At 64.9% G+C, this 56403-nt stretch carries 51 protein-coding genes and 2 tRNA genes (1 of these 53 cut by a window edge); 15 read left to right on the top strand and 38 right to left on the bottom strand.

Translation table 11 applies throughout. The features are described from left to right. Positions 1 to 3476 carry the 3' portion of a transcription-repair coupling factor gene (mfd, locus tag WFP44_RS02860; protein ID WP_336924841.1) on the top strand. It extends 22 nt beyond the left edge of the window, so only the last 3476 of its 3498 coding nucleotides appear in the window; the start codon falls outside the window, past its left edge; it ends in the stop codon at positions 3474 to 3476. Here the strand turns inward: mfd and WFP44_RS02855 are convergent. Then, a complete protein-coding gene (locus tag WFP44_RS02855) occupies positions 3473 to 4303 on the bottom strand; it encodes an EAL domain-containing protein (protein ID WP_336924840.1) in 831 nt (276 codons plus the stop codon). The two genes, mfd and WFP44_RS02855, sit on opposite strands and share 4 nt — an antisense overlap. A gap of 70 nt (positions 4304 to 4373) precedes the next feature. Between WFP44_RS02855 and WFP44_RS02850 the strand changes: the two genes are divergently transcribed. From WFP44_RS02850 to WFP44_RS02840, 3 genes are all read left to right on the top strand, one after another. After that, positions 4374 to 5171, top strand: coding sequence for an NAD kinase (locus WFP44_RS02850; RefSeq protein WP_452038998.1), 798 nt, complete (start codon positions 4374 to 4376; stop codon positions 5169 to 5171). A gap of 81 nt (positions 5172 to 5252) precedes the next feature. Further along, positions 5253 to 5327: transfer RNA gene (locus tag WFP44_RS02845), tRNA-Asn, on the top strand. Next, on the top strand, positions 5294 to 5863 hold the full coding sequence (locus WFP44_RS02840; protein WP_336924839.1) for a YkgJ family cysteine cluster protein: 570 nt from the start codon (positions 5294 to 5296) through the stop codon (positions 5861 to 5863). The genes WFP44_RS02845 and WFP44_RS02840 overlap by 34 nt, the downstream gene beginning before the upstream one ends. Positions 5864 to 5866: 3 nt before the next feature. Here WFP44_RS02840 and WFP44_RS02835 read toward each other — a convergent pair whose 3' ends face one another. The 8 genes from WFP44_RS02835 to WFP44_RS02800 all read right to left on the bottom strand — a co-directional run bounded on the left by WFP44_RS02835 (position 5867) and on the right by WFP44_RS02800 (position 13691). Next, the gene (locus WFP44_RS02835) at positions 5867 to 6556 is read right to left on the bottom strand and encodes a class I SAM-dependent methyltransferase (protein WP_336924838.1); all 690 of its coding nucleotides are present in this window, start codon (positions 6554 to 6556) and stop codon (positions 5867 to 5869) included. A 98-nt stretch (positions 6557 to 6654) separates the two neighbouring features. After that, a complete protein-coding gene (locus tag WFP44_RS02830) occupies positions 6655 to 6972 on the bottom strand; it encodes an MliC family protein (RefSeq protein WP_336924837.1) in 318 nt (105 codons plus the stop codon). A 29-nt stretch (positions 6973 to 7001) separates the two neighbouring features. Then, positions 7002 to 7604 carry a beta/gamma crystallin-related protein gene (locus WFP44_RS02825; RefSeq protein WP_336924836.1) on the bottom strand — a complete coding sequence of 201 codons (603 nt, stop codon included), beginning with the start codon at positions 7602 to 7604 and terminating at the stop codon, positions 7002 to 7004. A gap of 74 nt (positions 7605 to 7678) precedes the next feature. After that, positions 7679 to 8893, bottom strand: a complete 1215-nt coding sequence (locus WFP44_RS02820) for an MFS transporter (protein WP_336924835.1) — start codon at positions 8891 to 8893, stop codon at positions 7679 to 7681. After that, the gene (locus tag WFP44_RS02815) at positions 8886 to 9749 is read right to left on the bottom strand and encodes an SMP-30/gluconolactonase/LRE family protein (protein WP_336924834.1); all 864 of its coding nucleotides are present in this window, start codon (positions 9747 to 9749) and stop codon (positions 8886 to 8888) included. The genes WFP44_RS02820 and WFP44_RS02815 overlap by 8 nt, the downstream gene beginning before the upstream one ends. A 58-nt stretch (positions 9750 to 9807) precedes the next feature. Next, complete coding sequence (locus tag WFP44_RS02810) at positions 9808 to 10548, bottom strand: sulfite exporter TauE/SafE family protein (RefSeq protein WP_336924833.1); 741 nt, start codon at positions 10546 to 10548, stop codon at positions 9808 to 9810. A gap of 35 nt (positions 10549 to 10583) precedes the next feature. Next, a complete protein-coding gene (gene secA / locus WFP44_RS02805) occupies positions 10584 to 13337 on the bottom strand; it encodes a preprotein translocase subunit SecA (protein ID WP_336924832.1) in 2754 nt (917 codons plus the stop codon). 87 nt (positions 13338 to 13424) lie between these two features. Further along, the gene (locus tag WFP44_RS02800; protein WP_336924831.1) at positions 13425 to 13691 is read right to left on the bottom strand and encodes a hypothetical protein; all 267 of its coding nucleotides are present in this window, start codon (positions 13689 to 13691) and stop codon (positions 13425 to 13427) included. A gap of 110 nt (positions 13692 to 13801) precedes the next feature. Here WFP44_RS02800 and argJ point away from each other — a divergent pair, with 110 nt between their 5' ends. Together argJ and WFP44_RS02790 are read left to right on the top strand one after the other, a co-directional pair. Continuing rightward, positions 13802 to 15028 (top strand): bifunctional glutamate N-acetyltransferase/amino-acid acetyltransferase ArgJ, encoded by a 1227-nt coding sequence (gene argJ / locus WFP44_RS02795; RefSeq protein ID WP_336924830.1) that lies wholly within the window; start codon positions 13802 to 13804, stop codon positions 15026 to 15028. A gap of 17 nt (positions 15029 to 15045) precedes the next feature. Further along, positions 15046 to 15834: an inositol monophosphatase family protein gene (locus WFP44_RS02790; RefSeq protein ID WP_336925033.1), complete on the top strand. Its 789-nt coding sequence runs from the start codon at positions 15046 to 15048 to the stop codon at positions 15832 to 15834. Here WFP44_RS02790 and trxA read toward each other — a convergent pair. The 8 genes from trxA to ahcY all read right to left on the bottom strand — a co-directional run bounded on the left by trxA (position 15831) and on the right by ahcY (position 28708). Further along, positions 15831 to 16151 (bottom strand): thioredoxin, encoded by a 321-nt coding sequence (gene trxA / locus WFP44_RS02785; protein ID WP_336924828.1) that lies wholly within the window; start codon positions 16149 to 16151, stop codon positions 15831 to 15833. The genes WFP44_RS02790 and trxA overlap by 4 nt on opposite strands. Before the next feature lie 77 nt (positions 16152 to 16228). Then, a complete protein-coding gene (gene addA / locus WFP44_RS02780; RefSeq protein ID WP_336924827.1) occupies positions 16229 to 19696 on the bottom strand; it encodes a double-strand break repair helicase AddA in 3468 nt (1155 codons plus the stop codon). Beyond that, complete coding sequence (gene addB / locus WFP44_RS02775) at positions 19693 to 22680, bottom strand: double-strand break repair protein AddB (RefSeq protein WP_336924826.1); 2988 nt, start codon at positions 22678 to 22680, stop codon at positions 19693 to 19695. The genes addA and addB overlap by 4 nt, the downstream gene beginning before the upstream one ends. 6 nt (positions 22681 to 22686) lie before the next feature. Further along, positions 22687 to 23406 carry a nucleotidyltransferase family protein gene (locus tag WFP44_RS02770; protein ID WP_336924825.1) on the bottom strand — a complete coding sequence of 240 codons (720 nt, stop codon included), beginning with the start codon at positions 23404 to 23406 and terminating at the stop codon, positions 22687 to 22689. After that, positions 23403 to 24395, bottom strand: a complete 993-nt coding sequence (locus WFP44_RS02765; protein ID WP_336924824.1) for an aminoglycoside phosphotransferase family protein — start codon at positions 24393 to 24395, stop codon at positions 23403 to 23405. The genes WFP44_RS02770 and WFP44_RS02765 overlap by 4 nt, the downstream gene beginning before the upstream one ends. Beyond that, the gene (gene tsaE, locus WFP44_RS02760) at positions 24392 to 24835 is read right to left on the bottom strand and encodes a tRNA (adenosine(37)-N6)-threonylcarbamoyltransferase complex ATPase subunit type 1 TsaE (RefSeq protein ID WP_336924823.1); all 444 of its coding nucleotides are present in this window, start codon (positions 24833 to 24835) and stop codon (positions 24392 to 24394) included. Before tsaE ends, WFP44_RS02765 begins: the two co-directional genes overlap by 4 nt. Further along, entirely contained in the window at positions 24832 to 27174 is a 2343-nt protein-coding gene (locus WFP44_RS02755) for a sensor histidine kinase (RefSeq protein WP_336924822.1), read from the bottom strand. Before WFP44_RS02755 ends, tsaE begins: the two co-directional genes overlap by 4 nt. Positions 27175 to 27283: 109 nt before the next feature. After that, positions 27284 to 28708, bottom strand: a complete 1425-nt coding sequence (ahcY, locus tag WFP44_RS02750) for an adenosylhomocysteinase (RefSeq protein WP_336924821.1) — start codon at positions 28706 to 28708, stop codon at positions 27284 to 27286. 154 nt (positions 28709 to 28862) lie between these two features. On the opposite strand from ahcY, the gene WFP44_RS02745 reads away from it, so the two are divergent. Then, positions 28863 to 29342, top strand: coding sequence for a peroxiredoxin (locus tag WFP44_RS02745; RefSeq protein ID WP_336924820.1), 480 nt, complete (start codon positions 28863 to 28865; stop codon positions 29340 to 29342). Positions 29343 to 29407: 65 nt separating this feature from the next. Here WFP44_RS02745 and WFP44_RS02740 read toward each other — a convergent pair whose 3' ends face one another. From WFP44_RS02740 to WFP44_RS02710, 7 genes are all read right to left on the bottom strand, one after another. Further along, the gene (locus WFP44_RS02740) at positions 29408 to 29980 is read right to left on the bottom strand and encodes a DUF1993 domain-containing protein (RefSeq protein WP_336924819.1); all 573 of its coding nucleotides are present in this window, start codon (positions 29978 to 29980) and stop codon (positions 29408 to 29410) included. Next, positions 29977 to 31269 carry a UDP-N-acetylglucosamine 1-carboxyvinyltransferase gene (locus tag WFP44_RS02735; RefSeq protein WP_336924818.1) on the bottom strand — a complete coding sequence of 431 codons (1293 nt, stop codon included), beginning with the start codon at positions 31267 to 31269 and terminating at the stop codon, positions 29977 to 29979. Before WFP44_RS02735 ends, WFP44_RS02740 begins: the two co-directional genes overlap by 4 nt. Before the next feature lie 39 nt (positions 31270 to 31308). Beyond that, a complete protein-coding gene (folE, locus tag WFP44_RS02730) occupies positions 31309 to 31890 on the bottom strand; it encodes a GTP cyclohydrolase I FolE (protein WP_336924817.1) in 582 nt (193 codons plus the stop codon). A 41-nt stretch (positions 31891 to 31931) separates the two neighbouring features. Continuing rightward, positions 31932 to 33467, bottom strand: coding sequence for a phospholipase D-like domain-containing protein (locus tag WFP44_RS02725; RefSeq protein WP_336924816.1), 1536 nt, complete (start codon positions 33465 to 33467; stop codon positions 31932 to 31934). 21 nt (positions 33468 to 33488) lie between these two features. Beyond that, entirely contained in the window at positions 33489 to 33977 is a 489-nt protein-coding gene (locus WFP44_RS02720; protein ID WP_336924815.1) for a hemerythrin domain-containing protein, read from the bottom strand. 239 nt (positions 33978 to 34216) lie between these two features. Beyond that, positions 34217 to 34293 (bottom strand) — tRNA-Arg (locus tag WFP44_RS02715). Between the two features lie 45 nt (positions 34294 to 34338). Beyond that, the gene (locus tag WFP44_RS02710) at positions 34339 to 34773 is read right to left on the bottom strand and encodes a (deoxy)nucleoside triphosphate pyrophosphohydrolase (RefSeq protein WP_336924814.1); all 435 of its coding nucleotides are present in this window, start codon (positions 34771 to 34773) and stop codon (positions 34339 to 34341) included. A 101-nt stretch (positions 34774 to 34874) separates the two neighbouring features. Between WFP44_RS02710 and WFP44_RS02705 the strand changes: the two genes are divergently transcribed. Next, positions 34875 to 35027, top strand: coding sequence for a Flp family type IVb pilin (locus WFP44_RS02705; protein ID WP_336917128.1), 153 nt, complete (start codon positions 34875 to 34877; stop codon positions 35025 to 35027). Positions 35028 to 35128: 101 nt separating this feature from the next. Further along, the gene (locus tag WFP44_RS02700; protein WP_336924813.1) at positions 35129 to 35302 is read left to right on the top strand and encodes a Flp family type IVb pilin; all 174 of its coding nucleotides are present in this window, start codon (positions 35129 to 35131) and stop codon (positions 35300 to 35302) included. An 85-nt stretch (positions 35303 to 35387) separates the two neighbouring features. On the opposite strand, the gene WFP44_RS02695 is transcribed toward WFP44_RS02700, so the two are convergent. From WFP44_RS02695 to WFP44_RS02675, 5 genes are all read right to left on the bottom strand, one after another. Further along, on the bottom strand, positions 35388 to 36878 hold the full coding sequence (locus tag WFP44_RS02695) for a M48 family metalloprotease (RefSeq protein ID WP_336924812.1): 1491 nt from the start codon (positions 36876 to 36878) through the stop codon (positions 35388 to 35390). Between the two features lie 101 nt (positions 36879 to 36979). Then, a complete protein-coding gene (locus tag WFP44_RS02690) occupies positions 36980 to 37939 on the bottom strand; it encodes an acetyl-CoA carboxylase carboxyltransferase subunit alpha (protein ID WP_336924811.1) in 960 nt (319 codons plus the stop codon). 11 nt (positions 37940 to 37950) lie between these two features. Further along, the gene (locus WFP44_RS02685; RefSeq protein ID WP_336925032.1) at positions 37951 to 38844 is read right to left on the bottom strand and encodes a tyrosine recombinase; all 894 of its coding nucleotides are present in this window, start codon (positions 38842 to 38844) and stop codon (positions 37951 to 37953) included. Between the two features lie 12 nt (positions 38845 to 38856). Continuing rightward, a complete protein-coding gene (locus tag WFP44_RS02680) occupies positions 38857 to 40725 on the bottom strand; it encodes a hypothetical protein (protein WP_336924810.1) in 1869 nt (622 codons plus the stop codon). After that, positions 40722 to 40874 carry a hypothetical protein gene (locus WFP44_RS02675; RefSeq protein ID WP_336924809.1) on the bottom strand — a complete coding sequence of 51 codons (153 nt, stop codon included), beginning with the start codon at positions 40872 to 40874 and terminating at the stop codon, positions 40722 to 40724. The genes WFP44_RS02680 and WFP44_RS02675 overlap by 4 nt, the downstream gene beginning before the upstream one ends. Before the next feature lie 91 nt (positions 40875 to 40965). Between WFP44_RS02675 and WFP44_RS02670 the strand changes: the two genes are divergently transcribed. Together WFP44_RS02670 and aroB are read left to right on the top strand one after the other, a co-directional pair. Beyond that, a complete protein-coding gene (locus WFP44_RS02670; protein ID WP_336924808.1) occupies positions 40966 to 41571 on the top strand; it encodes a shikimate kinase in 606 nt (201 codons plus the stop codon). After that, complete coding sequence (gene aroB / locus WFP44_RS02665; RefSeq protein ID WP_336924807.1) at positions 41562 to 42668, top strand: 3-dehydroquinate synthase; 1107 nt, start codon at positions 41562 to 41564, stop codon at positions 42666 to 42668. Before WFP44_RS02670 ends, aroB begins: the two co-directional genes overlap by 10 nt. A gap of 8 nt (positions 42669 to 42676) precedes the next feature. Here the strand turns inward: aroB and gorA are convergent, their stop codons facing one another. Further along, positions 42677 to 44026 (bottom strand): glutathione-disulfide reductase, encoded by a 1350-nt coding sequence (gene gorA / locus WFP44_RS02660; RefSeq protein ID WP_336924806.1) that lies wholly within the window; start codon positions 44024 to 44026, stop codon positions 42677 to 42679. 112 nt (positions 44027 to 44138) lie between these two features. Continuing rightward, positions 44139 to 45656 carry a glucose-6-phosphate isomerase gene (pgi, locus tag WFP44_RS02655; RefSeq protein WP_336924805.1) on the bottom strand — a complete coding sequence of 506 codons (1518 nt, stop codon included), beginning with the start codon at positions 45654 to 45656 and terminating at the stop codon, positions 44139 to 44141. 119 nt (positions 45657 to 45775) lie between these two features. Here pgi and lepB point away from each other — a divergent pair, with 119 nt between their 5' ends. The 3 genes from lepB to era are packed head-to-tail and all read left to right on the top strand — an operon-like array spanning position 45776 to position 48206. Next, complete coding sequence (lepB, locus tag WFP44_RS02650) at positions 45776 to 46633, top strand: signal peptidase I (protein WP_336924804.1); 858 nt, start codon at positions 45776 to 45778, stop codon at positions 46631 to 46633. Then, complete coding sequence (rnc, locus tag WFP44_RS02645) at positions 46630 to 47301, top strand: ribonuclease III (RefSeq protein WP_336924803.1); 672 nt, start codon at positions 46630 to 46632, stop codon at positions 47299 to 47301. The genes lepB and rnc overlap by 4 nt, the downstream gene beginning before the upstream one ends. Continuing rightward, entirely contained in the window at positions 47298 to 48206 is a 909-nt protein-coding gene (era, locus tag WFP44_RS02640; protein ID WP_336924802.1) for a GTPase Era, read from the top strand. Before rnc ends, era begins: the two co-directional genes overlap by 4 nt. Here era and WFP44_RS02635 read toward each other — a convergent pair. The 4 genes from WFP44_RS02635 to topA are packed head-to-tail and all read right to left on the bottom strand — an operon-like array spanning position 48203 to position 53301. Further along, positions 48203 to 49585, bottom strand: a complete 1383-nt coding sequence (locus tag WFP44_RS02635; protein WP_336924801.1) for an MFS transporter — start codon at positions 49583 to 49585, stop codon at positions 48203 to 48205. The two genes, era and WFP44_RS02635, sit on opposite strands and share 4 nt — an antisense overlap. Positions 49586 to 49645: 60 nt before the next feature. Then, the gene (locus WFP44_RS02630) at positions 49646 to 50431 is read right to left on the bottom strand and encodes a bestrophin-like domain (RefSeq protein WP_336924800.1); all 786 of its coding nucleotides are present in this window, start codon (positions 50429 to 50431) and stop codon (positions 49646 to 49648) included. A gap of 30 nt (positions 50432 to 50461) precedes the next feature. Next, the gene (locus WFP44_RS02625; RefSeq protein ID WP_336924799.1) at positions 50462 to 50644 is read right to left on the bottom strand and encodes a hypothetical protein; all 183 of its coding nucleotides are present in this window, start codon (positions 50642 to 50644) and stop codon (positions 50462 to 50464) included. A gap of 23 nt (positions 50645 to 50667) precedes the next feature. Beyond that, on the bottom strand, positions 50668 to 53301 hold the full coding sequence (gene topA / locus WFP44_RS02620) for a type I DNA topoisomerase (RefSeq protein ID WP_336924798.1): 2634 nt from the start codon (positions 53299 to 53301) through the stop codon (positions 50668 to 50670). Between the two features lie 97 nt (positions 53302 to 53398). On the opposite strand from topA, the gene WFP44_RS02615 reads away from it, so the two are divergent. Then, positions 53399 to 53914, top strand: coding sequence for a hypothetical protein (locus WFP44_RS02615; RefSeq protein ID WP_336924797.1), 516 nt, complete (start codon positions 53399 to 53401; stop codon positions 53912 to 53914). A gap of 4 nt (positions 53915 to 53918) precedes the next feature. On the opposite strand, the gene WFP44_RS02610 is transcribed toward WFP44_RS02615, so the two are convergent. The 3 genes from WFP44_RS02610 to plsY are packed head-to-tail and all read right to left on the bottom strand — an operon-like array spanning position 53919 to position 56364. Then, positions 53919 to 54623, bottom strand: coding sequence for a hypothetical protein (locus WFP44_RS02610; RefSeq protein ID WP_336924796.1), 705 nt, complete (start codon positions 54621 to 54623; stop codon positions 53919 to 53921). Positions 54624 to 54649: 26 nt separating this feature from the next. After that, on the bottom strand, positions 54650 to 55786 hold the full coding sequence (gene dprA / locus WFP44_RS02605; RefSeq protein ID WP_336924795.1) for a DNA-processing protein DprA: 1137 nt from the start codon (positions 55784 to 55786) through the stop codon (positions 54650 to 54652). After that, on the bottom strand, positions 55783 to 56364 hold the full coding sequence (gene plsY, locus WFP44_RS02600; protein ID WP_336924794.1) for a glycerol-3-phosphate 1-O-acyltransferase PlsY: 582 nt from the start codon (positions 56362 to 56364) through the stop codon (positions 55783 to 55785). Before plsY ends, dprA begins: the two co-directional genes overlap by 4 nt. Positions 56365 to 56403: the final 39 nt, after the last annotated feature.

Below are 56403 nucleotides of genomic sequence, written 5' to 3'. Positions count from 1 at the left end.
TTGCCGCCACATCGCCGCTGACGCTGGCCAGCCTTGCGCGGGGAAGCCAGCCCTTGGTGCTGGCCGATCTGGCGCGCGCGGCGGCGGCAAATGGCAAAGGCGGGCGGGCGGTGTTCATCGCGCCCGATGATGCAGCGATGCGCGCGGTGGCGGATGCGGCGCATTTCTTCGCGCCCGAACTGGAAGTGATCGAATTTCCGGCCTGGGACTGCCTGCCGTTTGACCGCGCCAGCCCGGCCCTGTCGGTCTCTGCGCGCCGGCTGTCTGCGCTCTATCGCCTGCAAGCCGGTGGCCGGGGCGTGCAGCTCGTCGTCACCACGATCAACGCCGTGCTCCAGCGCGTGCTCACCCCTTTCCGCATCCGGGAAAGCGTGCGCGAATTGAAGCCGGGCGTGACCATCGGTCATGAAAGCCTGGCCGCGCTCCTTCAGCGGCAGGGCTACAGCCGCACCGATACGGTGGCTGATAGCGGCGAATTTGCCGTGCGCGGTTCGATCTTCGATATCTACCCCTCCGGCCTCGAAGGCGGCCTGCGGCTCGATTTCTTCGGGGACGAGCTGGAGAGCCTGCGCCTGTTCGATCCCGCGACGCAGCGCACCACCGGGACGGTGGAAGGGCATTTGCTGCTTCCGGCAAGCGAGGCGCTGATTGACGAGGCCAGCATCAAGCGGTTCCGCACCCATTACCGCGAAACCTTTGGCGCTGCCGCCACGCAGGATCCGCTCTACGAGGCGGTGAGCGAAGGGCGGCGGCTGGCGGGCATGGAGCACTGGCTACCCATGCTGGAGGAAAAACTTGCCACGCTGTTCGATTACCTGAACCCGGCCGATCAGGTGGTGATCGAGGCGGGCGCGCTTGCCGCCGCAGAGGAGCGGCTGGCCGATATTGCAGACTACCACCGCCAGCGGCGCGAAGTAGCGGGGCAGGCCAAGGGCTCCTACCGTCCGCTCGACCCCGCCGCGCTCTACCTCACCCGCGCCGAACTGGACACGGGCACTGCCGCCCTGCCGATTCACAAGGCGGTCATCTTTGCCGAACCGGCCAGCGACAAGGTAATCGACTTTGGTTTCCGTTCCGCGCGCGATTTCACGCCCGAACGCGCGGCCGGGCAGAACGCCTATGAAGCCGCCGCGCGCCATTTTGCCGATGCCGCCAAAGCCGGAAAGCGCGCATTGCTCGCCGCCTATTCCGAAGGGTCGCGCAGCCGCATCGCCTCCATTCTGAGCGAAGCCGGCACCGAAATGCTGCTGGCGGACAGTTGGCAGGACGCGCTGGGCAAGGCGGCCAAGGGCAAGCCTGTCGCCATGGTGCTTCCGCTCGACACCGGCTTTGCCAATGACGAGATCGACCTTGTCAGCGAACAGGATCTGCTGGGTGACCGGCTGGTGCGCCGCCGCCGCAAGAAGAAGGATGCCGACGCCTTTCTGGCCGAATTGCAGGCGCTGCGCCGGGGTGATCTGGTGGTGCATCTGGATCACGGCATTGGCCGCTATCTGGGGCTGGAAGCGATCGCTGTGGGCAAGAGCCAGCACGATTGCGTGATGCTGGAATATGCCGGCGGCGACAAGCTCTACATCCCGGTCGAGAACCTCGAAGTCCTCTCGCGCTACGGCTCGGGCGAGGAAGGCGCGGTGCTGGACAGGCTGGGCGGCGAGGCGTGGCAGCGTCGCCGTGCGCGGCTGAAGGAGCGCATCGGCCTGATCGCGGCCGAACTGATGCAGGTCGCCGCGCAGCGGGCCTTGAAGGTGGCGCCAGTGCTGGAGCCGGACGAAGCGTCCTACAACCCCTTTGTCGACCGTTTCCCCTGGGCCGAAACCGAGGATCAGGACGCCGCGATTGCCGATGTGCTGGCGGATCTTGCAGCAGGCAAGCCGATGGACCGCCTCGTCTGCGGCGATGTCGGCTTCGGCAAGACCGAGGTGGCGATGCGAGCCGCTTTCGTGGCCGCCATGGCCGGGCAGCAGGTGGCGGTGGTCGCCCCCACCACCCTGCTGGCGCGCCAGCATTACAACGGCTTTGTGGACCGGTTTGCCGGCTTCCCGCTTAATATCGGCCGCCTTTCGCGCCTTGTTCCCGCAGCCGAAATGAAGGCAACGCGCGAGGGGCTGGAAGCGGGAACAATCGATATCGTGGTAGGCACGCACGCGATCCTGTCCAAGACCACGAAGTTCAAGAACCTCGGCCTTGTGATCGTGGACGAGGAGCAGCGTTTTGGCGTCAACCACAAGGAACGGCTGAAGCAGCTGCGCGCCGATGTGCACGTCCTCACCCTTACCGCCACGCCCATTCCGCGAACGCTGCAAATGGCGATGAGCGGCCTGCGCGAACTCTCCACCATCCAGACGCCGCCGGTCGATCGGCTGGCCGTGCGCACCTATGTGATGGAATGGGACGATATGGTGATCCGCGAGGCCCTGCTGCGCGAACATCACCGCGGCGGGCAGAGCTTCATCGTGGTGCCGCGCATTGCCGATATGGAAGCCGTGGCCGACTGGCTGCACCAGAACGTGCCCGAAATCCGCTATGTCGCCGCGCACGGGCAGATGAGCCCTGGCGAAGTGGAAGAGCGGATGAGCGCCTTCTACGAGAAGAAATACGAAGTGCTGCTGTCCACCACCATCGTGGAAAGCGGGCTGGATATCCCTTCCGCCAATACCATCATCATTCACCGCGCCGACCGCTTCGGTCTGGCGCAGCTTTACCAGCTGCGCGGCCGGGTGGGACGCTCGAAAATCCGCGCCTATGCCTATCTGACCACGCCGGCCGACACGGCCCTGTCGGAAGTGGCGGAAAAGCGGCTGAAGGTGCTGGGCGATCTCGATTCGCTGGGCGCGGGCTTCCAGCTTGCCAGCCATGATCTCGACATTCGCGGCGCGGGCAATCTGCTGGGCGATGAACAGAGCGGGCATATCCGCGAAGTGGGCTTTGAACTCTACCAGTCGATGCTGGAAGACGCGATTCTGGCCGCCAAGGCCGGCGCAATGGGGTTGGAACGGAAGGCCGAGGCGTTCAGCCCGCAGATTACCGTCGATGCCCCCATCATGATCCCCGACGATTACGTGCCCGACCTTGCCGTGCGCATGGCCCTCTATCGCCGCCTCAACGAAGCACAAGGCAAGGCCGAGCTGGAGGCGCTGGCGGCCGAAATGATCGACCGTTTTGGCCCGCTGCCCGATGCGACGCAGAACCTCGTCAAGCTGATCGAGGTGAAGCAGCAGGCGATTGCCGCCCATATCGCCAAGATCGATGTGGGCGCGCGCGGCACACTGGTCACTTTCCACCAGGACAGCTTCCCCGATCCGGCAGGTCTCATTGCCTATGTCGAGCGGTTGAAAGGCACCGCGCGCCTGCGGCCCGACATGAAGCTGGTGATCGAACGCGCCTGGGGCGATCCGCAAAGCCGCCTCAACGGACTCGCGCAGTTGACCAAGGGCCTCAGCAATATTGCGAAGAAGGCGGGGAAGGCACCCGCCTAAAGCCGCGCAAAATCTTCTGGCGGCATGGGCTTGCCCCCCAGAAACCCCTGCCAGGCAAAGCACCCTTCGCGCACCACTGCGTTGCGCTGGGCCTCGCTCTCGATCCCCTCGGCAATAACCGCCAGATCGAGTGCGCCCGCCAGCGCAACGATGCCGCGCAGCACTTCCAGATCGCGGCGGTCATCGGCAATGCCTTCCACCATCGATCGATCCAGCTTGAGAAAATGCAGCGGCAGCTTCTTGAGGTAGCGGAAATTGCAGAAGCCCGCCCCGAAATCATCGAGAGCAATGCGGATCCCCATATCCACCAGCTTGGTCAACTGGGCGGCGGAACCGTCCAGATCATGCACCAGCGCCTGTTCGGTGATTTCCAGCGTCAGGCGTTCGGACGCAAAGCCGCTGGCGCAGAGCGCAGCCGCCACCGCATCGGGAAAATCGGGCGCGGCAAGATCGGCTGCGGTGATGTTGAGTGACAGATGCAGCCCCCCTTCCCAATCACGCGCCTGCATCAGCGCCTGCGCGATCACATGATCGGACATTGCGCGCGCGAGATCTGCGCGCAGGGCGATGCGAAACAATTCGTCCCCGGCGATCAGGCCCCGCTGCGGATGCGACCAGCGCACCAGTGCCTCCGCTCCGACCACCGCCCCACTGGCACAGCAGAATTGCGGCTGGAACTGCATGGCGATCCGGTTTGCAGCCATGGCACCCTCCAGCTCCGTCGCCACCGCCTGGGGAACGCGCGCGCGCCGGTCCACCTGGCGGCGGCGATCGGCGGTGGAATGGGGAAGAAGGTGGCTGAACGGCATCTTCTTCTGTTGCCGCATTGCGCGCCCCGCGTCACGCCCCTGCAAGCCGCGCGTTGCAAATCGGGACGGGAGGACTAGGGTTTGGCGCATGACAGATGCGAACGGCATGATCGACACTTCGCGGCTGGCGCTGCTCGCCTCGCCCACCGACCGCGCGCGGGACGCGGCGAACGCGCTGGCCGATTGCACGGACTGGGTGCCGCTGGACGAAGCCAGCGCCGTGGTGGTGCTGGGGGGCGATGGTTATCTGCTCGATGTGCTGCACCAGATGCTGGATCAGGAACGGGTGCTGCCCGTCTATGGCCTCAACCTTGGCACGGTCGGCTTTCTGATGAACCGGCATCGCGGATGCGAGGGACTGGCCCGGCGCGTGGCGAAGGCAAAGCCCATGCAGGTGTGCCCCTTGCGCATGACGGCAATCGATCAGGACGGCGTGGCGCATCACAGCTGCGCCATCAACGAGGTGAGCCTGCTGCGCGAGACGCGCCAGACCGCCAAGATCGAGATCAGCGTGAACGATAAGGTGCGCATCCCCGAACTGGCGGGTGACGGCGTGCTGCTGGCAACGCCGGTTGGCTCCACAGCCTATAATCTGTCGGCGCACGGCCCCATCCTGCCACTCGATTCGCAGATGCTGGCGCTCACCCCGATCAGCCCGTTCCGCCCGCGGCGCTGGCGCGGCGCGATTCTGCCCGATCGCAGCCGTGTGACCTTCCGCATCCGCGAACCGGCCAAGCGCCCCGTCATGGTGGTGGCCGATCAGAAGGAATTTCGGGACGTCGCCGAAGTGCACGTGGAAATTGCGCGCGACAAGGAGATGACTTTGCTGTTCGACCCCGGCCACGCGCTGGACGAACGGATCGTGGCCGAACAGTTTGTGGTCTGAATGCACATTGAGGCAAGAAGCGGGCTTGCAAAAGGGAATCGTGGCCAATATAGGCACGGGCCTGCCCGCCAGATGGGCTGCTCCCCGATAGCTCAGCGGTAGAGCATTCGACTGTTAATCGAATGGCCGTAGGTTCGAATCCTACTCGGGGAGCCACTTTTCTGACCAGAACCCGGAAACCCAAGTCGCACCCAGCCGAAGGCGCGCTGTGCCTGTCGTGCGGTATGTGCTGCGACAACACGATGTTCGGCCGCGTTATCGTGAGCCGATGGGAAGCCGCGCGCCTTTCTCGAAAGGGCGTGGTAATTGACCATTACGACGATGGCGAGCGCAGCTTTGCCCAGCCCTGCCCGCGCTTTGCCGATGGCTGCTGCGGCATCTACACCTCGCGCCCGCACACCTGCCGCGCCTATGTCTGCGAAACGGTACACGCCTTGCGCGCAGGGGACATCAGCGCCGAGGACGCACAGGCGCGGGTGGATACCACCCTGGCGGCGCGTGCGGCGCTTGCTCCGCAGGCGGGAAATCTGGATTTGTTCGAATACCGCAACGCCATTACCGATGCGCTGGAGGCGGGGGCGGATCCGGCCAGCCTGCCCGGTTGCACGCAGGAACTCGTGGAGCTGGAAACACTGCTCAACCGGTGGTTCCGCAAGCAAGATTACGCCAAGCGGGTGCCGGAATGCGGCTGAAGATCAATCCGGCTTGCGGAAACGCAATGCGAACTTGTCGCTGGTGGGCTGTGCTTCGCGCGGGGGAACATTGCGCGGATCGTCCGGGTTGTGCAGCAGGTCGCTGACCGCCTCCAGCACGAAACCTGCCTCGGTGACCTGCGCGATCACTGCCATCGGGTCAATCCGGTGCAGTGTCGATGTGGCGGACAGCCCCGTTCCGGGCGCGTTGTGATCTTCCACGAAGTAAATGCCGCCGGGGCGCAAAAGGCGCGCCACGCCTGCATTGACCACGCCGACATCGCCATTGGCCAGATCGTGGTAATTCTCCGTCGTCCAGACCAGATCGACCGGCTGCGGCAAGGTGAGCGTGTCATAGCCTTCAACCACCACCACTTCGACATTGCCGTATTCGGCGGCCAGCGCGTTGATCGCGTCAAGCCCGCCAGGGCGCTGGGCAAAAAAGGCGGGCATCAGCGCATAGACCTGGCCCTGCGGACCCACGCTGGCAGCCAGGATGCGCGTGTAATAGCCGCCGCCCGGCGCGATCTCGGCAATCACCATGCCCGGCTGCACCCCGGCAAAGGCCGCGATCTCGGCCGGTTTGCGCAGCGGATCGCGCGCAATGTCGCCCGCAGGGCGGCGCGCATCGGACACGGCCGTGGCGATGGCGCCGACGACAGGTGCAACCGATCCGGCGTGATTGTGCGCCATTGCCGGGGCACAAAGGCCCATCACGGCCGCGCAAAGCGCAAAGGACAGGGAAAGGCGCATGGTGTTTCCTTTATGGGCAGAAGGACGGCAAGAACGGATCAACGCAGGTGATCGACCCGGCGGCACTGGTGCGGCGCCTCGCGCGTCAGGCCGGTAAAGGTCGCTTCATTGCCCCGGCTGTGGAAGGTGTAGCCCTCGCCTTCATACCGCGCGCCCGATGCAGCGGGAACCAGCCGCAATTCTGCCAGCAGCCGGCCCTCGCGGCGCAGGACGATGGTTTCACGGCCGGTATTGGTCACGCGCAGGATGAATGTCCCGCAGTCGAAATAATTCACCTGGCCAGGCCCATCGGTGGTGGCACAACCCGCCGCCAGCAAGGCCGCAGCGGCAAAGACCGGAAGTTTGAGCGTCGTCATGCATTCTCTCCCAAGAAAACCTGATCTGTTCACACCTGCGAATTAGCACACAGCACATCGGCCAGATAGGTTTGCCGCTGCACGGTCTGTCCGTTGACCCGCACGGCAAGCCGCCAGCCGCGCTGGTTGCAGAAGCGCGCGGCGGTGCGTTCCATGCATTGCCGACTGGCGGGGCCGCTGGCGCAGGCCAGTACGCGCCGCCCGTCCACCGCCGGAGCCGGGAAAAACTCGGCCGCCATTCCCCTGAGCGAAGGGTTGTTGCCCGGTGCGAGATTTCCACCGCCTGTTCCGCTGCCCAAGGGGCGCATGGATTGCACCGTCACACCGCCGCCCCGTTGCAGGCGGGGGCGCGTTTCGGAATAGACGCGGCACGTCCCGCGAAAATTGGGCCTTTCGCACAATTGCCAGGAACCGGAAGTGATGCGTATGGAATTCACCGGCCATGCAAGGCCCAGATTGGGCCGCTCCCCATCGGCAAAGACTGCCGGGCCGGAAAAATCCGCGTCGCGGTAAATCGTGATCTCGGATCGGGGCTGCGGCATGGGTCGGTTGACAGGCTGCCCGAAGGCCGATGCCACAGGGCCCAGCATCGCCAGACCGCCAAGGACAAGAACACCTGCCTGCCAGCGCATATGCTTTTCCTTTCTCCCTGTTTTGGATGGCAGGATATCGCAATTCGGCCAATTCACAAGGCAAACCGGCGCGGCTAGACGGTGGCAGCGATGCCTTCCGCGCTGCGCTGCCGATGGATGCGCACTGTCTGCATCGCCACGATGGAGACAAGACCGATCATCACCGCGCCCCAGTACCAGGGCGCATCGTGCCCCAGATGGCCGTAGATCAGCCCGAAGGCTGGCGGCGCCACGATGCGACCCACCGCGTTGGAGGCCATCAGCAGGCCCATCGTGCTGCCTTGCCGCTGCGCCGGGGTGTTGCGGCTGAGCAAGGCGCCCACTGTGGGAAAGGCCAGGCTGTGCCCTGTCATCAGCAGCCCCATCAGCAGAACGCCGGATACCGGCGTGCGGAGGATTGGTTGCAGCAGCATCGACAGCGCCAGCACAGCCAGCCCCATCACGATAACCCGCGCCTCTCCGAAACGGGCCACCAGCGGGCCGATCAGCACCAGTTGCGCCAGCAATCCGCCGCTGCCGATCGCCAGGAAGGCAAGGCCAAGATCGCGTGCGCTCCAACCGAAATTGGCCTCGCTCCACAGGCCGTATATGGCTTCCATGCTGGCAAAGGCGGCGATCCCGAAAAAGCCGATCACGAACAGGCGCAGCAGCAGCGCATCACCGCCGACGAAGCGGATGGCATCGGAATAGCGCGGCAAAGCGCGTCCCTTGCCCGGCGGCTCCACCGCATCGCGCAGCACCAGCGCGCACCACGCGCTCGCCAGCAGCGAGAGGCCGCCTGCGGCATAGATGGGCAGGTGGAAGCTCGCCGCCGCCACTTCGCGGCCCGCCAGAAGGCCGCCCAGCACCGGGCCAAAGGCAAAGCCGAGGCTGAACGCCGCGCCGAAATAGCCCATCGTCTTGGCGCGCTTTTCGGGGGCGGACACATCCGCGATGAAGCCCGTGCACACGCCCAGCGTGCCAGAGAAAAAGCCGCTCACCACCCGGATCAGCACCGCGCTCCACAAGCCCGGCGCATGGGCAAAGGCAAAATAGGTGAGACCCGCGATCAGCGTTGTCACCACCAGCACGCGGCGGCGGCCCCATATGTCCGACTGGCGGCCCCAGAAAATCTCGCCAAACACATTGCCCAGCGAATAGGCTGCAAACAGCAGGCCGATTTCGTGCGGGGCCGCACCGAACACCTGCCCGTAAAACGGCAGCAGCGGCAGTATCAGGCTGAAGCCCGCAATGTTGATGAACACCGCCACCAGCAACGGCGGCAACGGCGATGCAGCGCGCCTATCCACGGTAGCGTGGCTCCGGCAGGCCCTGCACACCCAGCCCGTCAATCACGTAAGCCCAGCCATCGCCCTCGGCAGGATCGCGGCCCAGAAAGGAAGGGTCGATGCTGGGCACGAACAGCCGGTCCAGATCGGGGCCGAAAAACATACAACTGGCCGGCAGGCGCGTGGGTATGTCAATTACGCGCTTCACTTCGCCTTCGGGGGATAAGCACAGCACAACCCCGCCCTCGCAAATTGCCACCCACATATCGCCATGGGCATCCACCGTGGCGCCATCGGGGATCGGGCCATAGGGCGTGGTGTCGAAGAACAGGCGCCGGTTCGACGCCGCGCCGTTCGCCAGATCATAGTCATAGGCATAGATCGCCTGCGCCATGCTGTCGGCGTGATACAGCGTCGCATTGTCCGGCGACCAGCAGGGCCCGTTGCCGAGTGTCAGCCCGCTGTCGAGCTGGCGGATCTCGCCGCGATCGAGCGTGTAGAGCCCGCCGACCGGCTCTGCCGCCTTGCGGTGGCTGGTTCCAAAGACGAAGCGCCCCGCCCGGTCCACCTTGCCATCGGCCAATTGAACAGCGGAACTGGCAGGCTCCATCAGCGCCAGCGGCGACACCTCCCCGGTATCGAAATCAAGCGTATGAATACCATCGACCAACGCCAGAATGGCCCCGCCGCTTTCGCGCAGGGCCATCGAGCCAATCATTGAAGGGACAAGCCATTCACGGCGTTCGTCGCTTTGCGGGTGCCAGCGCAGCACCTTCTGTTCGAGAATGTCGATGTAATAGAGCGCCTGCTCCGCCACATCCCATACCGGCCCTTCGCCAACCGAGCGGCGCGGCAGGTTCAAGCGCGTGATCTGCATCGCATCTCCCCTCCCCCCATCGATCATAACGAACGTTAGGGTTGTGGCAAGATAGAGATCAATAAAGCCCGATCAGCTTGGCCCCGGCAATCAGCAGTACCACTGCCAGCAGTTTCAGGATCAGCTTGGTATTGACGCGAATACCGATCGTCGTGCCGATGATACCGCCGATCAGCGCTGCCCCTGCATATAGCGGCAATTGTGGCGGCAGCGCGTCCAGCGTGGCGATCTGCCCGCCAAGACCGGCCAGCGAATTGGTCAGCACGAATACGGCGGCGATGCCGGACACCTGGCGCGTGGGCGCCCAGGCCATGAACAGCAACAGCGGCGACAGGAAGATGCCCCCGCCCGTGCCGGTCAACCCCGCCAACAGGCCGATCAACGCGCCCATCGGCAGCGCAAAGAGCAGCGGAGGACTGACGCTTTCCCGCTCCACCTTCAGTTCGTGTGGCCACAGGAGCCGCGCGGCGGAAATCCACAGCACGCCGCCTACCAGCGGCCGATAGATTTCGCTTGGCAAATGGATCGTTCCGCCCAGCCATGCCATCGGAATGGCAGTGACAAGAAAGGGCCACAGCGCGCGCCAGCTGAACAGCCCCGCTTTCAGGAACCGGAACGAGGCAAGCGAGGCCACGATCACGTTCAGGACCAGCGCGGTGGGCCGCATCACCGTCGCCTCGATGCCGAACAGCGCCATCAGCGCGATATAGGCTGAAGCACCCGCATGGCCGACCGAGGAATAAAGGATGGCTGCAAGCGCCATGCACAGCGCCAGCAGCAGATCTACATTCTCTACCATGCGGTTCGATCCCCTTGATTGTCAGCGATGCTAGATCAGCCGACCGCCCCGTGGCAATGCTTGTACTTGCTGCCCGAACCACACGGGCACGGCGCGTTGCGGTTGACGTTCATGTCCTTGTAGGGATCGACCGTGCCGGCCATCGCGCCTGCTGGCACCTGCGCCATTACGGGCCCGCCCAGCGCACCGAACAGCGCCGGCATACGCTCCGAACCGTCGCCATCGTTCGAATCGTCATCGCCTGTCAGCGGGTCGATATGGCCGGTCATGAATTGCGGCAGTTTGGGCAAAGCGGGCATGGGCGGCGGTTCGGCCATGCGGAACTCGCTCGTCATCAGCACCTTGGTCACGCTTTCGCGGATGGAATCGAGCATCATCTCGAACAGGCCGAAGGCTTCCTGCTTGTATTCGTTCAGCGGCTGCTTCTGCGCATAGGAGCGCAGGAACACGACCTGGCGCAGCGCGTCGAGCGTGGCCAGATGCTCCTTCCAGTGATGGTCAAGCTGTTGCAGCAGCACGCTCTTTTCCACTCGCTTCCAGATGGCCGGGTCGATGCTGGCGGTGGTCGCCTCCATCTTCTGCGCGGCCAGTTCCTGTATGCGCTCGTCGATCATGTCGGGTTCGACCGCGTCTTCCTGCAACCAGTCGTCAATCGGCGGTTCCAGCCCAGTCACTTCGGCAAGCTTCGCCTTCAAGCCGGCGATGTCCCATTGTTCCGGATAGGAACCGGGCGGGCAGCTTGCCGCCACGATGGCGCTGATGGCATCGGTGCGCATGGATGCCACAACATCATCCACCGTATCGGCGTCCATTATCTCGGCGCGCTGTTCGTAGATCACCTTGCGCTGGTCGTTCATCACGTCGTCGAACTGCACGACCTGCTTGCGCATTTCGTAATTGCGTGCCTCGACCTTCTTCTGCGCGGTCTCGATGGCTTTCGACAGCCATTTGGAACCGATCGCCTCGCCATCTTCCAGATTGGAATTCATCATCTTGGCAAACAGCGTGTCGGGGCCGAAGATGCGCAGCAGATCATCCTCAAGACACAAATAGAAGCGCGAGAGCCCGGGGTCGCCCTGACGGCCCGAACGGCCGCGCAACTGGTTGTCGATGCGGCGACTTTCGTGCCGTTCGGTGCCCAGCACGAACAGGCCGCCCGCTTCCAGCACGCGCGCCTTTTCTTCGGCCACTTCGGCCTTGATGCGTTCGATGGCGGCATCACGCTCCGGCCCCTCGGGCAGGTCGCGCAGCTCCTCCTCGATGCGGAATTCGACATTGCCGCCCAGCTGGATGTCGGTGCCGCGCCCGGCCATGTTGGTGGCGATGGTGACCGCGCCGATGCGGCCGGCCTGCGCCACGATATAGGCTTCCTGTTCGTGCATACGGGCGTTGAGGACGGCGTGCTTCACACCTTCCTTGTTGAGATATTCGCTGAGCAGCTCGGACTTTTCGATCGAGACGGTGCCCACCAGCACCGGCTGGCCGATCTCGTTCTTTTCCTTGATCGCCTTGGCAATCGCCTGGAACTTGTCGGCGGTATTCTTGTAGAATTCGTCCTGCTCGTCCACGCGGGCAACCGGCTTGTTGGTGGGGATTTCCACCACATTGAGCTTGTAGATATCCCAGAACTCGGCGCTTTCGGTGCTGGCCGTGCCGGTCATCCCCGACAGCTTGGGATACATCCGGAAGTAATTCTGGAAGGTGATCGAGGCCAGCGTCTGGTTTTCCGGCTGGATCGGCACGCCTTCCTTGGCTTCCACCGCCTGATGCAGGCCGTTCGACCAGCGGCGGCCATCCATCATGCGCCCCGTGAACTCGTCGATGATGATGACCTTGTCATCCTTGACGATGTAATCGGTATCGCGCTTGAACATGATGACCGCGCGCATCGCCTGATCGAGGTGATGCACGACCAGCGTGTTTTCCACGTCATACAGATTTTCGGACGCGAGCAGCCCCGCGGCGATCAGGCGGCGTTCGACCTCCTCCACGCCTTCCTCGGTCAACTGGACATTGCGGGCCTTTTCGTCCTTTTCGTAATAGTGCTCCTCCAGCCCCTTCACCACCGCGTCGATAGAGACATAGAGATCGCTCTTGTCTTCGGTGGGGCCGGAAATGATCAGCGGGGTGCGCGCCTCGTCGATCAGGATCGAATCCACTTCGTCGACAATGGCGAAGTTGAAGGGCCGCTGCACCATCTGGCTGCGATCCTGCTTCATATTGTCGCGCAGGTAATCAAAGCCGAGTTCGTTGTTGGTGGCATAGGTAATGTCGGCGGCGTAGGCCGCGCGGCGTTCATGCTCGGCCATATTGGGCACGATCACGCCCACGGTCAGGCCCAGCCAGCGGTGCAACTGGCCCATCCATTCCGCGTCGCGCCGGGCGAGGTAATCGTTCACCGTCACCACGTGCACGCCCTTGCCTTCGATCGCGTTGAGGTAGGTCGCCAGCGTCGCCACCAGCGTCTTGCCTTCACCCGTCTTCATTTCGGCAATTTCACCGCGGTGGAGCACGATGCCGCCCACCAGCTGCGTGTCGAAATGCCGCATCCCCAGCACGCGCCGCGAGGCTTCGCGCACCGTTGCAAAGGCTTCGGGCAGCAGATCATCCAGCGTCTTGCCTTCGGCCAGCTTGAGACGGAACTTGGCGGTCTGCGCTTTCAGCTCATCATCGGAAAAATCGGCAAGCTGCGGTTCCAGCGCGTTGATCCGCGCCACGATCTTGTCGAGCGACTTCACATAACGGTCATTGGCCGAGCCAAAGAGGGATTTGGCGAGTTTCTGCCACATGGGGGCTATCCTGTTCTGTATAAGGGTTGCGGCCAGCCAGGGGCGGCGGCCACGCAAAATCAGCGAAAGGGAAAAAGCTGCGTCGCGCTATTCGCGCGCACGGTCTGCCTTGAGCATGACGGCGGGGGCAGGCTGAAAGATTGGGCCTTGCGCGGCGCGATCCGCCTGCGGTGCGGCCACACGCTGGCGCGCGGCCTTCTCTGCCAGAACCACCGCTTCCGCCTGCACCGGAGTGGCCGCGGCATCCTGCGCTACGGCCACCGCCTGCACACCTGGATTCATGGCGTGAGCCGGCGCGACCGCAGTGGTCAGCCCGGTCAAAACGGCCAGCAGGGTGAGCAATTGGCGAAGCATCGTGGCTTTCAAATAGCGATCTATCTGCCGGTGTCTACTTTGGCCGCGTTACTTTGTGCTGAATGATGGGTGATTGTTTGCATCAGACTTAGGGCTTATGCGCGGGCTCCATGGACCTCGAACGCTCGCCTCTCGCCCTGCCCTTTCCCGAAATGCCGCCGATTGCCGGGGTCACGCTGCGCGTGGCGCGGGCGCGGTACAAGAACTGGGACCGGGCGGATCTGACCTATGTGGAATTGGCCCCCGGCACGGTGGCGGCGGGCGTGTTCACGAAGAATGTCTGCTGTTCGACCGAGGTTGAGCTGGGTCGCCAAAGCGCGGCGCAGGGCAGCGGGCGCGCGCTGGTGGTCAATGCCGGCAATTCCAACGCCTTCACCGGCTATCGCGGGCGCGAAGCGGTGGAGCAGATCATGCAGCAGGTGGCCGCGCATCTGGGCTGCGCACCGCACGAGGTATTTGTTTCCTCCACCGGCGTGATCGGCGTGCCCCTGCCACGCGACAAGGCGCGCGAAGGGGTGGCCGCCGCGCTCACCGCCCCGCCCTGTTCGTGGGAAGAAGCCGCGCTTGCCATCGCCACCACCGATACCTTTGCCAAGGGCGTGACCGTCTCGGCCATGCTGGGTGAAACGCGGGTGACGCTGAACGGCATCATCAAGGGCAGCGGCATGATCGCACCCGATATGGCCACCATGCTGGGCTATATCTTTACCGATGCCGCCGTGGCGCCCGATTTCCTGCAAGCCTGCCTTTCGGGCGCGAACCAGCGCACATTCAGCTGCATCACGGTGGACAGCGACACCTCCACCAGCGACACGGTGCTGGCCTTCGCCACCGGCAAGGCGGGCAATCCGCTTATCTCCAGCTTCGAGGATCCGGGGGCGGACGCTTTCATGGCGGCGATGGAGGATATGTGCCGCCAGCTTGCGCATCTGGTGGTGCGTGACGGCGAAGGGGCACAGAAATTCATCGCGGTGAACGTCACCGGCGCGGTGAGCGACGAAAGCGCGCGGATCATTGGCCTCGCCATTGCCAATTCGCCCTTGGTCAAGACCGCGATTGCGGGGGGCGATGCCAATTGGGGCCGCGTGGTGATGGCGGTGGGCAAGGCGGGGCAACCCGCGGACCGGGATCGCCTCTCCATCGCCTTTGGCGGCGTGTGGGCGGCGCGCGACGGCCTGCCGCTGGCCGATTATGACGAAGCACCCGTGGCGGCGCATCTGGCGGGCCGCGAGATCGACATCGATGTTGATCTGGGCCTCGGCATGGGCCGCGCCACGGTGTGGACCTGCGATTTGACGCACGGTTACATCGCCATCAACGCGGATTACCGGTCTTGAGCATTCTCGACCGCGAGATGCTGGCGCTGATGCGCGGCGTGGCGGAAAAGGCCATTCTGCCGCGTTACCGCAATCTGGCGAAGGGCGAAGTCGAGGACAAGGCCAAAGATGGGGGCATCGACGATCCCGTCACCGTGGCCGACCGCGAGGCCGAAGCCCTGCTGGCCGAAGGGCTGGCGCGTTTCGATTCCGCAATTGCCATTGTGGGGGAAGAAGCGGCCCATACCGATGCGGGCGTGCTGGCGCGTCTTTCGGGCGATTGCTGGATAATCGACCCGCTGGACGGCACGCGCAATTTCGCCATCGGCAAGCCGCCTTTCGGCATTTTGATCGCGCGCGCATCAGGCGGCTTCACGCAATCGGGCTGGATCTACGACTGCCTGTCGCAGCGTTTCTGCGCGGCGCATCGCGGCGCTGGCGCGTTTGTGGATGGGCAGCGCGTGACAGCGCGGCACACGGGCGAAGCGCAGCCGGTCGCTGCCATATCGCTGCTGTTCATGGACATGACCAAGCGCGCAGCGGTAATGGAACACATCGCCCCGCATTACCGGCTGGTCGATGTGCCCTATTGCGCGGCGGAGCAATATCCGCGCCTTGCCCTTGGCGAAAACGACGTTTCGCTGTTCGAACGCACGCTGGCGTGGGACCATGCGGCAGGCGTGCTCTGGCTGAACGAGGCAGGCGGCATGGCCGCGCGTCCCGATGGATCACCTTACCGCGTGGACGGCGACACCCACGGCGGGCTGATCGGCGCCGCCAGCCCTGCCCTGTGGGAAGGGATGGCGGCGCGGATAGCCGGACTTTAAAGGACGCTTTCGATCCAGCCCTTGAGCTGGCTCTTGGGAGCAGCGCCCAGCTTGTGCGCCACCGGTTCGCCATTCTTGAACAGCACCAGCAGCGGGATCGACTGCACGCCGATCTGGCCGGGAATCTCGGTGTTTTCCATGATGTCCATCTTGGCGATGGTCACCTTGCCGGCCAGTTCCTCGCTGATTTCTTCCAGCGCCGGCGCGATCATCTTGCATGGGCCGCACCAGTCGGCCCAGAAATCGACCAATACCGGGGTATCGGAATTGAGCACATCGGCCTGGAAACTGGCATCGGTAATGGTCTTGGTGGCCATCGGAAAACTCCTTGAATCGGATATTGGCGTCTATCTAGGCACAGCGCAGCCAAGGGCAATACGGCCCTGCCATAGCTTTACTCTGCCGACCCCAAGGCGGGTTTGTGCGCGGCCAAAATTTCTGAAGGAATGGCAATGAGTTGCGGGGTCTGTGTGTAAAGCACCGCCGCTTCCACAGCCTTGCCCGGAAATATAACTTCAAGCGCCGCAACATAGGCAGCCATCTGCCGGACCGTCGCCTGCTGCATCTGGTCGAGCGAAGCGGGCGGACGGCGCGCGGTCTTGAAATCGGCCACCAATACGCGGTGCTCCTCCACCAGCAGGCGGTCGGCCGTACCCGCGATCACCTGCCCGCCCACCGTTGCAGCCAGCGGAACTTCGGCCAGCGCGGATGGGCCGAACAGCTCCGCCCAATCCGGATGCGCAATAACCGCGATGGATCGGGCGAGCATATCCGTCCGCTCCGCTTCCGGCAGATCCGCAGCCAGCCGGGCCAGCCATGCGCTGCCCAGCTTTTCCCGATCCGCCGGTGCGATATCGGGCAGCCGCTCGATCAGCTTGTGCATCAGCACGCCGCGCCGCGCCGCCAGTGCCGCCACTTCCGGCGGCAGCGGCGGATCGGCCCCCTGCTCCTGCCCGGCCGCAGATGGCGCGAGCGGGCGCGGCGGGCGCGGTTCAGGGCCGACAGGTGTCAGCGCCCAGCCGGGCAGTTCGATCCGTGCACCTTGGTCGTCCTGAGGCACTTTCAGGATCGGCTCGGGAAGCGATCCCCAATCCTGCCGCCCGCCCCAGATGGCATCGTGTTCGGGCATTTCGGGAAACAGCGGGGCAAGGCGCGCATACCAGCTGTCGGGCTTGGCCTCCTTCTCCTTCTTCCCCAGCGCTCCGCCAATGAACAGCGCCTCCTCTGCACGGGTCATCGCCACGTAAAGCAGGCGCCAATGCTCCGCCAGATTCTCGGCCTGCGCCTGGGCATCGGCTTCGGCAATCGCCGGGGTCTTCATGTCCTTGGCAAGCGGCGGCAGCGGCATCGCCACCTGCCCAAGGCCTGCATCGCCCGGCAATTCGCTGGCGCTGACGGCGGGCCTGTGGGGATCGCCGGTGGCATCGGCTAGGATCACGATCGGCGCCTGCAACCCCTTGGAGCCGTGCACCGTCATCACCCGCACCTGCCGCGCGCCGCTGCCTTCACCCGATTCGCGCTTCAGCTCGCCCGCGCCCGCATCGAACCAGTGGATGAACCCTTGCAGGCTGGGCACGTGCGCTGCGGCAAAGGCGTGTGCGGCGTTGAGCAATTCGTCGATCGGATCGTTCGCATCGCGGCCCAGCCGTGCGGTCAGTTTCGCCCGCGCGCGCCATGGGCCGATCAGCATCCAGTGAAGCAAGGCCTGCGGCGGTTCAAAATCGGCGCGGGCCAGCAAGGCCAGCAACATCTCCACCGCCGCGCGCACGCGCGGGGCATCGCTTTTGAGCAAATGCTCCCACAGGCCGATTTTGCCGCGATAGCCATGCTGCAGCAATTCCTCCTGTCTCCAGCCGAAAATGGGGGAGACAAGCAGCGCGGCAAGGCTGAGATCATCGCCCGGCTGCACAGCAAAACGCAAAGCCGCCATCAGATCCTTCACCGCCAGCGGTGCGCCCAGCCGCAGCCGGTCAACCCCTGCCACCGGAACCCCCGCCGCGTGCAGACGCGCCACGATGAGGCCCGCCAGTTCGCGCCTTTTGCGCACCAGCACCATCACATCGCCCGGCCCGGCATTGCGCGCCCCGCCTTTCACCAGCGGAAAGCCGTGATCCATCCAGTCCCTGATCTGCGCAGCGATCTTGCCCGCCATGCGCCGTTCAGGTGCGGAGAGCCAGGGATCGGCATCGCCGCCCTCCTCGCCCCCTTCACCCTCTTCGTCGCTGTCGGTGGCACGCACGGGCTGCCACAGGCGCACGAGGCCCGGACGCGCCGCATCCCCCCTATGCGGTTCGTAGTCATCGGTCAGCCCCAGCGCATCCGGCCCGATCGCCTCCACCGCCCGGTCCACGAAATCGAGCACGTCCTGCGCGGTGCGGTAGGATCGGCCCAGCGGCAATTCGACCAGTTCGCGCGCGGCGACATTGGCGCGCATCGCCGCCACATTATCCACCCGCTCGGCCAGTTGCCGGCGGTATCGGTCGCGCGCGGCCGCGAAGTTTTCGGGGCTGGTGCCCTGAAAGCCGAAGATCGCCTGCTTGTAATCGCCCACCACGAACAGCGTGCGCAACTTGTCGTCGCGCTGGCCCAGCCCGGCAAAGAAGTCGCCTGTCAGCGCGTCGATGATCGACCATTGCGCCTCGTTGGTGTCCTGCGCCTCGTCGATCAGGATATGGTCGAAGCGCCGGTCAAGTTTGTAGCGGATCCAATCGCCCACGCCCGCCTGGCCCAGCAGGGCCGCAGCCGACCGGATCAGATCATCGAAGTCAAGCAGCCCCTCGCGGCGCTTCGCCTCCTCCCAGGCCAGCGCATAGCGCCGCCCGATATCGAGCGCGGGTGCCAGCAGATCGGCAAGGTCGAACAGGCATTTGCGCTGAAGCACAGCGTCTATTCCGGTCAGCAGGTCATCGCCTGCTGCGCCGATGTCGGGATCGAATTTTGCGATATTCTTGGCGTATTTGAGCTGGCCTTCGGCGTTGAACAACCTGTTGCGCAGGTTGGCCAGGCAATCCAGCCGCCCAGCCTCATCAAGGCTGAACCAGCGGTTGATCTCGTTTACATATGGCTGCGCGTTGTTCGTGCCCCACGCATGATAGGCGTCGGCTATCTGTCGCAGTGCCGCACAATCGAATTGCGCATCGCTGCACCACGCGGCGACACCCTCGCGCGTCTCACCCTCGGCCAGCCCCAGCCGCGCATGGACCAGCGGGCGCATCGGCGGCTGAAACGCGCCGGGGCCGTGCCATGCCGCAGGGGCAGCGGCGCATTGCACCAGCCATTTGCGCGTTTCGTCCGGGGACAGCCGTTCGGACAGCATTTCCAGCGCCGCGATCGCTTCGCCGTCGTGCTCCTCCTGCCAATCGGCCACCAGTTGCGAGAGCACCTTATGCGCCAGCAGATCGCGGTCGCGGTCCTCCATCGGCCGCGCACCCGCTTCCAGCCCCGCCTCGGCCGGAAAGGCGGACAGGAGCCATTGCGAAAAGGCGTGGATCGTGTCGATCCGCAGGCCCCCGCCGGGGCAATCGAGCACGCTGGCAAACAGCGTCCGGGCGCGGGAAACTGTCTCCGGCCCCATATCCGCGCCGATCTTGTCGAGCTCGCCCGCCAGCTCGGCATCATCCATTCGCACCCAGCGCGCCAGCACCTCGTTCACGCGGGTCGCCATTTCGGCGGCGCCTGCCTTGGTGAAGGTCAGGCACAGGATGTTATCGGGGCGCACATCGGGCCGCAGAAGCAGGCGCAGCACGCGGGCGGACAGCACCTGCGTCTTGCCCGTCCCGGCAGAGGCGGACAGCCACACGCTGTCCTGCGGATCCACCGCGTCGCGCTGGTTATCCTGCAGGCGGAACAACTTGCCGCTCATCCCTCGGGCTCCTCGCGCCCCATCCATTCCTCCAGACGCATCAGATGGTCAAAGGAATTGTAGACCTTGGCATCGGGGTTGAGGCGCGCGGTGAAGCCTTCATCGCCGAGGATCCACCGGTCGATCGCGTCATCCAGAAAGGCACGGGCCTTGGGCAGAAATTCTTCGGGCAGCAGCCCTGTTCTCGCAGCGCCAACCTTCAACGGCACTTCCACATAGCCAAAGCCCGTGGGGCTGTTCTTGTGCTTGCCCAGCGACCAGTATTCGAACACCGCCGGGCGCCCGGTCGCCTTGGGCCATGCGCCGCGCTCCGCCATCAGGGCCAGCGTGCCCAGTTGCATGGCAAAGCCCGCCTCCACCTGCTTCTTGTTAGGCGGCCCGCCGGTCTTGTAATCGACAATGGCCAGCGTGCCGTCGTCCAGCCGGTCGATCCGGTCGGCCTTGCCGGTAATGGTGATGCCGCGCCAGTCGATCTGGCCCTTTTCCTCCCACACCACCGGCACGCGGGCAGGTTCGGCCTCCACCGTCAGCTTGACCCATTCGAGCGCTTTGAGAAGGCGCGGTTTCCACAGTGCCCGCATCAGCGGGTGGGCGCGCATTTCCTCCAGATGGATTTCAGCCAAGGCGGCCAGATCGGCAGTGCCGCCGCTCTCGTGCCAGTCTTCCAGAATGGCGTGGGCCAGAATGCCCTGCCAGGCGGGCGTGGGCGCGGCGTCGAGCAGTTCCAGCTCGGACAGTCCCAGCACCTTTTGCGCATAGAACTGGTACGGATCGCTGCGCAGCCGGTCGAGCGTGGTAACGCTGACTTCGCCGCGTCGCCGCTGATCGGCACTGGGGCGCGGTGAAGGGCGCGGATGCGCAGGCACGCGCGGCGCATCGTCGAGCGCGCGGGCCATCCTGATCGCGGGCGCGGCGGCAATGTCGCGCGGCAGATTGTCGCCCAGCAGTGCGCAGACGCGCAGCCAGAAGCGCGAGGCAATCACCGGCCCCCCCGCATCGCGCCGCGCCCGGCTCAGCACAACCTGCGGCGCGCCCAAGGCACCCGCCAAATCATGCGCGGCAAGGCCGATGCGGAAATCCGCGCCCGGAACACCCAGCGCACGCAGGATCGCCGGGGCAAGCAGCGGATCATTGCCCGGCGGCTGCGGCCACACCCCTTCGTTCAGCCCGGCGCAGATCACCAGATCGGCACGCGTCATCCGGCTTTCGAGCAGGCCATAAATGGCCACGCGCGGATGCCCGCCATAGGGAGGGCGCACCGCTTCGCGCTCCATCGCATCGCGCAGCACTCTGCCTATCTGGTCCGCCGCCACCTGCGTTCCCGCTTCGCCTGCGTGCAGGCGCAGATTTTCGAACATCCGCGAAAGCACGCGGCCATCCTCGCGCGCCCACAGATCCTCGCCGCACAGCGCCTCGCCCGCCTTTTGCAAGACGGCGAGCTGGTCGGCCAGCAGCGGGCTTGCCGACGGATTGCCCGCCCGATCACATAATGGGGCAAGGATCGCCTCCACCTCGCCCCACCACTCGTGCAGGCCCGCCTCGTCTGCGATGGCGCGCAAGGGGCCAAGGCCGGGCGACGGGCGCGGGCCGCGCAGGCGTCGTTCCAACCGGCGCACGGCCTTCAGCCACGCTTCGCGCGCAACCCCGCGCCGCACGAGCGGATGGCCGAGCAGGGCGAGCAGCGGCACGGGGGCGGCATTTTCCGCCATCACCTCGGCCAGCAGCAGGATGACGCGCCCCGCGGCGGTCTGCGGCAAGGGGCGGCCCGCGCTGTCATCCGCCTCGATATGCCAGCGCCGCAAATGCTGCACCACGCGCGCGGCGAGGCCGCGATCGGGGGTGACGACCGCCACGCGTTTATCCGGTTCCTCCAGCGCCTCGCGCACCAGCAGGGCGATGGCCTGCGCCTCCTCCTCCGGATGCGCGCTTTCCATCAACCGCACACCGGAAAGACGGCGCTTTTCAGCAGACAGGTCGGCCCAGGCGCGGCTGGCCTGCGGGGGCAGGAACAGGCTGGAAATCGCATGGCTGCGTTCGGGCGGCCCCTTGCCCAGCCCCGCGCGGTGCCACGGCTGCACCTCGGCGCGGGCAATGCCCATGCGCCCCAGCAGAAGTTTGAGATGATATTGCGGATGCGTCAGCGCATCGCCCTTGCCAAACGGCCCCTCCTCGCCCTCAGCTGCTCCCGCGCTGCCCAGCTCGTCCCATGCGGCATCGGGCATGGACAGATCGAGATCGGGCAGGATCACCGCCCCGCCCGGCAAATCGGCCACCGCGCGCAGCAGGCGGGCGAGTGCAGGCGCGGCGCTGGTCACGCCTGCCGCCACGATCGGTGTTGCGGGCGGATTGGCGCGCAGGCGCCGCGCGGCTTGCGAAAACAGGAGGTTGCGCCGGGTTGCCGCGTCCACCTGCCCGCTCGCTTCCAGATGCTCCCGCCAGCGGTGCTGCACGCGCAGGAAGATGCGCAGGCTGGCAAGCCAGTGCTGCGCCAGATCCTCCGCCAAGCCCAGCGTGGCGGGGTCAAGCAGACGTTCGGGCGCGACTTCCTCCACCAGCAGGCGATCCATCGTCTGCCCCAGTTGGAAGGCAAGCCGCAGCAGCGCCGCATCTCCCGGAGCATCCGCGCCCAATTCCTCGCGCAGGAGACGCGCCAGCGTCAGCCAGCGCGCGGTCGGATCGGCGGCGGGTGGCACGCCCAGACCTGCGCCCAGATTGTCGATCAGCGGGCCAAGGGCTTCATCCAGATCAAGATCACCCACCACCGCCATGCGCGGCATCAGCAGGCCGTTTTGCCCCTGCGCACCGAAATGGCGGATGAAGGCCTCCTCCAGAGTGCGCCTGGCACGGGTGCTGGGCAGCAGCAGCGTAAGGCGGGCAAGGCCAAAGCCGGCTTCCGCATAGCGCGGCACCAGCCCCGCCACCAGCGCATCGGCAAAGCCGCGATGCGCGGCGATCGAATAGATGCGGGGTGCCTCGCCTGCCATCAGCGCCTAGCAATTATCCGCCAGCGCCAGTTCGGTGGGCCGGATGGCAGCAGGCGTGCCGACTTCGAACCAGCGCCCGGTAAAGGCAAGGCCATACAGCCGCCCTTCCGCCATTGCGCGGTCCCACAGGATATTGGTGGAGAACGCCCCATGCGGTGCATCGCGCAGCAGGCGTTTGGACACCAGCTGGACGCCGGTGAAAATATAGGGCGCGATCTTGCCCGTCTTGCGGCGGCTGAGGCGGCCATAGGGATCCATGTGGAAATCGCCCTTGCCCGCAAAATTGGTCGCCTTCTTGTGCGCGACCAGCAGCAGAAGCGCATCCATCTTTTCCGCGTCCCACCGCTCGGACAGGTCCTGAAAGGCGTTCTTCGGCCCGTCCAGCCACAGATTGTCGCTGTTGAGGCAGAAGAACGGATCGGGCAGCAGGTGTTGCGCCTTCACCATGCCGCCGCCGGTCTCCAGCAGCTGCTCGCGCTCGTCCGAAATGGAGATGGCGGGCACGCGCCGTTCGGCCAGATGGCCTTCCAGCACGTCGGCAAAGTAATGCACATTCACCACTGCGCGGGCGACGCCGGCCTCGGCCAGCTTGTCCAGCGCGTGGTCGATCAGCGGCTTTCCCGCCACGCGCACCATCGGCTTGGGCTGGCTGGCGGTGAGCGGGCGCATCCGTTTGCCAAGGCCGGCCGCCATCACCATCGCGGTGTCCGATGCCAGACGGGTCATTGCGTAAGGTCGCCGCGCCGCGCGCGCCAGTCGGCGGGCACATTGGCATCGAACCACCGCGCCACCGGGGCGAGTGCAGGATGCGCCAGATCGCGTTCCAGCGCGTCCCACACGCGCGGGATCAGCGACAGATAGCGCGGCTTGCTGTCACGCCGCCACAACCGCGTGAAAATGCCCACGATCTTCGCGTTGCGCTGCGCACCCAGCACCGCGTAATCGGCCAGGAATTCCTCCCCTGCATCGGCATGGGCGAGGTAATATGCCAGCATCGCCTGTTCGAGCTGCGGGGAGACATCGCGCCGCGCGTCCTGCAGCAGCGAGACCAGATCATAGGCCGGGTGGCCCACCAGCGCGTCCTGAAAATCGATGATCCCCTGCGCGCCGCCCGCCCTTTCCGGTTCCAGCAACATGATGTTTTCCGCATGGTAATCGCGCAGCACGCAGACACCGGGATATTGCCGCATAAGGACAGGGCCCAGCGCCTCGCTCCACGCAGCAAGGAAACCCTCCTCGTCCACCTCCAGGCCGGCAACGGGACAGAACCACTGAAAAAACAGCGCCGCCTCGCGCAGATAGGTCGGCTCGTCATAGGGCGGAAACGGGCCGGGCGGGGAGCGGCGCAGCGCCAGCAGCGTGTCGATCGCGGCGCGGTAGGTTGCCTCCTCATCCGCCGGGTTCCAATCGAGCCAATCGCGCATCCGGTTGTGGCCGAAATCCTCGATCAGCACGAGGCCACTTTCCAGATCGGTCGCAAGGATGGCAGGCGCGCGCATCCCCTGCTCCAGCAGCCAGCCGCCAACATGGAGGAACGGGCCGGGGTCTTCGTGCGGCGGCGGCGCGTGCATCAGCATGGCGGTGGCGCGGCCTGCGCGGCGAATGCGGAAATAGCGGCGGAAACTGGCATCGCCGGGCAAGGGCTCTGCATCCGCCCCGCCCCAGCCGGCGGCTGCAAGAAAGGAATCGATGCCATCGGGCAATTGTGCGCTCATGGCATCCGCCCTAGCCAATCCGCCCCCCCTTCGACAATCGCCCGCCTGCCGGCACCGTGGATTTCCAGCGTGATCGACAGGCAGCCCGGATCCTGCTCGAAGCCGCCCGCGTGATCGGGCCATTCGGCGAGCAGGACGGCGCCCTCGCGGTAATCGTCGAGCCCCAGCTCAGCCGCCTCCGAAGGGTCATCCAGCCGGTAGAAATCCGCATGAACCACCGGCAGGTGCATCGCAGGCGCATCGTACACCTCGATGATGGTGAAAGTCGGAGACGGCACATCCCCTTCGTGCCCCAGCGCCGCCAGGATCGCGCGCGAAAGCGTGGTCTTGCCGACGCCCAGCCCGCCCCTGAGCGCCACCACATCGCCCGCACGCAGGCGGGACGCAATCCGCGCTCCAAAATCCTGCATCGCGGCCAGATCGGGCAGATCCACCGTCACGGCAGGCTGATGGTCACGGTCGTGCCCGCGCCCTTCTCGCTTTGGATATCCAGCCTGCCGCCATGCGCCTCGATAAGCTGGCGCGACAGCGGCAGGCCAAGCCCGCGCTTTTCCTTGCCGCTGCCATCACGCGCCAGCCCATAGCCTTCCAGCGCGCGCGCCAGTTCGCCGGGGCGCATCCCTGGTCCGTTATCCGAGATGACAATGCGCACGCCGTTCTTGCGCCGCGCCAGCATCACCAGAATGCGTCCGGATTTTTCCGGCACGGCGGCAATCGCATTGTCGAGGATATTGCCGATGGCGCGGCCCAGCTGGCGGCGATCGGCCTGGATCTTGCCCGACCCCTTGTCCCCGCGCAGGTCGAGAGCAATGTCGCGCGCCTCGATGGCGTCCTCCCGCTCGCGCACAATGCCCGTCACGAAGCTGAGGACATCCACCTCTTCCAGCGCCATGGGAAGAAGGCCCGCTTCGCTCTGCGTCAGATCAAGCACACTCTCGATCTGCGATGTCAGCCGTTCGACCGAGGCAAGGATTGCGGCAACATAATCCTTCGCCTGCGCGCTCAATTCCCCCGCCACGCCCGATTCCAGCAATTCGGCAAAGCCACCGATCGAGGTGAGCGGCGTGCGGAATTCGTAACTCATATTGGCAAGGAACCGCGTTTTCACCGCGTCGGCTTCTTCCAGCGCGATGTTGCGCTCGCGCAGCGCGGCCTCGGCCTTGGTCGAATCGGTCACGTCGAGCACGGTGAGCAGGCCGTTGCCATCGGGCAGCGGGACGCCCGCAAATTCCAGCGTGCGCCCATCGGACAACAGCACACGCCCGCCGCGCTGCTTGCGATCGAGCGTGGCGGCGCGCACCACTTCGCCAATCGCCGCGCGTTGCCCTGGGCGCGCCAGCACCTGCGTGATCCGGTCGAGCAGCACATCGATATGCGGGTGGCTGTCCATGAATTCCGGCTCGATCCCCCAAATCTCCGGGAAGCGGCGGTTCCACAGCTGGATGCGGCCATCGGGCGCAAACACGGCCAGCGATTCGAACAGGCTGTCGAAAGTTGCGGTGCGGGTGCGCAGCAGCGTGTCGCGCGTAGCCGAAAGGGCCAGCTGTTCCGAACGGTCCTCCGCCACCAGAACAAGCCCCCCATCGGGCATGGGCTGCGCCACGATGCGCAGATGCGTGTTGTCGGACAGAGTCCAGGCCTGTTCGCTGGGCGCATCGGCGCGGAACCAGCTGGCGAGTTCGCGCCGGAAGGCCGGAAAGTCGCGCATTTCGGGCAGACGCGCCTTGTCCCGCGCCAGATCCAGAAAGCGGTCGAAATCGGGTGGGTCGAGCTGCACTGATACCGGCAGTGCGAAAATGCGCATGAATGGCTGGTTGATGAAGGTGAGCCGTTTGTCGGCATCGAACTGCGCGACACCCACCGAAAGCTGATCGAGCATGGACCGCTGCGCCTCGCGGAAGGCGCGGAAAGCGCGGGCCTGCTCCTCCATCTCCTCGATATCGATGGCATAGCCGGCCACGCCTTCATCGCCCAACGGCAGATCGGACACGCGCAAGGCGCGGCGCTGGTTGCCGATCGTGGCCTGCACGATCCGCTCGACTGGCAGGTTCCGTTCGCGCGACTGGCGGGCAATCTGCGCGGCGGAGAGGCCATCCAGAGGCTCGATCAGTTCGATCTGGTTGTCGACCACGCTTTGTGCATCGGTGGCCTCCACCGCCTTGACATAAGCGCTGTTGACCAGCCGCAACGTCATGTCGGGGCCACGGAACCACATCGGCATGGGCGCTGCTTCGATCAGGCCAACCAGCGCCGCAAAATCATTGCGCGCGCGCGCGGCCTCGGCCCGCAGCCGCGCCAGTTCGCCCTGGCTTTCGGAAAAGTCGAACCACCACAACAGCGCGGTTCCGGGTGCGGCCACGGCAGGATCGGCCTGATGGCCGCGGATTGCCAGGCTCTTGGTGGAACCTTGCGGGGTAAGGACAAGCTGGAATGGCGTTGCGGTTTTCTGTGTGCGGCGCACCGCTTCGCGCAGATCCGCCAGATCTATGGGGGACAGGCCGGCATCTTCCCCGCCCAGTTCGGACAGAAAGCCCGGCATTTTCGCCATGCCCAGCCAAGCGGCCAGCCGGTCCGGCCCCTCCAGCCGCCCGTCGCCGCGCACGATCAGGGGAATGGCGGGGCAATCGTCGATCATGCGCGCCAACCGCCGCGCGGTAACGCGCGCCGAACGCGCGGCCCGCGCGCGTTTCTGCGCCGCGACCACCACCCACACCGCGCCAAACGTCCAGCCTGCCAGAAGCAGGCCAAGCAGCGCCATTGCGGATGGGCTCAATTCCATGTGATCACAGCTATGAGGCCCGCGCCGGGGATGCAACAGCGCTGCACGAAACGAAGCGGGCGTTCCCCCGCAAATCGGGGAAACGCCCGCCAAATCGCATCAATTGCGATCAGTAACGGTAATGGTCGGGCTTGAACGGGCCGGACAAGGGCACGCCGATATAATCGGCCTGCTTCTTGGTCAGCTTGGTGAGTTGCACGCCCAGCTTTTCCAGATGCAGCGCGGCGACCTTTTCATCCAGATGCTTGGGCAGGATGTGCACTTCCTTGGAATAATCATGCCCGCGCTGCCACAATTCGATCTGCGCCAACACCTGGTTGGTGAAGGAACAGCTCATCACGAAGCTGGGGTGGCCGGTGGCACAGCCCAGATTCACCAGCCGGCCCTGCGCCAGGATGATGATGCTCTTGCCATCGGGGAAAGTGACCAGATCGGTGCCCGGCTTGATTTCCTTCCAGGTATAGTTGGACAGGGCCGAAATCTGGATTTCGCTGTCGAAGTGGCCGATATTGCACACAATGCTCATCGGCTTCATCGCCATCATGTGTTCGGCGGTGATCACGTCCTCGTTGCCGGTGGCGGTCACGAAGATGTCGCAGCGCTTCACCGCTTCTTCCATCGTGACGACTTCATAACCTTCCATCGCGGCCTGAAGTGCGCAGATCGGGTCGATTTCGGTCACCATCACGCGCGCGCCGCCCTGGCGCAGCGAATCCGCACTGCCCTTGCCGACATCGCCAAAGCCGGCCACGCAGGCAACCTTGCCCGCCAGCATCACATCGGTCGCACGGCGGATGGCGTCCACCAGCGATTCCTTGCAGCCATAGAGGTTGTCGAACTTCGATTTGGTGACGCTGTCGTTCACATTGATCGCGGGGAAAGGCAGCTTGCCGTTCTTGGCGATCTGGTAAAGGCGGTGGACGCCCGTGGTGGTTTCTTCGGACACGCCGCGAATGTTCTTCACCGTCTGCGTGAGGTAGCCCGGCTTCTTCGCCAGAAATTCCCTCAGCGCGCGGACAAATTCGATTTCCTCGGCATTGCTCGGCTCGAACAGGTCCTCGCCCGCCTCCACGCGTGCACCCCACAGGGCGAACATGGTGGCATCGCCGCCATCGTCGAGGATCATGTTGCAGGTGTCTTCCTCGCCCCAGTCGAAGATGCGGCCCACATAATCCCAGTATTCGGCGAGACTTTCGCCCTTCACCGCGAAGACGGGAATGCCGCGCGCGGCAATGGCGGCGGCAGCGTGATCCTGCGTGGAGAAGATATTGCAGGTGGCCCAGCGCACATCCGCGCCCAATTCCACCAGCGTTTCGATCAGCACCGCGGTCTGGATCGTCATGTGAAGGCTGCCGGTGATGCGCGCGCCGCGCAGGGGCTTTGCCGCGCCGAATTCCTCGCGCAGGGCCATCAGGCCCGGCATTTCGGTTTCGGCAATGTTGATCTCGTCCCGGCCGAATTCGGCGAGCGAGAGATCCTTGATGATGTAATCGGGCTGAGCAGCCAGAGTTGCCACGCACACTTCTCCTGTCATGAGGGGGGTGAAGCGTCGCCGGGGCTCCATGCAACGCGCTAATGCCGATTGCACATAGAGCGCACAAGGCGATGCGACAAGCCCGCCATCCTCCTTGCACAAAGGCCAGCAAGCCTTATCTCTGCCAGCAACAGGGCCAAGGAGGATACCCCAGATGACGATTGCAAAAGGCGACAAGCTTCCCGACGTAACGCTGGTGAAAGTCACCCCAGACGGGCCGGAAAAGGTCAGCAGCGCCGAATATTTCGCCGGCAAGAAGGTGGCGCTCTTCGCGGTGCCGGGTGCCTTTACCCCCACCTGTTCGGCCAAGCACCTGCCGGGCTATGTCGAAAAGGCAGCCGAACTGAAGGCCAAGGGCGTGGACGAAATCGCCTGCACCGCGGTGAACGATGCCTTTGTGCTGGGCGCATGGAACAAGTCGGGCGGTTCGGATGACATCACCATGCTGGCCGATGGCAATGCCGATTTCGCCTCCGCGCTGGGCCTTGATGCCGACTTTTCGGGCTTTGGCATGGGCAAGCGGTCGCAGCGTTATTCGATCATCGTCAATGACGGCGTGGTGGAAGAAGTGAACGTGGAAGGCCCGGGCGAATTCAAGGTGTCGAGCGCCGAACATATGCTGGGCCAGCTGTAAGGCTTGATCCCCTGCGTTTTCAGGAAAAGGGCGGCCATCGCGCCGCCCTTTTTCATATCCGCCCTTCACCCGGCAGGCGGCATTGTTCCGGGGCGAACATAGGCAAACATATGCTGCACATAATCCGCCTTGCCCAGCGGCACCCCCGCCGCGCGCAGGATGGCATAGGCGGCCATCAGGTGAAAGTAGAACTGCGGCAGCGCCCAGTCGCGGACATATTGCTCCACCGTCAGATCAAACACGATTCCTATCGGCAGCCTATGTTCAAGCGGGGCCTGCGGATCGGTTTCGGCGGGGATGTCCGCCGCCGCCTTGGCGGCCAGATCCCGTGTTTGCGCGATGCGCGCGCGGGCCTCGCTGATGGTGCCCGGATTATCGGATGCACCACGCCCTTCATCGAGCAGTGCCTGCACAAGGGGCGGAAAATCCTGCCGCGCCAGACGATGCACGCCTTCCAGCGCCTGCACACAGGCAAAGCGCACCTGCGTTGCCAAGGGGAACATATCGGGCGCCAGCCGCGCGCGCATCAGCGCATCGGCCTGATCCGGCCCAACTTCCCGTTCCGCCTTGTCCAGCCAAGCTGCCAGCGCGGACAGCATATCCGCATATGTCGGCAGCAGGAGCGATGCAGGCGTCACGCGCCCCATTCCACATTCACGCCCAGCGAATCGATATTGGGCACGAAATTGGGATGCGCGCGGCGGATGGGGTCGGCGTCCAGAATGGTTGATTCGCCCTCAATACTCGCCGCCACCATCAAGAGGGCAATCGCCACACGGATGATGTAGGGGCTGGTCACCGTGGCGGGCACCAGCCGGTCGCCGCCAAAGGTGATCAGGCGGTGCGGATCGCACAGCAGCGTGTGCGCGCCGAACAGGCTGAGTTCGGTGTGCCAGGTTAGGCCGCCTTCATATACCTTGTTCCAGAACATCGTCTGGCCGCGTGCCTTCACGCCCAGCGCGATGAAGATGGGCAGCAGATCGGCCGGGATATAGGGCCATGGTGCGGCCTCCACCTTGGTAATCAGGTGGCTGGTGAAATTGGCTTGCACCACCAGTTGTTCAGGCGCCTGCAGGCGCGACCAGCCGTCCTTGTGCTCCACCTCTGCCCCGAACTTCTCGAATGTCCGGTCGATCAGCATGAAGTTTTCGGGCTGCGAATTGCGCACCGAGATATCGCCGCCGGTTACCGCCGCCAGCGCGAGGAAGGTCGCCACCTCGTGGAAATCTTCCACAAAGGTGTAATCCGCGCCGTGCAGTTCCACCCCGCCATCGACCGATACCATGCTGGTGCCCTTGCCGCGAATGCGCGCGCCCATCGCTTCCAGAAAAGCGCACATTTCCTGCACGTGCGGTTCGCACGCAGCGTTGACGATCTGGCTGGTGCCGTTGGCGGTCAGCGCGCTGATGATGAAGTTTTCCGTGGTGGTGACGCTGGCATATTCCAGCCACATCCGCGTCCCCTCGCCGCGCCCCTTCTTGCGAAAGACGATATTGCGTTCCTCGTTCGAAATCTCCGCGCCGAAAGCCTTGAATACGGCCACGTGCGGGTCGATCTCGCGCGCGCCCAGCGTGCAGCCCTTCACCTCGTTTTCCAGCCGCGCTTCGCCGAGGCGAGCAAGCAGGCCGGGAATCATCATGATGCTGGCGCGCATCGCCTGTGGCAGGGTGGCGCGGGCACCGGGGCGGATTGTCGAATGGTCGATTTCCAGCACCTTGGCCGACTTGTCCCAGGCCACCGTGCTGCCCAGTTCGGCAAAGAAATCGTGGATGCGGGTGACATCCGTGATTTCGGGCACATTGCGCAAGGTAATTGGCGCATCGGTCAGCAGCGTGGCGCACAGCACGGGCAGCACCGCGTTCTTGTTGGCCGAAGGATCAATTCGCCCACGCAGAGGCCGTCCCCCGCGCACATACAAAGCCGTCATGTCGTCTCTTTCAAACCCCGAAATACCCGCAAAGGCGGATCAATAACCCATCAGCTTGAGCACTTCGCCCCGGCTCTTGTCGTCGCGGCGGAACAGGCCCATCACCCGGCTGGTCACCATGTTGACGCCCGGCGTGCGCACGCCGCGCGCGGTCATGCAGGCATGGCTTGCCTCGATCACCACCGCCACGCCGCGCGGTTCGAGGTGATTCCAGATGCATTCGGCCACTTCCGCCGTCAGCCGTTCCTGGATTTGCAGGCGCCGGGCATAGCCGTGCAGCACGCGCGCCAGCTTGGAAATGCCGACCACGCGGTTGGTGGGCAGATAGGCTATCGCCGCCTTGCCGATGATCGGGGCCATGTGGTGCTCGCAATGGCTTTGGAAAGGAATGTCCTTCAGAACCACGATCTCGTCATACCCGCCCACTTCCTCGAACACGCGGGACAGGTGCACGGCGGGGTCTTCGCCATAACCCTGGCAATATTCGCGCCATGCCCGCGCCACGCGGGCCGGCGTGTCGAGCAGCCCTTCGCGCGTTGGGTCATCGCCCGACCAGCGGATCAGCGTGCGGATCGCATCCTGCACATGATCAGGCACGATCAACTTGCCGCGCTCGTCCATTTCCTCGTGTTCATGGTCAGCACCGTGCCCGCAACCCATAGTCAGTTATCCCGTCGTCTTTTGGCCGCCCGCCTGCGCGCCAGCCTGTTTCTGGCTCTCGCCAATAGGCTGCCCGGACGCAAAAGACCATTCCTGCCTGACGATAATGCGAACATCTCCTCCGGCGATTCGGGATCGAGCAACTGCATCGTTGCCAGCGCCTCCTCCAAATCACCGTTGGCGGGGGGATGGAACGGCCTGAGGCGACACCCCTCGCGCCCGCCCAGCAGCGCGATCATCGCCGCCATGGAGCCCGCCTTTTCCTCCAGCTGCGCCACTTCATCGGGCGTAATGCCGCAATGTTCGCCCAGCAGTGACAGGCGCAAATCGCGGATGGCAGGCGCAGCATGGCCGTTGCCGGGACGGCGCGCGTCGATGAACACATCGCATTCGCTGTCCAGCCCCATCGAGCGGTTGTTGAAATTGGCCGAGCCAACCCGCAGCACCTCATCATCCACGATCATCAGCTTGGCATGGACATAGATCGGCGTCTCATCCGCATAGGGCGCGTAGATGTGAAAGCGGTCATTCCCGTCCAGTTCGCGGATCGCCTCCACCAGCGTGGTGCGGGCAGTATCCATCGCCAGACATTCCAGCCAGCCATCGGCGCTTGCCGGGTGAACGATCACGATTTCCGGCGGATCGGGTTCGGCCAGCCGCCTGGCAAGTGCTTCGCAAATGGCGCGGCTGGCGAAATACTGGTTCTCGGCATAAATGAAGCGGCGGGCGCGGGCGATATGGCGGCGGAAGAGCTCCTCCACCTCGCTCACGGCAGCAAGGCCTGCGTGTTCGGCGCGGCTGCGGGCAATGCCAATTTCGACATCCTTGAAATGGGGCTCCACCCCGTCGGGCCAGCAGGATTGTTCCGGTGCCGTGCAGCGGGGAAGCGGCTTGCCTCCGGCGTGTTCCCACCGCGTGTGCCCTAGATCGGCCAGCGCCACCGCCACCTCGCCTTCCATCATCAACGCGGCATCGTGCCAGGGGCCATAGGCCTTGCCGCCGGGCGCGGTGCGGCGCGGATCATCCGCACGGTGTTCGCGCGTGTCCCAGCGCCCCTGCGTCATGTCGATCCCGCCGCACACGGCAAAGGTTTCATCCATCACCACGATCTTCTGGTGGTGGCTGCATCCCGGCGGGTGCGCGGTATCGAATTTGAAATCGATGCGGCGGTGCGGCACCCACCGCACCAGATCGAGCAGCATCGAGCCGCGCGTCAGGAATTGCAGCGCGCCGATGCTCCATTTCAGGATACGGATTTCTAGGCCCGGATTGTGACGCGCCAGCCAGACGATGAAACTGCCCAGGCGGCGGGGATATTGCGCCTTGCGCCCCTTGTGCCACCAGCGCCGCCCTTGGGCGAGGTGGATCCGGGTGTCGAAATCCCAGCCGATCATCAGGATGCGCTGGCGCGCTTTCAGCATCGCCTGCTGCATGGTGGCGAAATATTCCTCGCCATCGATCAGCAAGCGCGCGCGCCGGGCGCGGGCATAGCGCCACACGCCCGGTTCGGCAGAGAGCGAATCGGTGTCCTGATCCACGGTGCCCCCCGTAACCGCGGCCTACTGCTTGGCGTCTTCCTTCTTTTCCGGTGTGACGGACGCGTCAGCCTTTTCCGCCCGCTTGCGCCGGTCAAACACGGCGCGGATATGCTGTTCGTCCTCGGTGGTCAGGTGCTTGGCAAAGCCGGGGAAGTGGTCCTCCTCCTCTTCCTCGATATGATGCAGGTAATCATGCCGGAGCTGGCGGAACTTGGTCAGCCACGCGCCGGTCGCCATGCTGGTTGCCGCCAGATCGTTCAGCATTTCCTCGATCTCGTGATGCTCGGCCACCGAATGGCGTGTCTCGTCCGTGGTCGCGGGCTTGCGCATCATCGTGGAATACAGCGCCTGCTCCTCGGCAGCCGCGTGCGCTTTCAGTTCAATGGTCAGCTGTTCGAACAGTTCGCGCCGCTCCTCGCTCTCGCCATGCGTGTGCTCCAGCCGCTGAAAAAGCGCGCGGTGCTTGTCGTGATCTTCCTTGAGGCGGGCAAAAATGTCGATCTTGCTCACAAGAATGTCTCCTTGGCTTTGCCCGATCAACCGACATTTTCGTCAAGAGTTCCCGGCCCCTTGAACGCACAACAGCCCGCCTCCTTGCGGAGACGGGCTGTCGTGGTGGCGCGCCCGAAAGGATTGGGCCGGCCTGCGGCCGCCCCCTCTCCGGCGCTGGCGCGCCTCCGAGTCCGAAGTTCAAATCTTGCGTGACCCACAAACACAAAACCCGCCCCTTGCAGGGACGGGTGTTGTGGTGGCGCGCCCGAAAGGATTCGAACCTCTGACCCCCAGATTCGTAGTCTGGTGCTCTATCCAGCTGAGCTACGGGCGCGCATTGGAGGGCGCCACATAGGGGGGCTTTTTCAGCTTGGCAAGCCTATTGACCGGCAACCGCATCAAGAATTTTCAGCCGTGAAAGCAGATCGCCGTCCATCGGCGCCAAGGGAAGGCCCGCAGCCTCGTCCAGCGTGAACCAGCCCCATTGCTGCCCGTCGCGCCCGGCAATGGCGCCGCGCCATTCGCGGCAAGTGTAAAGAAGCAATACAACCCCCGCAGGCCCGGCCTCGACACCTGCTTCATCGGCCAGAAACAGGGGTGACAGCTTCGTGGTTTCAATCCGGATACCAAGCTCCTCCGCGATCTCCCGAACTAGCGCAAATCGCGGATTTTCCGCAGATTCCACCTTGCCGCCGGGAAATTCCCAAAGGCCACCATGATGTTTGTGAGGAAGGCGCTGCTGCAACAACACACGAGCGCTGGCATCGCGCAATGCCAGCGCAACCACCGGTATCCATGTCGGATTTTCTTCCAACCCGAAGTCTCCTGTCAACTCTTCGTTAGGGATTGGATGCGAGAATCCCGCCTATCAGAACGTATCGAAAGCTCGACGCCATGTTTGCAAGTGTCAACGTCATGCTGCGCGACGAACAGGGCGCCACCGCAATTGAATACGGCCTGATCGCGGGATTGATCGTGATCGCCATGGTCGGTGGCCTTCGGCTTTTTGCCGGAGAGGCCGACTCGATGTTCAACAGGATCGAAACTGCAGTCGAAAATGCAAGCTAAGGTTTAGGACTTTTTCAACTTCTTGACTTTAGACAAGAACACATCCGGACGGGGAACTGATCGGATCGGGTACCGAAGACTACGAAAACCAGGAGACTGACATGACCTTCTTCAAGAACATGCTGCGCGACGAAGCCGGCGCCACCGCCATCGAATATGGCCTGATCGCTGCCCTGATCGCCGTTGCCGCGATCGCTGCCCTGAACAGCCTGGGCGGCAACCTGAACAACACCTTCAATTCGGTTTCGGACGAGCTCGAGTCGGCCAACTCGTAATCGCTACGGGCCTAAATAGGCAAAGAATGGGGCGGCGGGGAAACCTGCCGCCCCTTTTCATTAGCCGTTACGCCGGCGCCTTCGATCAATTGGCGCGCACAACGATCTTGTATTGCTGACCGGGCACCACCTGCGCATTGCCTGAAAGGCCGTTGAGCACGCGGAAGCGCGCTTCCTGCGCATCGGTATAGGCCATGCGCCGGGCCAGCGTCTGCACCGTATCGGTGCGCGATGCTGTCACCACATCGATTGCGCGCGGCACCACCTGTGCCGCCTCTGCCGTGGTAATGCGTCGCATCGAATTATACATCGTGTTGAACACGCCCGCCTGTCCAGCCGGGGTAATCGCGGCAAAATGGAAGGCCTGCCGGTTGCCGAAGTCATAGGCAAACACGGTGACATCCACCTGCTGCTGCCCGTTATTCACGCGCGCACCGCCGAACATGGCGGGAATGCCGTTCACCGTCGCGCGCTGGATGCTGTCGGGCGCAAGCTGCTGCTGTTGGCCGCCCAGCGCGCGGAAGGCGGCGCGGACATAGGTTTCCAGATTGCCGTCAAACGCGGCGGTGGTCAGCTGCGCGCGGCCTGCATCGCCATTGATCGACACCGCGCGCGTGCCGTTGACCATGTAGAAGCCCTGCGGGGCGGAAAAGCGCAGGCGCAATTCGGGATGGATGAAATCATTCCCTTCAATCACGCCCTGCGCCGGATCATCGCCATACATCAGGCCATCGACGCGGCGAAGGAAGGTTTCACGATTGGTCACGCCGGTGCCATTGCCTGCCTGCGTCAGCGCGTTTTGCACGCGGCTGGCAGGATCGGGGTGGGTGGAGGCCCAGGCGGGAATTGTCGCATCGCCGCGTCCCTGCAATTGCGAATCGAGTGAATTCTGCGCCGCGAGGCTCTGAAGCAGGCTGGCCATGGCGCGCGGATCGTATCCGGCGCGGCTCAGATACTGCACGCCCAGATTGTCCGCCTCGATCTCCTGCGCGCGCGAATAGGACAAGGTGAGCAACTGCGAGCCTTGCAGCGCCGCCTGCGAAATCTGCTGGCCCAGCGGATTGTTGCCCCCCAGCAGCACGCTGGACAGGATGGCAATGCCAACGCCGCCCAGCTGGTTGCGCTGCGCGGCGGCCTGCCGGCGGGCCGAATGGCGCGCGGCGACATGGCCCACTTCATGCCCCAGCACGGCGGCCAGTTCGGCCTCGTTGTTCATCAGGCCCACAAGCTGGCGCGTGACATAGACATAGCCGCCGGGCACCGCGAAGGCGTTGTTGACCGAGGAATTGAGCAAGGTCACCTGAAACGCGCTCGGCGTCGTGGCAAGGCCCGATTGCACGGCAATGCCCTGCCCCACGCCGCGCACATAATCGGCATAGGGGCCGGTCATTTCGCCGCCGAATTCGGCCACGAATTGCGGATGATACTGCGCGCCCAGTTGCGCTTCGGCCTGGGTGATGGGCGATCCGGGCGCGACATTGGCGCCGGGAACCGTGGCGCAGGCGGCCAATGCAAGCGATGCGGCCCCGCAAAGGGCTGCCCGAGCAAAAGAGGCGGTGCGCGAAAGAGTTGTCATGGCAAGTTCCCCATTGGGCCGGTATTCTGGCGGTGAAATTGCCAGATCAGCCGATGAAAGCAACTGCCAGAACGTCAATTGGTTCCTTTGCCAACAGGCCCTTAGCGCGCCAGCCCTTCGCCAATGGCAAGGAACCGTTCCTCGCGCGTGCGGCGCAGCGATGCACCGTCGCGCCGTGCCAGTGCATCCAGTTCTTCACCCAGAGCGGCGGCAAGCGCGGCACAGGCACCTTCGGGATCGCGATGCGCACCCCCCATCGGTTCGGGCACGATGCGGTCGATCACGCCGAGGTCGAGCAGATCCTGCGCGGTCATCTTCATGGCTTCGGCCGCCTGCGGGGCCTTTTCCGCAGTGCGCCACAATATCGAGGCGCAGCCTTCGGGCGAAATCACCGAATAGACCGCGTGTTCGAACATCAAAACGCGTTCTGCACTCGCCAGTGCCACCGCGCCGCCCGATCCGCCCTCTCCCACGATCGCGGCCACCATCGGCACGCCCAGCGCCAGGCAGGCTTCGGTGCTGCGGGCGATGGCTTCGGCCTGGCCGCGCTCCTCTGCCTCGATTCCGGGAAAGGCGCCCGAGGTGTCGACCAGCGTCACCACCGGCAGGCCGAACCGGTCGGCCATTTCCATCAGGCGGATCGCCTTGCGGTAGCCCTCGGGCTTGCCCATGCCGAAATTGTGGCGGATGCGGCTTTCGGTGTCGTGGCCTTTTTCATGGCCGATCAGCATCACGCGGCGGCCATCCAGCGTGGCAAGCCCGCCCATGATTGCCAGATCATCGCCATACAGACGGTCCCCGCCCAGCGGCATGAAGTCGCTGAACATATGCGCCACATAATCGCGGAAATGCGGGCGCGCGGGGTGACGCGCCACCTGCGTCTTCTGCCACGGGGTCAGCGAGGAGTAGGCCTGCGCAAGCAGTTCCGCGCTCTTCCTTTCCAGCCGCGCCAGTTCGCGCGAGATATCGACATCGCCGTCTTCGCCCGCCGCAGCGCGCAATTCGGCAATCTTGGCGTCGATGGCAGCGACGGGCTTTTCGAATTCGAGATAAGAGATCATGGGCCGATGCGCTAACCTCCCTGCGTTCGCCCTGCAAGAGGATGCCGCGCATTTACCAGCTCGACCAACCGTGCGGCATCGACATGGGTATAGATTTGCGTAGTGGCGATGTCGGCGTGGCCCAGCAGCGTTTGCAACACGCGCAGATCCGCCCCGCCTTCGAGCAGATGCGTGGCGAAGGCGTGACGCAGGACGTGCGGGCTGATCTTCGCCGGATCGATCCCGGCACGCGCGGCCAGCTCCTTTACCAGCTGATACAGGCGGATGCGGCTGATGTGGCGCGTGCGCGACGGGAACAGGAAGGGCGAATCGGATGCGCGCACCTCCAGCCCCCTTACCTCCAGCCATTTCGCCAGCGCAGCCTTGGCCCGGCGCGAAATGGGCACCATACGCTGTGCCGATCCCTTTCCCGTCACTGTCAGAAAGGGTGCGTCACGCGGCACCGCTGCCATTGGCAGCGCGACAAGTTCGGTGGCGCGCAGGCCCGATCCGTAAAGCAGTTCGAGCAGCGCCAGATTGCGCACCCCTTCGGCCCGGCCGCTTTGCGCCTCCGCTTCGGCCTGCTGGAACAGCGCCTCCACCTCGGAATGGGAGAGGATTTTGGGCAGCGGGCGGCGCGTGGCCGGGCGCGGCAAAGCGGTAGAGGGATCATCCCGCCGCAGCCCTTCATCCAGCAGGAAGCCGTAGAACTGGCGAAGCGCTGACGCCTTGCGCGCCACGCTGGACGCGGCAAGACCGGCCCAGTGCTGGCCCAGCCGCGCCAGATCCTCTCGGCTCGCCAGCGCCAGATCGCCCAGCGCATCTTCTGCCCCTTCCAGATCGCGGCGATAGGCCGCCAGCGTGTTGGCCGCTGCGCCGCGTTCGACGGCGAGCATGGCAAGGAAGGTCTCGATTGCGGCGCTGATCGCCCCGCTCCCTCAGCCGCGCGCCACTGCCTCGGCGGCGATCATGCGCGCTTCGGCAGAAAGTCCCACGGCGTTGAGCGAGCGGACAATATGATACAGATGCCGCGCGGTCATGCGGTTCCACCCATCGCCCTGCATCCCCACACCGGCCAGCAGCGCGACCAGCGTGGGATTGCCCACCCGCGCGGCCTGGCTGATGCGCTGGCTCCACACGCTTTCGCGCGCAAGGTCGATGCCCAGATCGGCAGCGCGGTTTTGCACCTCGGCCGCGTCCATACGGCCCAGCCCCGCAAGCCCGGCGAGCAGGAAGGCGCTTTTGCGGCTCCCTTCGCTGTCATCATCGCTGACAAAGCTGCCAAAATCTCCGCCTGAAACAGTGCCGCCAGCCGGATCGGCCAGCGCCAGCAGCGCCCAGCCTTCGCTGCCTGTCGCAACGACGCTGCGCCAGCGCATGGCATTGGCATCCAGCCCCGCCGCCAGCATCGCCGCGATAAGCGGCCCTGCATTGTCGGCCAGCGCATTGCTGGCCGGGAGACGCGCGGCGGCGAATGCCGTAAGCACCTGCCGGCCATAGGACATATCCTCGCCCCACAGCGCCTGCATCGCCGCAACACGATCGACCGGCTCCGCCGCGACATAGGCCTGGCGCAACTGCGCGGCCAGATTGCGGGTGGCTTCGTCCAGCGCCTCGTTGGCATAGGCCAGCGAATAGAGATCCACCATCGCCTGCGCGGAGAGCACCCCCGCGCGCCCGGCCCGCTCTGCCGCGCGCAGACGCTGGCCCAGCGGCACGGCGGGAATAAGCACATCGGCATAATCGAACCGGCGCGGGGCCGCGCTGCGCAGGGCATCAGGAATGTCCACCCCCAGCGCCCGCGCCAGCGACAGCCGCCACGGGGTGAGTTCGTCAACGCCTGTCCATTCGATATTTACCGCGCGGCCTGCATCGCCAGCCGCGCCCGCAAAGCGCTGCGCCAGACGCACATCGATTTCCGGTGCCTGCCCGGTTCCCAGCGCACGGGCCAGCCGCCGTTCGGCAGAGCGAGTTTCACCCAGGAAAGAATCGCAGATCGCCTGCGTCAGCACCCATTCGCCATCCTCGCGCAATTGGGGATGCAGCCGCGCCAGCGGGCAGAGGCCCAGCAGGTCGCCCGTCGCCAGATAGGCATCGCTGGCTGCCGCCAGCATCGCGGCATCGTAATTACTGCCGTCCACGTCCTGCAGCAATTCCACCGCCACGCGCGCCTCGCCCATGCGGTTGAGCACGGACGCGCGAAGTGCGGCAAATTCCACCGGGCTCATCCCAGCGGGCGCATCCAGCCGGCTGGCGAGTGCCCGGCGCACAAGGATATGGCCCCAGCGCGAGACCATCGGCCCGCGCGTTCCCTCCAGCGCGGCACGCACCAGCGCGGCAGGCTGGCGGGCGAGCGAGGGATAGGGGAAACCACCCTCGCTGCTGGCGATCACGCCCACCCGGTCCATCGATCGGCGGGCAGCGGGCGGCACGTCGAATTTGGGTCGCAGGCCCAGCAGTTCGTTGATCTCGCTCGCTTCCATCTGCTCCAGCTCGGCCAGAGAGGGGAAATTGGCGGGCAGACCGGGCAGCGGCGGAGCGGATGCGCCCGCTGAGGGGGCAGACGGAAGCGGTTGCACCACCGGCGCGCTGGTGGAGGATGCGGCGGGCGGCGTTGCCCCGCGCGTCACCTGCGGCGCAGGCGCAGCGGGCGCTGCGGTTTGCTGCGGGCGTGGCTGCGGGCGCGGCGCGGGCGCTTCGGCCGGCGGATCGTTGAAGATATCGGGCAGCAGATCCTGTGGCTGCGCCAGCGCCAGCGTGGAGGTGAGCGCAAGCGCGCCGGCACCCAGAAGCAGCGCAGCCCTCATGCCTGCGGCTCCCCGCCCGAAACAGGCAGGTTGGCAGGAACCTCGATCAGCCGCTGCTGCTCCACGCCGCCATCCATCCAGGCCAGCGCCAGAACGGCCAGCACGATCAAGCCAAGAAACACCACGATACCCTTCCGGCGTTTAGCCACCACTTCCTCTGCTTACGCGCGGCCCCAGGGGCCGGTTTGCCGATTTGCCGATTTGCGCAGGCGGGTTAGCGCAACTATAGCCCCGGCGGCAATGAACAACACGCAATCTCCTTCGGCCAATGGTCGCCGCAGGCCCGGCGGTGACCCGCAGGCACCTGCACGAATCGCGGACCTGAAGGCGCGGCTGCACCGGCCGATCGTGCTGGTGGGGATGATGGGCGTGGGCAAATCCACCATCGGGCGCAAGCTGGCCGCCGTGCTGAAACTGCCCTTTGCCGATGCCGATGATGCCATTGTCGAAGCGGCCAAGATGCCGATCACCGACATTTTCGACCAGTTTGGCGAAGACCATTTCCGCGACGGGGAACGCCGCGTGATCGCGCGCCTGCTGGAATCCGGCCCCAGCGTGATCGCTACGGGCGGCGGCGCTTTCGTGCAGCCCGAAACCGCGGAACTGATTCGCGCCAGGGGCATCCCCATCTGGCTGGACAGCGATGCCGACACGCTGGTCGAACGCGTTGGCCGCAACAGCAAGCGCCCTTTGCTGCGCGGCGGCAATGTGCGCGAAATCGTGACCCGCATGAAAGCCGAACGCGAGCCGTTCTATGCCAAGGCGTCCATCAAGGTGATGAGCGATGCCGGCCCGCACAATGCCACCGTCAACCGCATTCTGGAGGCTCTCGAACAATGTCTGTAACCCGCGTGGAACTGGCCGGGCGATCATATGAAGTGCGCGTGGGCCCCGGACTGCTGGAGGATGTGGCGGCGCAATGCGGTCCGCTGCTGCGCAAGAAGGCGGTGCCGATCATCACCGATGCCAATGTCGCCGCCTCTTGGCAGGAGGCGGTTTCCGCTTCGCTCACAGCAGCGGGGTTCGATCCGCACTTTCTGGTGCTGGAACCGGGCGAGGCGACCAAGAGCTGGCAGATGCTCGAACAGGTGGTGGACTGGCTGCTGGCCGAGGAAGTGGAGCGCGGCGATCACATCCTGGCGCTGGGCGGCGGGGTGATCGGCGATCTCACCGGTTTTGCCGCGGCCATCCTGAAGCGCGGCTGCGGGTTTATCCAATTGCCGACAACCTTGCTGGCGCAGGTGGATTCCAGCGTCGGCGGCAAGACCGCGATCAACACAAAGGCCGGTAAAAATCTGGTTGGCGCTTTTCATCAGCCCTCGCTGGTGCTGGCCGATCTGGATGCGCTGGCAACGCTGCCCTCGCGCGAAATGGGTGCCGGCTATGCCGAAGTCATCAAATACGGCATTCTGGGCGATCCGGCCTTTTTCGCCTGGTGCGAGGAAAACGGCGCCCGAGTTGTGGCGGGCGACCGGGAAGCGCAGGAATATGCGGTGGACCAATCGGTGGCAGCCAAGGCGCGCATCGTGGCGCAGGACGAACGCGAGACGACCGGCACGCGCGCGCTGCTCAATCTGGGGCACACATTCGGCCATGCGCTGGAAGCCGAAACCGGCTTTTCCGAGCGCCTGCTGCACGGGGAGGCAGTGGCGCTGGGAATGGTGCTGGCGGCGCGATTTTCTGCCCGGAAAGGCTATATATCTCAGGATGATGCCGCACGCATTTGCGCAGCAATCGGAAACGCGCTGCTGACCACCGAAATCGCCTCTCTCGATCTGTCGTGCCGGGGGGCGGATCTGGTTGCCCATATGCTGCACGACAAGAAGATGGACGCGGGCACCCTGCCCTTCATCCTGCTGCGCGGAATTGGCGAAGCCTTTGTCGACAAGCAGGTCGACCTTGCCGAAGTGGGTGCGTTTCTGGATGAAGAACTGGCGCGCTAAACGCCAGCCTATTTCAGCAAAACCAGCTCCTCGGCCATGCTGGGGTGCAGGGCCACGGTATCGTCGAACGCCTGCTTGGTAAGTCCTGCCGTCAGTGCGATGGCGGCCACCTGCAGGATTTCGGGCGCTTCCGGCCCGATCATGTGAATGCCCAGGATCTTCTCGGACGTTTCCTCCACAATCATCTTGTAGAGGCCCCGCTCGGCATGGGGCGAGAAGATGTTCTTCATCGGCCGGAAGTCCGAAGAATAGACCTTCACGCTGCCATAGGTCTGCCGCGCCTGCTCCTCGGTCAGCCCCACACCTGCCAGCGGCGGCTGGGTGAATACGGCGCTGGGGATATTGGCATAGCCCACGGTGCGCGGATTGCCGCCAAAGACGCTGTCGGCAAAGGCATGGCCTTCGCGGATCGCCACCGGGGTGAGCTGCACGCGGTCGGTTACATCGCCCACAGCATAGATGGTGGGACAGGTGGTGCGGCTGTGTGCGTCCACCTTGATCGCGCCATTATCCGTCAATTCGACTCCGGCATTCTCAAGGCCAAGACCGGACGAATTGGGCACGCGGCCCGCTGCGATCAGCACCTGATCGACGGGAATCGGATCGGTATCGCCCAGATCGACCAGCAGGCAGCCGGCCTCCTCATCGCGTGTGACCGATTGCACCAGCCGGTTCATGTGAAAGGTGATGCCGCGCCCCATCATGATGTGCAGCGCCCGCTCCACCACCTGCGCGTCATAGGAACGCAGGATCCGGTCTGTCCGGTTCACGACAGACACTTCGCTGCCCAGCGCGTTGAAAATGCCGGCAAACTCCATGGCGATATAGCCGCCGCCCACCACCATCAGGCGCCCCGGCTGCTGGTCCAGATGGAACATTTCGTTGGAGGTGATGCAGTGTTCCACGCCCGGAAAATCGGGCATCATCGGCCAGGCGCCGACTGCGATCAGGATATGCGCGGCGGTAATCTCGCGCCCGCTGGCCAGGCGCACGGTGTTCGGCCCGGCGATGGTCGCCCGCTCGGCAAAGACCTCGACCCCGTGGCTTTCCAGCGTCTTGCCATACAGCCCTTCCAGCCGGTCGACATCGCGGTTCACGAAATCGCGCAAAGTCGGCCAGTCGAACCGCGCGCCTTCGATGGTCCAGCCGTAATTGCCGGCATGGCCCAGCTCCTCGGCAAACATCGAGCCATAGACGAGCATCTTCTTGGGCACGCAGCCGCGGATGACACAGGTGCCGCCCACGCGGTGCTCCTCCGCCACGGCCACGCGCGCGCCGTGACTGGCCGAAATGCGCGCGGCGCGCACCCCGCCCGAACCTGCGCCGATCACGAACAGGTCATAGTCAAAATCGGACATTGGCACGCTGTCTCCCGTTGGCTGCTCGCGCATATGCCCACTTGGCCCGCGCTTGCCAACCGTAAGGCCCCTTCGGCAGCGCTCTGTCGCGCCAGGTTCCTTTAGGTCGCGTTCAGTCCAGCCCCGCTGCGGCGAGCAATGCGGCTGTGCTGGGATCGAAATCCGCCCCGCCCTTTTCGATCTGGCGGGCAATATCCTTGCCCAGTTCCACGCCGAACTGGTCGAACGGATTGATCCCCATCAGCACCGCATTGGCAAAGGTGCGGTGTTCGTGAAACGCGATCAGCGCGCCCAGCGTGGCCGGGTCCAGATCGTCGCACAGGATCGTGGCAGATGGCCGGTCGCCCGGATAATTGCGCGCGCCATCCGCGCTCGCCCGCCCAGCCATCAGCGCCGCGCCTTGCGCAAAGCAGTTCATCAGCAGGATGCGGTGATGCGCGGGGTCGAGATCGTCTCCGGGCGCGATGCTGGCGATAAAGTCCACCGGAACCAGATTGGTCCCCTGATGCAGCAGTTGAAACACCGCGTGCTGCGCATCGGTGCCCACCCCGCCCCAGGTGATCGGCGCGGTGGGGAAATCCACCGGATCGCCGCTCGCCGTCACGCTCTTGCCGTTCGATTCCATTTCCAGTTGCTGGAGGTAATCGGGCAGCAGGCCCAGCCGCTCGTCATAACAGAACACCGCCCGCGTCTGGCAGGCGCGCAGCCGCGTGTAGTACTGGTCGGCAAAGGCGGCGAGCAGCGGCAGGTTCGCCCGCCCCTCCGCATCGCGGAAATGCACATCCATCGCCGCCGCGCCACCCAGCATGGCGGCGAAATCTTCCGATCCGATCGCCAGCGCAACGGGAAATCCGATGCTCGACCACAGCGAATAGCGCCCGCCGACCGACTCGGCGAAAGGCAGGATGCGCGTTTCATCCACGCCCCATTCCACCGCCTTTTCGGGATAAGCGGTCAGCGCAATCACCCGCCCCAGCGGATCGGCCACGCCATTATCCGCCAGCCATTTCAAGGCGCTGGCAGCATTGGTCATCGTCTCGATCGTGGTGAAGGTCTTGCTCGCCACCGCAATCAGCGTGGTGGCCGGATCGCAGGCGGAGAACGCCGCTTCCAGCGCCACCCCGTCAATATTCGAGACGACATGGACATCAACCAGCGCCAGATCGCGCGCCAGCGCATCCACCGCCAAGGCCGGGCCCAGCGCGCTGCCGCCAATCCCGATATGGATGAGGTGCCGCACTTCGCCCAGCGCGCCTTCGTGAATGGCATCGACCAGCAACCGCATCCGGGCAAGCAGCGCGCCGGCTTCCTCCACGCTCGCCTCCTTGCCCACGCCACGCAGCGCTGTGTGTTCAGCGGCGCGGTTCTCGCTGGGGTTGACCACTTCGCCGGCAAACAGGCGGCGGCGCATTTCGGCAAAATCGCTTGCCGCGGCCAGCTCCTCGAAAGCGGCGATGAGGTCGTCGGACAGATGCGTTTTCGACCAGTCGAACAGCACCCCGCCTTCGCCAACTTCCAGCCGGGCCGACATTTTCTCCACCCGTGCCGGATCGGCGGCAAACAATTGTGCCAGCGAAGGGCGCGGCAGGCCTTCCAGCTTTTCCCAGGCAGTTTTGCGCGATGTCGCCATTATTCCGATTCCCTTGCCTGTTGCAGTGCAACAGGGCTAGACCGCTGGTCGATCAAAGCAAGGCCTCCGTCGCCATTTTTCTTGACCTTGGCAGCGCCTGCCAACAAGACCCTTGGCTCATGAACGACCATATCCGCGAAATCGAAGAACCCGGCGCAAGCCCCGCACCCGCCGCCGCATCCGCCATACCGGAAAAGCCGGTGAAGGAGGAAGGCAGCTTCCTGTGGTTCTGCGTGAAACTCATCATCATCGTGCTGATTTTCCGCAGTTTCGTGTTCACCAGCTTCAACATCCCCAGCGAAAGCATGATGCCGCGCCTGTTGGTCGGGGATTACCTGTTTGCCGCCAAATGGCCCTATGGCTATTCCAGCCGCTCGCTGCCGTTCAACGCGCCGCTGATACCCGGCCGGATCTTTGCCAGCACACCCGAACGCGGCGATGTGGTGATTTTTGAACACCCTATCGACGGCACCGATTACATCAAGCGCGTGATCGGCCTGCCGGGCGAGACGGTGCAGATGGTCAACGGCGTGGTGCATATCAACGGCAATCCGGTGGGGTTTGAGCAGGTCGAGGATTTCGTCCTGCCGATCCGCCCCGATGGCCGCTGCGCCCGCGTGCGGTTCACGGAGCAATTGCCCGATGGCAGCTATGCCTGCCGCTATCCGCAATTCCGCGAGACGCTGCCCGGCGGGGTCAGCTACAATGTGCTCGATTTCGGGTTGGAGCCGCAGGATGTTACCCCGCCCATCACCATACCCGAAGGCCATCTGTTCATGATGGGTGACAACCGCGACAACTCGCTCGACAGCCGCTTCCCGGCCGAAGCGCAACGCGGCATCGGCCTTGTGCCTGAGGACAATGTCGTGGCCCGCGCCAGCTTCATGTACTGGTCCACCGATGGCAATGCCGAATGGGTGAAGCCGTGGACCTGGTTCACCGCCGCGCGCTGGAACCGCCTGTTCCGGGGTATATGAGCAAGCTCGACCCCGCGACGCGCACATGGCTGGAAGGGCTTGGCTTTGCCATTCGCAACGAAGCCATCTGGTTCGAAGCGCTAACCCATGGCAGCACCGGCGATGCGCGCGATTACGAGCGGCTGGAGTTTCTGGGCGATCGGGTTCTGGGCCTCGTGATTGCAGATTGGCTCTATCACCATTCCACCGGGCAGGAAGGATCGCTGGCACAGCGGTTGAACGCGCTGGTCAGCCGCCAGTCCTGCGCCGACATCGCCCGCGCAATCGGCGTGCGCGAGCATTTGCGGCTGGGCAAGCAGGCGCGCGACGATGGCGCAGCGGACAGCGACAATGTGCTGGGCGACATCATGGAGGCGCTGCTGGGCGCCAGCTTTCTGGAAAACGGGTTTGACGCCACGCGCGAACGGGTTCGCCAGTTCTGGGCGGATGCGGTGGAAGGCCATGCGGGCCGTTCCAAGCATCCCAAGAGCGCGTTGCAGGAATGGGCCGCCGGCAACCAGCGCCGCCCGCCGCAATATGAAGTTATCGGCCGATCCGGCCCCGATCACGCGGCGCGCTTTACCGTGCGCGTCACCGTTCACAATGTCGGCGCGGTGGATGCCATTGCCAGCAGCAAGCGCGAGGCCGAGGCCGAGGCCGCGCGGCTTTTCATGGAGAAATTTGGATGACTTCCCCCGATGGCGAAACCAAATGCGGTCTTGTCGCCGTGATCGGCGCGCCCAATGCGGGCAAATCCACGCTGGTGAACCAGCTGGTGGGGCAGAAGGTGGCGATCACATCGGCCAAGGCGCAGACCACGCGCGCCCGGCTGATGGGCATTGCCCTGGAAGGCGCGGCGCAGATCATCCTGGTCGATACGCCCGGCATTTTCGAGCCCAAACGGCGGCTCGACCGCGCCATGGTCAACGCTGCATGGGAAGGCGCGCAGGCGGCCGATGCGGTGCTGTTGGTGGTCGATCCGGTGAAACAACGCCGGCACGAATTGATGCCGCTGCTGGGCGCGCTGAAAGACCGGCCCGAACGCAAGATCCTCGTGCTCAACAAGGTAGATGTGAGCGCGAAGGAGAAACTGCTCGAACTGGCGCAGGAGTTTTCCGCGCTGGTCGATTTTGCCGAGGTGTTCTTTGTCTCGGCGCTGACGGGCGACGGCGTTCCCGAACTGAAGGCGCATCTGGCACAGCTGATGCCCGATGGCCCCTGGCATTACCCCGAAGATCAGGTCTCTGACGCATCGGAACGTCTGCTGGCCGCCGAAGTCACGCGCGAACAGCTTTACAAGCAGCTGCACGAGGAATTGCCCTATGACAGCGCGGTGCGGCACGAGAAATACGAGCAGCGCCGCGATGGCAGCGTGGAAATCCACCAGCAGATCGTGATCGCGCGCGACAGCCAGAAGGGCATCGTGCTGGGCAAGGGCGGCAGCCGCCTGAAAGCCATTGGCGAAGCGGCGCGAACTGAATTGTCCGCCATTCTCGGCGTGCCAGTTCACCTCTACCTCCACGTAAAGGTGGACGAAAACTGGGCCGACAGGCGCGAGATATACGAGGAAATGGGGCTGGACTGGGTGCGCTAACCCGCATCCCGCAGCCGATACCGCGTCAGGCTGCACAGTGCCGCCACCACCGCCAGCGCGCAGGCGAGCAGCATCGGCACCGGCCCCATCCCCATGTCGCCGGCCAGCAATATCCCCACCACCACCGCGGCCAGCGTCTGCCCCAGCAGGCGCGCCGTGGATTGCAGGCCCCCCGCCGCCGCTGCCCGGTCACGCGGGGAACGGCCGATCAGCAGGCGCGTATTGGGCGCAAAGAACAGGCCGAAGCCCAGCGCGGTGAAGGAAAGCCGCGCCGCGATGCCGGCATGGCTTGCGTCATCGGGCATTGTTGCCATCAGCAAGAGGCCCACAATCGCGATGCCCATCCCCGTCACCCCCAGCTTGGTCGCCGCGATCCGGTCGCTCAGCCAGCCTGACAGCGGCGAGACGACCAGCATGGTGAGCGGAAAGGGGAGCAGCAGCATCCCCACCGTTTCCGGATTGAGGCCCATTCCCACTTGCAGCCGGAAAGGCAGGCTGAGCATCAGCATCCCGGCTGCGATGAAGCTGGCCATGCCTGCCAGAGCGGACAGGCCGATGGCGGGCTTTGCCAGCAGATCCACCGGCAGGACGGGCGCCGTCTGCCGCCGTTCGCGCCGCACCAGCGACAGAAGCGAGGCGACTCCCGCCAGCCCCAGCGCAAGGCCCAGAACGGGATTGCCGTGCGTACCCACCTGCAGCCCGCCAATGATGAGGAGCATCGTCGCCGCGCTCCATGCCGAACTGGTCCAGTCGGTCTTGCGATCCTGCCGCACCGGATCGGGCAGCGCCTGCCCCAGCAGCAGCGACACGACCGCCAGCGGCGCGGCGGCGACAAAGACCCAGTGCCAATCCACATGGCCCACGATCCACCCGCCCAGCGTGGGCGCCAGCGCGCTGGAGGAGGCGACTATCACGCTGTTCACCCCCAACCCCGTGCCGAGGCGTGCGGAAGGATAAATCTGCCGCATCATGCCCGCCGAAACGCTCAAGGCCATGGCTGCGCCCACCGCCTGCAACGCCCGCAGCACCAGCAGCACCGGCAGGCTGGCCGCAAAGAAGCACGCCGCCGATGCCAGCATGAACACCACCTGCCCGGCCTGATACAGCCGCCGGTGGCCCAGCCTGTCACCCAGGCTGGAAAACGGCAGCAGCAGCATCACCAGCACCAGCTGATACACCGTCACCACATTGGTAACGGCCGCGTTGGACACGCCAAGGTCTGCCGCGATTGTGGGCAGCGCCACATTGGCAATCGTCCCGTCCAGCACCAGCAGTGCAGTGCCGAAACTGATCGCCACGATGGCAAAGGCCCGGCGCGGCATGGGCAGGCCGGGATGTTCGTCGCGCAATGTCCGGGAATTCTTGGGCGGCACGCTCATGCCCCGGCCATGCGCGCCTTTGCCCGCCGGTTCAACCCTCAGCTGGCAGCGACAGGGCCACTAGCTGACGAGCTCCGCCACCTGCCGCTCCATCGCCTGTTGCGGGACGAGGATGCTGCCGCTGCGAGGGCGATCCAGGTCAAGCACGGTGACGAAGGCAACGGCCAGCAGCGTCAGGAACAGCAAGGCGGCCGGGCGATGGGTGCGCTGGCTGGCTGCGCGGTTATACCCCAGCAAACCCGCGCCGCAGATGGCGAAGATGCACAAGAGCAACAGCACGGCTTCGGGAAGGCGCGCCTCGCGTGCGGCAAGGCGTTCCGCGGCGATATCTCCCGCTTCATTGAAGGGCTGGATCAGCAAAGGCCCGCGCGGATCGGGCGGCGTGCGGGCAAGCGAGGCATAGACCAGATCGCCGATGCGGGCGTGCATTCGCGCAGCCTCGGCATAGGCGGCATTGGCATCCGCTTCGTTGGTCGCCCCGCCAAAGGCCAGCCGCGACCGACCGTACTGCGCCAGCAGTTCACGCACCGGGGTGCGATCCTCTGCGGCCAGCAATTCCACGCGGCTGGCAAAGGTGGACAACGCATTGGCCTCGGCCACAACCAGTTCGCGCCGTTCCTCATAACGGTTGAGAGCCATACCGAAGGAAAAGGCGAGCAGCAGCGCCAGCAGGCCGAACACACCGGACAGGGCATGGCCATCGGCGGCATCCTCGGCCTCATCCGCCTCCCCAGCCGCGCGTCCCAACAGCCGCACACCCAGCAGCCTCCCGCTTTCATAGGCGGCCACGGCAATGGCAAGCAACAGGATGAAATCAAGCCATAATGGCGAACCGGCAAACAGCATCGCCCCCTCCCCCGCGCCCGATCGGTGCAGCTACCGCATTCTGGCGATGGCGATGCTGCCCAGCTTGGCAAGATCTTTCGTCGATTCCTCGCAGCGGTTCAAGGCCCTGGCAATGTCCTTCAATCCCTTGCCCTTGCCGGCACGCGTGCGCAGTCTGATCGCTTCATCGGCGGTCCAGGCTTGCCTGTGGCGTTCAAACCGGTCACCTGCCATCAGAAGGGCCATCAGAAGGGCCATCAGAAGGGAACATCCTCGTCATCGACCTCGGCGGCCTTGGCAGCCACCTTCGGCGCCGGAGATTTCTTCGCCCCACCCTTCTTCGCCCCACCCTTCTTCGACGGGGCCTGCTTCACCGCAGGTTTCTTCGCCGCCGCCTTGCGCTTTCCCTTCTTGGCCGGGGCTGCTTCTGCCCGCGCGGTGATGAGCGCCACCGCCTGCTCCTCGGTCAGATCTTCCGGCTTCACATCCTTGGGAATGGTCGCATTGGTCGTGCCATCGGTGACATAGGGGCCATAGCGGCCGGGCATTACTTTCATCTCCCCGCCCGAAACCGGATGCGTGCCCAGCACCTTGATCGGCTCCGCACGGGTGCCGCTGCGCGCGCCGGGGCCGCGATTGGCGGCTTCGGCCAGCAGAGTGACCGCCGCGTTCATGCCGGTTTCGAACACATCGCGCGTGCTGGCCAGCTTGGCATATTTGCCATCATGTTTGAGGTAGGGGCCGTAACGCCCGATATTCGCTTCGATCGGCAGGCCGGTTTCCGGATGATCGCCAATGATGCGCGGCAGGCTGAGCAGTTTCAGCGCCCATTCCAGATCGAATTCGGGGATGTCCTTGGGGATGGAAGCCCGCTTGGCGTCCTTTCCTTCACCCAATTGGATGTAGGGCCCGAACCGCCCGGTCTTGCGTTCCACCGGCAGGCCCGTTTCAGGGTCGGTGCCCATGCTTTCATCATCCGCCCCGTCGCCATCGCCCGGCTGGCCGAATTTGCGGCGGAATGCGCATTCGGGGTAGTTTGAGCAGGCGATAAAGGCACCGAAACGCCCGCCACGCAGCGAAAGCCGCCCGCCACCGCGCCCCTCCGCCAGGCACTTGGGGCAGGCGCGCGGATCGCCGCCATCGGCTTGCGGCGGGAACAGGTAATCGGACAGGAATTCGTCAAGCGCCTCGGTCACTTCGGATGGTTTGCGCTCCATCACCTCGTCGCTGCTCGGCTTGAAATCGCGCCAGAAGGCTTCGAGCACCTTTTTCCATTCGGCCCGCCCGCCGGATACCTCGTCCAGCTCATCCTCCAGCCCGGCGGTGAAATCATACGCCACATAGCGGGGGAAGAAGCGTTCCAGAAATGCTGTAAGAAGTCGTCCCGAATCCTCTGCAAAGAAACGGTTTTTCTCCATGCGGACATAGGCCCGGTCGCGCAGGGTCTGGATGGTGGAGGCATAGGTCGACGGGCGGCCAATCCCGAGTTCCTCCAGCCGCTTCACCAGGCTGGCTTCGGAAAAGCGCGGCGGCGGCTGGGTGAAGTGCTGCACCGCGTCCACCGCCTTCTTGGCCGGGCAATCGCCCTGCCGCATCACCGGCAGCAGGCCGCCATCCTCGTCATCCTCGCCCTTCTGGTCGAAGCTTTCCTGATACACCGCCATGAAGCCGGGAAACTTCACCACCTGCCCGGTGGCGCGCAGTTCATGCCGCCCGGTAGGGTCACGCAGGGCAACCGTTGTGCGTTCGAGCAGGGCGCCTGCCATCTGGCTGGCCATCGCGCGCTTGAAGATGAGGTCATACAGCTTGGCCTCGTCACCCGATCCGGCGCGCTCGCGGGCAAAATCGGTGGGGCGTATCGCTTCGTGCGCTTCCTGCGCGTTCTTGGCCTTGCTGGCGTAGAAGCGCGGCTTGTCGGGCAGGAAATGCGCATCGAACCGTTCCGCAATCGCCTTGCGGCAGGCGGAAATCGCGCCCGCATCCATCTGCACCCCGTCGGTGCGCATATAGGTGATTGCGCCCGCTTCATAGAGCGACTGGGCAAGCCGCATCGTGTGGCTGGCGGAATAGCCCAGCTTGCGCGCGGCTTCCTGTTGCAGGGTGGAGGTGGTGAAGGGCGGCGCGGGGTTGCGCTTCAGCGGCTTGGTCTCGACCTCCTCCACGGTGAAGCGACCCGCTTCCACCGCCGCCTTGGCGCGCATCGCGGTGCCTTCCTCGGCGATGGTCAGCCGGTCGATCTTCTCGCCATCAAACTTCACCAGCCGTGCAGTGAACGCGGTCCCGTCATGCTCCATCAAGACGCTGACAGACCAGTATTCCTGCGGCCGGAATGCCTCGATCTCGCGCTCCCGATCCACGATCAGGCGCAGCGCCACGCTCTGCACGCGGCCGGCGCTTTTCGCGCCGGGCAGCTTGCGCCACAACACCGGGCTGAGCGTGAAGCCGAACAGGTAATCGAGCGCGCGGCGGGCAAGGTAGGCGTCGATCAGATCGGTATCGAGATCGCGCGGCGCCTTCATCGCCTCGGTCACGGCCTGCTTGGTGATGGCGTTGAAGGTGACGCGTTCCACTTTTTTCGGCAGCGCCTTCTTCTGGGCGAGCAGCTCGCGCAGATGCCATGAAATCGCCTCCCCCTCGCGGTCGGGGTCGGTGGCGAGGATAAGGCGGTCGGATTTCTTCGCCGCGTCGGCAATCGCCTTCACCTGATCGCGGTTGCGCTTTTCGGCATAGACTTCCCAGTCCATGGCAAAGCCTTCATCCGGGCGCACGCTGCCATCCTTGGCGGGCAGGTCACGGATATGGCCGTAAGAGGCGAGCACCTTGAAGTCGCCCCCCAGATACTTCTCGATGGTTTTGGCCTTGGCCGGCGATTCGACGATGACAAGCTGCATGGCGAAAGAAGATGATCCTTACACGTGTACGTATGCGTATGTGCGCGATGGTGATGCGCGGCTTGTGGGCGCGTCAATGGGTCTGTAAGTTCGGCTGATGAAAAAGCTGCCTTTTCTTGGCCTCGTCCTCAGCCTGATTAGCTTTCCTGCGGGCGTTGCGGCGCAGGAAAGGCTGGTATCGCCGCCGGTCGCCGGGTTCGAACTGGGGCACGAGGCGGCAAATGCCACCCAGTCCATCCGCGAGGAAGTGCCCGCCGGCGAAGCGGTGCAGAACTGGAGCGCGATCATCACCACGCAGCGCTTCGCCATTGCCAATCCGCCGGTCGAACGGTTCATCGAAGGATTTCGCCAATCGCTGCGCCAATCCTGCCCTGCCGCCCGCATGACGCCGGTGGAAAGCGCCAGCGGGCATGGCGGCCCCGCGCGCATCTTCAGCGCCGATTGCCCGCAAAGTCCGGTAACCGGCGGGCGCGAGACGATGACCGTGCTGGCGATTGCCGGGCAGGACGCGTTGTATGTGAAGCAGGTGGCTTTCCGCGACAGTTACCGTGGCGACCGCAGCTGGGCCGAGGGGTTCCTGCGTGCGACGCGACTGTGCGACGCGGATTGCTGAGCGGTCAGTCGAACACGCTCGCCAGCTCTTCGCCCTGCCCGCTCAGCAATCCATAGGTGGCGACCGACAGCGTGAGGAGGGCAATGCTGAACACCTCGCTCACCACGGCTTCCGCGAGATATCCCAGCGGCCCACCGCGCTCGGCAAAGGGGAACAGGGTAGCCAAGGCGCCCGACGCCAGCACGATCATCACCAGCACCAGAAACAGCGCCAGCATCACCGGGCCGGTATTGCCGCGCGTGCGGTGCCAGCTTTCGCCCAGCGCATCGAACACGCCGCGCCCCTGATCGACATAGATCGCCGGAGCGATCAGCCAGCGCGCGCCCAGAAACAGGCCGGGAATAACGAAGAACACCGTCGCCACGCCAACGCCCAAAAAGCTGACAATGGCGAGGCCCAGAAAGCCCAGATAACGGCCCGACATATCCGCCTTGCCCAGCATCTGCCCGAACAGCCAGCATTGCGCCGCCACGCTGGCGATCAGCACGATCAGGCCGATCAAGCCGTTGTCGCGGTAATACCCGAAACTGTCCGCCGTGCCGGATCCGCCCCCGCCAAGATCAAGGCTGGCATCCAGCCCGCTGGCGATGGCGCTGGCGGGAATGAAGAGCGCCAGATAGGTCAGCACCGCGCGGCGGTTGGCCGAAAGGCGGTCACTCAGGGCGCCGAACAGGTCGCTTAACCGGACACGTATCTGAATATCAGCCATTCTACCCCCCTTGCCTGCCCCTGCCCTCACGAATTCAACGACACCCGCCCGCCCGCATGGCGCACCAGGCGGCCCGCCAGTTCCAGTTCCAGCAGCGCCAGTTGCACCGCGCCCGATGCCGCCCCGCTTTGCCGCACCAGTTCATCCACCGGCACGGGCGCGGTGGTGAGCAGGCCCGCAATATCCGCCGGTTCATCGGCCAATTCGTCATCAACAGCCTGCCACCCCGGCGCGGCTTCGCGGAAGGTGGAGCGCGGGGTGCCGTCAAAACGGCTCAGCAATTCGACCACATCGGCGGGTGAATGCACCAGCACCGCGCCTTCACGGATCAGGCGGTTGCACCCTTCGCTGCGCGGTTCCAGCGGGCTGCCGGGGATCGCCATCACCTCGCGCCCCATTTCGCCCGCCAGCCGCGCGGTGATGAGACTGCCCGATTGCGGCGCGGCCTCCACCACCAGCGTGCCGAGCGAAAGCCCGGCGATGATGCGGTTGCGCTTGGGGAACAGATTTCCGCGCGGTTCGGTCCCCGGCACTTCTTCGGCGAGCAACAGGCCGCGCGTCGCCACCTCCTCCTGCAAATCGCGGTGCTGCGGGGGATAGGTGATGTCGATGCCGCTGGCGATCACGCCAATCGTGCCGCCGCCATTTCCGCCTTTGCCCGCCGCCAGCGCGCCCTGATGCGCGCCGCCGTCAATCCCGCGGGCAAGGCCCGATACGACGGTAAAGCCTGCCTCCGCCAGTTCGCCGCCGAAATCGCGCGCCAGCTTCACCGCCGCCGCGCTTGCATTGCGCGCGCCTACCAGCGCCACGCAGGGCGCCGCAGCCAGCGCGATATGGCCGCGCATCGTCAGGATAGGGGGCGCGTTTTCCGTCTGGGCCAGCATGGGCGGGTAATCGGCCTGATCGTGAAACAGATAGCGCGCACCAGCCCGGCGCACGCCCTCCACCTCGCGCTCCACCACATCGGCAGGCGCGGCGCGGTATGTGCGGGTGCCGCGCCCTGCCAGATCGGGCAGAGCATCAAGCGCGGCAGCAGCGGTGCCAAAGCGACGCAAAAGCTGGCGATAACTGACCGGGCCGATATGCGGGGATCGCAGCAGGCGGATGCGGGCAAACGCCTCCTCCTGCGTCAGCGACGGCCTGCGCGGCGCCTCGACATTCATTTTGCGCCGCCGATGCGCGGTTCCGTGCCTGCGCGCAGGCGGGCAAGGTTTTCGCGGTGCAGCCAGATCACCAGCACGGCCAGCGCGGCAAGCACCGGCACCAGTTCCATGCGTCCCAGCAGCGCCGCCGCAACAGGTGCCGCCACGGCCGCGCTCATCCCGCCAGCCGAGGAAATCCGCGTTACTGCCAGCACGCCAATCCACACCAGCGCATAGGCAAGCCCGATCTGCCAGGCGAGGCCAAAGCACACGCCCGCCAAGGTCGCCACGCCCTTACCGCCCTTGAATTTCAGCCAGACGGGAAAGCAATGCCCCACCACCGCGCCCAATGCGGCGAAGCCCGCCACTTCGGGCAGGAAACGCCACGCCAGCAGCACCGCCGCCAGCCCCTTGCCCAGATCGAGCAGCAGGGTAGCTGCGGCCAGCCCCTTCTTGCCGGTGCGCAGCACATTGGTGGCGCCGATATTGCCGCTGCCAATCTTGCGGATATCGCCCTGCCCGCTTGCCAGCGCCAGCAACAGGCCAAAGGGTATCGAGCCAAGGGCGTAACCCAGCAAAGCTGCGAGAATCCAGTCCATCGCCAATGTTTAGAGCCCCGCTTCCCTTTTGCCCAACCC

Origin of the sequence: Alteraurantiacibacter palmitatis, assembly GCF_037154115.1 — a bacterium.
In the GTDB taxonomy this organism is placed as follows: Bacteria; Pseudomonadota; Alphaproteobacteria; order Sphingomonadales; family Sphingomonadaceae; genus Alteraurantiacibacter; species Alteraurantiacibacter palmitatis.
This window is presented reverse-complemented; position numbering and strand designations above follow the sequence as displayed.

Bases quoted from the DNA above. Each gene is read 5' to 3' on its own strand.
- trxA (WP_336924828.1), bottom strand. From the start codon at position 16,151: ATGGCCACCAAGACCATTACCGATGCCAGTTTCCAGGCCGATGTGCTC.
- WFP44_RS02830 (WP_336924837.1), bottom strand. From the start codon at position 6,972: ATGACGACGCTCAAACTTCCGGTCTTTGCCGCTGCGGCCTTGCTGGCG.
- plsY (WP_336924794.1), bottom strand. From the start codon at position 56,364: ATGGACTGGATTCTCGCAGCTTTGCTGGGTTACGCCCTTGGCTCGATA.
- lepB (WP_336924804.1), top strand. From the start codon at position 45,776: ATGAACGACCATATCCGCGAAATCGAAGAACCCGGCGCAAGCCCCGCA.
- WFP44_RS02790 (WP_336925033.1), top strand. From the start codon at position 15,046: ATGCTGGCGCTGATGCGCGGCGTGGCGGAAAAGGCCATTCTGCCGCGT.
- WFP44_RS02630 (WP_336924800.1), bottom strand. From the start codon at position 50,431: ATGCTGTTTGCCGGTTCGCCATTATGGCTTGATTTCATCCTGTTGCTT.
- WFP44_RS02695 (WP_336924812.1), bottom strand. From the start codon at position 36,878: ATGACAACTCTTTCGCGCACCGCCTCTTTTGCTCGGGCAGCCCTTTGC.
- WFP44_RS02635 (WP_336924801.1), bottom strand. From the start codon at position 49,585: ATGAGCGTGCCGCCCAAGAATTCCCGGACATTGCGCGACGAACATCCC.
- topA (WP_336924798.1), bottom strand. From the start codon at position 53,301: ATGCAGCTTGTCATCGTCGAATCGCCGGCCAAGGCCAAAACCATCGAG.
- gorA (WP_336924806.1), bottom strand. From the start codon at position 44,026: ATGTCCGATTTTGACTATGACCTGTTCGTGATCGGCGCAGGTTCGGGC.
- WFP44_RS02755 (WP_336924822.1), bottom strand. From the start codon at position 27,174: ATGGAATTGAGCCCATCCGCAATGGCGCTGCTTGGCCTGCTTCTGGCA.
- WFP44_RS02810 (WP_336924833.1), bottom strand. From the start codon at position 10,548: ATGGTAGAGAATGTAGATCTGCTGCTGGCGCTGTGCATGGCGCTTGCA.
- secA (WP_336924832.1), bottom strand. From the start codon at position 13,337: ATGTGGCAGAAACTCGCCAAATCCCTCTTTGGCTCGGCCAATGACCGT.
- WFP44_RS02840 (WP_336924839.1), top strand. From the start codon at position 5,294: ATGGCCGTAGGTTCGAATCCTACTCGGGGAGCCACTTTTCTGACCAGA.
- ahcY (WP_336924821.1), bottom strand. From the start codon at position 28,708: ATGACAGGAGAAGTGTGCGTGGCAACTCTGGCTGCTCAGCCCGATTAC.
- WFP44_RS02690 (WP_336924811.1), bottom strand. From the start codon at position 37,939: ATGATCTCTTATCTCGAATTCGAAAAGCCCGTCGCTGCCATCGACGCC.
- WFP44_RS02800 (WP_336924831.1), bottom strand. From the start codon at position 13,691: ATGCTTCGCCAATTGCTCACCCTGCTGGCCGTTTTGACCGGGCTGACC.
- WFP44_RS02735 (WP_336924818.1), bottom strand. From the start codon at position 31,269: ATGACGGCTTTGTATGTGCGCGGGGGACGGCCTCTGCGTGGGCGAATT.
- WFP44_RS02855 (WP_336924840.1), bottom strand. From the start codon at position 4,303: ATGCGGCAACAGAAGAAGATGCCGTTCAGCCACCTTCTTCCCCATTCC.
- WFP44_RS02615 (WP_336924797.1), top strand. From the start codon at position 53,399: ATGAAAAAGCTGCCTTTTCTTGGCCTCGTCCTCAGCCTGATTAGCTTT.
- WFP44_RS02745 (WP_336924820.1), top strand. From the start codon at position 28,863: ATGACGATTGCAAAAGGCGACAAGCTTCCCGACGTAACGCTGGTGAAA.
- pgi (WP_336924805.1), bottom strand. From the start codon at position 45,656: ATGGCGACATCGCGCAAAACTGCCTGGGAAAAGCTGGAAGGCCTGCCG.
- argJ (WP_336924830.1), top strand. From the start codon at position 13,802: ATGGACCTCGAACGCTCGCCTCTCGCCCTGCCCTTTCCCGAAATGCCG.
- addA (WP_336924827.1), bottom strand. From the start codon at position 19,696: ATGAGCGGCAAGTTGTTCCGCCTGCAGGATAACCAGCGCGACGCGGTG.
- era (WP_336924802.1), top strand. From the start codon at position 47,298: ATGACTTCCCCCGATGGCGAAACCAAATGCGGTCTTGTCGCCGTGATC.
- WFP44_RS02815 (WP_336924834.1), bottom strand. From the start codon at position 9,749: ATGCAGATCACGCGCTTGAACCTGCCGCGCCGCTCGGTTGGCGAAGGG.
- WFP44_RS02625 (WP_336924799.1), bottom strand. From the start codon at position 50,644: ATGGCAGGTGACCGGTTTGAACGCCACAGGCAAGCCTGGACCGCCGAT.
- WFP44_RS02825 (WP_336924836.1), bottom strand. From the start codon at position 7,604: ATGCGCTGGCAGGCAGGTGTTCTTGTCCTTGGCGGTCTGGCGATGCTG.
- dprA (WP_336924795.1), bottom strand. From the start codon at position 55,786: ATGAATGTCGAGGCGCCGCGCAGGCCGTCGCTGACGCAGGAGGAGGCG.
- WFP44_RS02765 (WP_336924824.1), bottom strand. From the start codon at position 24,395: ATGAGCGCACAATTGCCCGATGGCATCGATTCCTTTCTTGCAGCCGCC.
- WFP44_RS02850 (WP_452038998.1), top strand. From the start codon at position 4,374: ATGACAGATGCGAACGGCATGATCGACACTTCGCGGCTGGCGCTGCTC.
- WFP44_RS02670 (WP_336924808.1), top strand. From the start codon at position 40,966: ATGAACAACACGCAATCTCCTTCGGCCAATGGTCGCCGCAGGCCCGGC.
- WFP44_RS02680 (WP_336924810.1), bottom strand. From the start codon at position 40,725: ATGAGGGCTGCGCTGCTTCTGGGTGCCGGCGCGCTTGCGCTCACCTCC.
- addB (WP_336924826.1), bottom strand. From the start codon at position 22,680: ATGGCAGGCGAGGCACCCCGCATCTATTCGATCGCCGCGCATCGCGGC.
- aroB (WP_336924807.1), top strand. From the start codon at position 41,562: ATGTCTGTAACCCGCGTGGAACTGGCCGGGCGATCATATGAAGTGCGC.
- WFP44_RS02705 (WP_336917128.1), top strand. From the start codon at position 34,875: ATGCTGCGCGACGAACAGGGCGCCACCGCAATTGAATACGGCCTGATC.
- rnc (WP_336924803.1), top strand. From the start codon at position 46,630: ATGAGCAAGCTCGACCCCGCGACGCGCACATGGCTGGAAGGGCTTGGC.
- WFP44_RS02610 (WP_336924796.1), bottom strand. From the start codon at position 54,623: ATGGCTGATATTCAGATACGTGTCCGGTTAAGCGACCTGTTCGGCGCC.
- folE (WP_336924817.1), bottom strand. From the start codon at position 31,890: ATGGACGAGCGCGGCAAGTTGATCGTGCCTGATCATGTGCAGGATGCG.
- WFP44_RS02700 (WP_336924813.1), top strand. From the start codon at position 35,129: ATGACCTTCTTCAAGAACATGCTGCGCGACGAAGCCGGCGCCACCGCC.
- WFP44_RS02770 (WP_336924825.1), bottom strand. From the start codon at position 23,406: ATGACCCGTCTGGCATCGGACACCGCGATGGTGATGGCGGCCGGCCTT.
- WFP44_RS02835 (WP_336924838.1), bottom strand. From the start codon at position 6,556: ATGGCGCACAATCACGCCGGATCGGTTGCACCTGTCGTCGGCGCCATC.